The 57,671-nt window shown below is 43.6% G+C and carries 49 protein-coding genes and 1 pseudogene (1 of these 50 running past the window's edge); 21 read left to right on the top strand and 29 right to left on the bottom strand.

Annotated elements, in window-relative coordinates; translation table 11 throughout:
* From A8L45_RS03035 to A8L45_RS03025, 3 genes are all read right to left on the bottom strand, one after another.
* Positions 1-192, bottom strand: the beginning of a protein-coding gene (locus tag A8L45_RS03035) for an AAA family ATPase (protein WP_068899097.1). 765 nt of this gene lie to the left of the window's left edge; the window shows 192 of its 957 coding nt (coding positions 1-192); it begins with the start codon at positions 190-192; its stop codon lies off the left edge, out of view.
* 661 nt (positions 193-853) lie between these two features.
* Positions 854-2,215: an 8-oxoguanine deaminase gene (locus A8L45_RS03030; protein WP_068899094.1), complete on the bottom strand. Its 1,362-nt coding sequence runs from the start codon at positions 2,213-2,215 to the stop codon at positions 854-856.
* A 303-nt stretch (positions 2,216-2,518) separates the two neighbouring features.
* Positions 2,519-3,628: a DSD1 family PLP-dependent enzyme gene (locus A8L45_RS03025; protein WP_068899092.1), complete on the bottom strand. Its 1,110-nt coding sequence runs from the start codon at positions 3,626-3,628 to the stop codon at positions 2,519-2,521.
* Positions 3,629-3,913: 285 nt separating this feature from the next.
* On the opposite strand from A8L45_RS03025, the gene A8L45_RS03020 reads away from it, so the two are divergent.
* Both A8L45_RS03020 and A8L45_RS03015 read left to right on the top strand, forming a co-directional pair.
* Complete coding sequence (locus tag A8L45_RS03020) at positions 3,914-4,837, top strand: hypothetical protein (protein WP_068899089.1); 924 nt, start codon at positions 3,914-3,916, stop codon at positions 4,835-4,837.
* A gap of 155 nt (positions 4,838-4,992) precedes the next feature.
* Complete coding sequence (locus A8L45_RS03015) at positions 4,993-5,343, top strand: DUF3088 family protein (RefSeq protein ID WP_068899087.1); 351 nt, start codon at positions 4,993-4,995, stop codon at positions 5,341-5,343.
* Positions 5,344-5,452: 109 nt separating this feature from the next.
* On the opposite strand, the gene A8L45_RS03010 is transcribed toward A8L45_RS03015, so the two are convergent.
* Positions 5,453-5,752: a hypothetical protein gene (locus tag A8L45_RS03010; RefSeq protein ID WP_068899085.1), complete on the bottom strand. Its 300-nt coding sequence runs from the start codon at positions 5,750-5,752 to the stop codon at positions 5,453-5,455.
* A 668-nt stretch (positions 5,753-6,420) separates the two neighbouring features.
* Between A8L45_RS03010 and A8L45_RS03005 the strand changes: the two genes are divergently transcribed.
* The 3 genes from A8L45_RS03005 to A8L45_RS02995 all read left to right on the top strand — a co-directional run bounded on the left by A8L45_RS03005 (position 6,421) and on the right by A8L45_RS02995 (position 9,964).
* A complete protein-coding gene (locus A8L45_RS03005) occupies positions 6,421-7,461 on the top strand; it encodes an AraC family transcriptional regulator (RefSeq protein WP_068899334.1) in 1,041 nt (346 codons plus the stop codon).
* A gap of 31 nt (positions 7,462-7,492) precedes the next feature.
* Entirely contained in the window at positions 7,493-9,121 is a 1,629-nt protein-coding gene (locus A8L45_RS03000; protein WP_083228171.1) for an AMP-binding protein, read from the top strand.
* A gap of 369 nt (positions 9,122-9,490) precedes the next feature.
* Positions 9,491-9,964 (top strand): nuclear transport factor 2 family protein, encoded by a 474-nt coding sequence (locus A8L45_RS02995; protein WP_245680633.1) that lies wholly within the window; start codon positions 9,491-9,493, stop codon positions 9,962-9,964.
* A gap of 44 nt (positions 9,965-10,008) precedes the next feature.
* On the opposite strand, the pseudogene A8L45_RS02990 reads toward A8L45_RS02995, so the two are convergent.
* Positions 10,009-11,390, bottom strand: a pseudogene (locus tag A8L45_RS02990) (class II fumarate hydratase).
* 24 nt (positions 11,391-11,414) lie between these two features.
* Positions 11,415-11,786: a hypothetical protein gene (locus A8L45_RS02985; protein WP_068899329.1), complete on the bottom strand. Its 372-nt coding sequence runs from the start codon at positions 11,784-11,786 to the stop codon at positions 11,415-11,417.
* 1,319 nt (positions 11,787-13,105) lie between these two features.
* Here A8L45_RS02985 and A8L45_RS02970 point away from each other — a divergent pair.
* From A8L45_RS02970 to A8L45_RS02955, 4 genes are all read left to right on the top strand, one after another.
* The gene (locus A8L45_RS02970) at positions 13,106-14,251 is read left to right on the top strand and encodes an efflux RND transporter periplasmic adaptor subunit (protein ID WP_068899077.1); all 1,146 of its coding nucleotides are present in this window, start codon (positions 13,106-13,108) and stop codon (positions 14,249-14,251) included.
* Entirely contained in the window at positions 14,248-17,376 is a 3,129-nt protein-coding gene (locus A8L45_RS02965) for an efflux RND transporter permease subunit (RefSeq protein WP_068899075.1), read from the top strand. The genes A8L45_RS02970 and A8L45_RS02965 overlap by 4 nt, the downstream gene beginning before the upstream one ends.
* Positions 17,377-17,747: 371 nt before the next feature.
* Positions 17,748-18,902: an efflux RND transporter periplasmic adaptor subunit gene (locus tag A8L45_RS02960; protein WP_068899073.1), complete on the top strand. Its 1,155-nt coding sequence runs from the start codon at positions 17,748-17,750 to the stop codon at positions 18,900-18,902.
* An 11-nt stretch (positions 18,903-18,913) separates the two neighbouring features.
* A complete protein-coding gene (locus A8L45_RS02955) occupies positions 18,914-22,048 on the top strand; it encodes an efflux RND transporter permease subunit (protein ID WP_068899071.1) in 3,135 nt (1,044 codons plus the stop codon).
* Positions 22,049-22,175: 127 nt separating this feature from the next.
* On the opposite strand, the gene A8L45_RS02950 is transcribed toward A8L45_RS02955, so the two are convergent.
* Entirely contained in the window at positions 22,176-22,460 is a 285-nt protein-coding gene (locus tag A8L45_RS02950) for a hypothetical protein (RefSeq protein ID WP_245680632.1), read from the bottom strand.
* Positions 22,461-22,750: 290 nt separating this feature from the next.
* On the opposite strand from A8L45_RS02950, the gene A8L45_RS02945 reads away from it, so the two are divergent.
* On the top strand, positions 22,751-22,951 hold the full coding sequence (locus A8L45_RS02945; RefSeq protein ID WP_068899069.1) for a hypothetical protein: 201 nt from the start codon (positions 22,751-22,753) through the stop codon (positions 22,949-22,951).
* Between the two features lie 416 nt (positions 22,952-23,367).
* Here A8L45_RS02945 and A8L45_RS02940 read toward each other — a convergent pair whose 3' ends face one another.
* Entirely contained in the window at positions 23,368-23,628 is a 261-nt protein-coding gene (locus tag A8L45_RS02940; RefSeq protein ID WP_068899068.1) for a hypothetical protein, read from the bottom strand.
* A 680-nt stretch (positions 23,629-24,308) separates the two neighbouring features.
* On the opposite strand from A8L45_RS02940, the gene A8L45_RS02935 reads away from it, so the two are divergent.
* Positions 24,309-24,650 carry a DUF1428 family protein gene (locus A8L45_RS02935; RefSeq protein WP_068899067.1) on the top strand — a complete coding sequence of 114 codons (342 nt, stop codon included), beginning with the start codon at positions 24,309-24,311 and terminating at the stop codon, positions 24,648-24,650.
* A gap of 21 nt (positions 24,651-24,671) precedes the next feature.
* On the opposite strand, the gene A8L45_RS02930 is transcribed toward A8L45_RS02935, so the two are convergent.
* On the bottom strand, positions 24,672-25,733 hold the full coding sequence (locus A8L45_RS02930; protein WP_139122292.1) for an extracellular solute-binding protein: 1,062 nt from the start codon (positions 25,731-25,733) through the stop codon (positions 24,672-24,674).
* A 141-nt stretch (positions 25,734-25,874) separates the two neighbouring features.
* Entirely contained in the window at positions 25,875-27,602 is a 1,728-nt protein-coding gene (locus A8L45_RS02925) for a chloride channel protein (RefSeq protein WP_068899063.1), read from the bottom strand.
* Between the two features lie 667 nt (positions 27,603-28,269).
* Here A8L45_RS02925 and A8L45_RS02915 point away from each other — a divergent pair.
* Positions 28,270-31,005 carry a M4 family metallopeptidase gene (locus A8L45_RS02915; RefSeq protein WP_083228170.1) on the top strand — a complete coding sequence of 912 codons (2,736 nt, stop codon included), beginning with the start codon at positions 28,270-28,272 and terminating at the stop codon, positions 31,003-31,005.
* Here A8L45_RS02915 and A8L45_RS23720 read toward each other — a convergent pair.
* The 5 genes from A8L45_RS23720 to pxpB form a co-directional block, all read right to left on the bottom strand.
* The gene (locus tag A8L45_RS23720; RefSeq protein WP_083228169.1) at positions 30,897-31,412 is read right to left on the bottom strand and encodes a DUF4136 domain-containing protein; all 516 of its coding nucleotides are present in this window, start codon (positions 31,410-31,412) and stop codon (positions 30,897-30,899) included. The genes A8L45_RS02915 and A8L45_RS23720 overlap by 109 nt on opposite strands.
* Positions 31,413-31,556: 144 nt before the next feature.
* Positions 31,557-31,748, bottom strand: coding sequence for a hypothetical protein (locus tag A8L45_RS02910; protein WP_068899056.1), 192 nt, complete (start codon positions 31,746-31,748; stop codon positions 31,557-31,559).
* Between the two features lie 167 nt (positions 31,749-31,915).
* Complete coding sequence (locus A8L45_RS02905; RefSeq protein ID WP_083228168.1) at positions 31,916-33,223, bottom strand: NADH:flavin oxidoreductase/NADH oxidase family protein; 1,308 nt, start codon at positions 33,221-33,223, stop codon at positions 31,916-31,918.
* Between the two features lie 183 nt (positions 33,224-33,406).
* Positions 33,407-34,330, bottom strand: coding sequence for a 5-oxoprolinase subunit C family protein (locus tag A8L45_RS02900; RefSeq protein ID WP_068899054.1), 924 nt, complete (start codon positions 34,328-34,330; stop codon positions 33,407-33,409).
* Positions 34,320-35,018, bottom strand: coding sequence for a 5-oxoprolinase subunit PxpB (gene pxpB / locus A8L45_RS02895; RefSeq protein WP_068899053.1), 699 nt, complete (start codon positions 35,016-35,018; stop codon positions 34,320-34,322). Before pxpB ends, A8L45_RS02900 begins: the two co-directional genes overlap by 11 nt.
* Before the next feature lie 652 nt (positions 35,019-35,670).
* Here pxpB and A8L45_RS02890 point away from each other — a divergent pair.
* The 3 genes from A8L45_RS02890 to A8L45_RS25460 are packed head-to-tail and all read left to right on the top strand — an operon-like array spanning position 35,671 to position 38,209.
* Positions 35,671-37,092, top strand: coding sequence for a cytochrome ubiquinol oxidase subunit I (locus tag A8L45_RS02890; RefSeq protein WP_068899052.1), 1,422 nt, complete (start codon positions 35,671-35,673; stop codon positions 37,090-37,092).
* Between the two features lie 9 nt (positions 37,093-37,101).
* Entirely contained in the window at positions 37,102-38,100 is a 999-nt protein-coding gene (gene cydB / locus A8L45_RS02885; RefSeq protein ID WP_068899319.1) for a cytochrome d ubiquinol oxidase subunit II, read from the top strand.
* On the top strand, positions 38,081-38,209 hold the full coding sequence (locus A8L45_RS25460) for a hypothetical protein (RefSeq protein ID WP_281181481.1): 129 nt from the start codon (positions 38,081-38,083) through the stop codon (positions 38,207-38,209). The genes cydB and A8L45_RS25460 overlap by 20 nt, the downstream gene beginning before the upstream one ends.
* Before the next feature lie 130 nt (positions 38,210-38,339).
* Here the strand turns inward: A8L45_RS25460 and A8L45_RS02880 are convergent, their stop codons facing one another.
* A complete protein-coding gene (locus A8L45_RS02880; RefSeq protein ID WP_068899051.1) occupies positions 38,340-39,560 on the bottom strand; it encodes an MFS transporter in 1,221 nt (406 codons plus the stop codon).
* Between the two features lie 151 nt (positions 39,561-39,711).
* Here A8L45_RS02880 and A8L45_RS02875 point away from each other — a divergent pair, with 151 nt between their 5' ends.
* The 4 genes from A8L45_RS02875 to A8L45_RS02860 all read left to right on the top strand — a co-directional run bounded on the left by A8L45_RS02875 (position 39,712) and on the right by A8L45_RS02860 (position 41,838).
* The gene (locus A8L45_RS02875; protein WP_068899050.1) at positions 39,712-39,897 is read left to right on the top strand and encodes a hypothetical protein; all 186 of its coding nucleotides are present in this window, start codon (positions 39,712-39,714) and stop codon (positions 39,895-39,897) included.
* Positions 39,898-39,935: 38 nt separating this feature from the next.
* Positions 39,936-40,421, top strand: a complete 486-nt coding sequence (locus A8L45_RS02870) for an SGNH/GDSL hydrolase family protein (protein WP_068899049.1) — start codon at positions 39,936-39,938, stop codon at positions 40,419-40,421.
* A 167-nt stretch (positions 40,422-40,588) separates the two neighbouring features.
* Positions 40,589-41,068, top strand: coding sequence for a LysE family translocator (locus tag A8L45_RS02865; RefSeq protein ID WP_068899047.1), 480 nt, complete (start codon positions 40,589-40,591; stop codon positions 41,066-41,068).
* Between the two features lie 35 nt (positions 41,069-41,103).
* Entirely contained in the window at positions 41,104-41,838 is a 735-nt protein-coding gene (locus A8L45_RS02860; RefSeq protein WP_068899045.1) for a pteridine reductase, read from the top strand.
* A gap of 49 nt (positions 41,839-41,887) precedes the next feature.
* On the opposite strand, the gene A8L45_RS02855 is transcribed toward A8L45_RS02860, so the two are convergent.
* From A8L45_RS02855 to cyoA, 9 genes are all read right to left on the bottom strand, one after another.
* Positions 41,888-42,694, bottom strand: a complete 807-nt coding sequence (locus A8L45_RS02855) for an RDD family protein (protein ID WP_068899043.1) — start codon at positions 42,692-42,694, stop codon at positions 41,888-41,890.
* A 184-nt stretch (positions 42,695-42,878) separates the two neighbouring features.
* Complete coding sequence (locus A8L45_RS02850; RefSeq protein ID WP_068899041.1) at positions 42,879-43,385, bottom strand: hypothetical protein; 507 nt, start codon at positions 43,383-43,385, stop codon at positions 42,879-42,881.
* Positions 43,386-43,403: 18 nt separating this feature from the next.
* Entirely contained in the window at positions 43,404-43,901 is a 498-nt protein-coding gene (locus tag A8L45_RS02845) for a copper chaperone PCu(A)C (RefSeq protein ID WP_068899039.1), read from the bottom strand.
* A 9-nt stretch (positions 43,902-43,910) separates the two neighbouring features.
* Positions 43,911-44,531, bottom strand: coding sequence for an SCO family protein (locus tag A8L45_RS02840; RefSeq protein ID WP_068899037.1), 621 nt, complete (start codon positions 44,529-44,531; stop codon positions 43,911-43,913).
* Positions 44,531-45,442, bottom strand: coding sequence for a heme o synthase (cyoE, locus tag A8L45_RS02835; RefSeq protein WP_068899034.1), 912 nt, complete (start codon positions 45,440-45,442; stop codon positions 44,531-44,533). The genes A8L45_RS02840 and cyoE overlap by 1 nt, the downstream gene beginning before the upstream one ends.
* 12 nt (positions 45,443-45,454) lie before the next feature.
* Entirely contained in the window at positions 45,455-45,793 is a 339-nt protein-coding gene (gene cyoD, locus A8L45_RS02830; RefSeq protein WP_068899033.1) for a cytochrome o ubiquinol oxidase subunit IV, read from the bottom strand.
* A complete protein-coding gene (cyoC, locus tag A8L45_RS02825; RefSeq protein WP_068899031.1) occupies positions 45,793-46,437 on the bottom strand; it encodes a cytochrome o ubiquinol oxidase subunit III in 645 nt (214 codons plus the stop codon). Before cyoC ends, cyoD begins: the two co-directional genes overlap by 1 nt.
* Before the next feature lie 16 nt (positions 46,438-46,453).
* On the bottom strand, positions 46,454-48,493 hold the full coding sequence (gene cyoB / locus A8L45_RS02820; RefSeq protein ID WP_245680636.1) for a cytochrome o ubiquinol oxidase subunit I: 2,040 nt from the start codon (positions 48,491-48,493) through the stop codon (positions 46,454-46,456).
* A gap of 28 nt (positions 48,494-48,521) precedes the next feature.
* Positions 48,522-49,406 carry a ubiquinol oxidase subunit II gene (cyoA, locus tag A8L45_RS02815; protein WP_068899027.1) on the bottom strand — a complete coding sequence of 295 codons (885 nt, stop codon included), beginning with the start codon at positions 49,404-49,406 and terminating at the stop codon, positions 48,522-48,524.
* Positions 49,407-51,167: 1,761 nt separating this feature from the next.
* On the opposite strand from cyoA, the gene hppD reads away from it, so the two are divergent.
* Both hppD and fahA read left to right on the top strand, forming a co-directional pair.
* On the top strand, positions 51,168-52,220 hold the full coding sequence (gene hppD / locus A8L45_RS02810) for a 4-hydroxyphenylpyruvate dioxygenase (RefSeq protein ID WP_068899025.1): 1,053 nt from the start codon (positions 51,168-51,170) through the stop codon (positions 52,218-52,220).
* A 101-nt stretch (positions 52,221-52,321) separates the two neighbouring features.
* A complete protein-coding gene (gene fahA / locus A8L45_RS02805) occupies positions 52,322-53,635 on the top strand; it encodes a fumarylacetoacetase (RefSeq protein ID WP_068899023.1) in 1,314 nt (437 codons plus the stop codon).
* A gap of 126 nt (positions 53,636-53,761) precedes the next feature.
* Here fahA and nudC read toward each other — a convergent pair whose 3' ends face one another.
* The 4 genes from nudC to A8L45_RS02785 form a co-directional block, all read right to left on the bottom strand.
* Complete coding sequence (gene nudC / locus A8L45_RS02800) at positions 53,762-54,691, bottom strand: NAD(+) diphosphatase (protein ID WP_068899021.1); 930 nt, start codon at positions 54,689-54,691, stop codon at positions 53,762-53,764.
* Positions 54,692-54,703: 12 nt separating this feature from the next.
* Positions 54,704-55,048, bottom strand: coding sequence for a winged helix-turn-helix transcriptional regulator (locus tag A8L45_RS02795; RefSeq protein ID WP_068899019.1), 345 nt, complete (start codon positions 55,046-55,048; stop codon positions 54,704-54,706).
* Positions 55,049-55,276: 228 nt separating this feature from the next.
* Positions 55,277-57,076, bottom strand: coding sequence for a M3 family oligoendopeptidase (locus A8L45_RS02790; RefSeq protein WP_068899017.1), 1,800 nt, complete (start codon positions 57,074-57,076; stop codon positions 55,277-55,279).
* 303 nt (positions 57,077-57,379) lie between these two features.
* Complete coding sequence (locus A8L45_RS02785; protein WP_068899317.1) at positions 57,380-57,571, bottom strand: DUF2986 domain-containing protein; 192 nt, start codon at positions 57,569-57,571, stop codon at positions 57,380-57,382.
* Positions 57,572-57,671 lie beyond the last annotated feature (100 nt).

The following is a 57,671-nucleotide window of genomic DNA, read 5'->3' as shown; positions in this document are numbered from 1 at the left end:
ACGATGAAAGTCACCTTCTATGCAATCAGACAGCACTTTTACCGCCCTCGTTTTTGCGAGTCCCGGAGGCCCCTCAACCAGAATGTGTCCATCAGCGAGAAGTGCGATGAGAAGTTCTTTTACCAGTTCAGGTTGACCAATAACCTGACTTTCGAGGTATCCATTAAGGCGTTGAAAAAGATTCACTAACATAAGCCGACGTGTTTTATCCTGTTTTATTTGTGTGACTGTCTGTCCATACGAGCGAATATGTTGACTGACAAAAGCTATTTGATCCACCGGGAGAATTCGTTATCAATATGCACTCTCATAACGCCATGTTGTCGTCGCTGCTCACGTTACATGGGGATCTTTTGGGTGACAAAATCGACAACTGCAGTCCATTCCTAAACATTGAAATTTGTGGAAAGAGACAAGCCAACCCGATTATGTCTTGTTAAGAGTTCATTAAAGCCTAAAAGTTCGGGTTTTTATGGTGATAATGTAATATTTTTTACAAAAGGGAAGCCTATTAGGTCAAGCCTGCAAGGCTTTTAACACGCAATTTGTAGAGGCTTTAGTCTATTTGAACGAAATATGGCTGAATTTGCTGTTAAAACTGCATTTTAGTTGCTTAACCTTTGAGCAGTTCAGAGCTGAGTGTGTTGTGATATCCCCATAGCCTTATGTTGGGTTAGACGGTGAGCTATAAAAATGAAAAACGACCGATTAAAAACGCATCTTTAACGAAGCGATAAATGCCCCGTAGAAAAGAGATGAAGCCCCATCCAATTCGGACGGGGATATCAGCAATATCAATAGTTGGTAACGAAAATAGTCATTAAAACAACGACAAGAGGCAGTAGTGTTCAGGTTAATGAGACGTCATTTTACTCGCCAGCCGTTTGGCTGCCTGCTTGTGATTATGGATAAGCTCGCTGATTTCCAGACCGATAACCTCTCCATTATCTACCCGCCACTGACCATGCACCATGACTTTATCTGCTCGGAATGCACCACATAAGACAAGAGCGGCAAGGGGATCGTGACTGCCAGAGAAACGGATGTCATCGAGCTTGAACATTGCAATATCTGCCATTTTTCCATTTTCGATGGTTCCTATATCGTCACGGCCAAGGCATTGTGCTGAACCGATTGTTGCCCAGCGAAAGGCGTCGAAGTGGCTGACACGTGAAGAGCCATATCGTAAACGTTGAATATACGCTGCCATCCTTAGCTCGTTAATCATATTGGAGCCATCATTTGAAGCAGAGCCGTCGACACCCAGCCCAACTTTTGCTCCAGCGGCCTCAAGTTCCAGATTTTTGCATATGCCCGATGCCAGCATCATATTCGAACTGGGACAATGACAAACCCCTACTTTCGCCGCGCCGAGTCGTTTAATTTCTTCTTCGTTGAAATGAATACCGTGCGCCAGCCAAGTGTTACCGTGCAGCCAGTCGACAGATTCAAGATAATCAACAGGACGAAGATTAAATCTGTCGAGACAAAACGCCTCTTCATCTTGCGTTTCGCAAAGGTGAGTATGCAGCATAACGTTATGTGCTTTGGCTATCGCTGCCGTTTCTTTCATTAATTCGGTAGTAACGGAAAATGGGGAACAAGGAGCCAAGGCAATCTGCGTCATCGCACCTTCTTCTGTCTGATGGTATCTTTTGATGAGACGGAGACTGTCTTCGATGATTTGTTCTTCTGCTTGTATCGTATGACGGGGTGGGAGTCCTCCTTGATCTTCTCCAAGACTCATAGAGCCTCTGGTGAGCACTGTTCTTATTCCGGTTTTTTGACTGGTTTCCACCTGTATATCAATAGCATGCTCAAGTCCACGAGGGATAAGGTAGTGATGATCGGAAGCAGTCGTGCAACCGGATAGCAGCAGTTCAATGCAGGCGAGTTGGGTCGAATATCGTATCATGTCTTCATCGAGCCCCGCCCATACTGGATAAAGGGCTTTTAACCAGTGGAACAGTTCCTTATTCAGTGCATCTGGATAGGCACGGGTCAGGGTTTGATAAAAGTGGTGGTGTGCATTGACAAGTCCGGGTAAAACAACATGTTCGGACGCATCTACGATAGTATCGACCGTGCACAAGGGTTGGGAGTTTTTGCCGACTAACTGAACGATTCTTGAATTTTCGATAACGATCCCATTGGTGGCATCGCTATCGTTTCCTGTCCATATTGCCATTGGATTTTTTATCCAGGTACACGTCATCATTCTCTCCTTGAGGGTGTTAAAATCTATCCCAAGCGTAATTAATGGCGAATACCTAAAAGAGCAACAGCGCAACGTTTACATCTGGCACATCAACGTCGGCCTTAAGTTGATTCTCAATCAGCAATGTATACGAATAAGCATCTCACTATGCCAGCAATTGCAGTATGTTACTGATAAGATGCTTTTTCCATTCCATCTAATTGTATACAGTCTGTTCGGTTAGCAAGTTTCAATTGTGGGACTGATAAACTTTTCATTTCACCAGTTCACTACCGACTCATTTCGAGAAGGAAAGAAGTGTTAATCGCTTCTGCCTCTCCCTTCTATCTGCCACGTTGTCACTACTTCACCGTTTCTTACTCCGACAAGCTGATTGAAGTTGTGTAGTGTGGTGTCACAATGGCTGGGGTGCATAATCAGTTTCTGACCAAGTTTTAGTTCTGGACAATGAGTCGATGGCAAGTGAAGGATCCCGTGCTCATCACCACCACTCTGATACATAATGTCTGGGTGGGATTCGACTTCAGCCACGCCCATATCAATTGATAAACACTTTGTTCCGGCGTCGACCACTGCGCGGTTTGGTTTGGGGTGGCTAATGACACTTGTTAATACTTTGAGGGCGATACCGAACTGTTGATTGATGTCATTTTGATGCTCGTCGCCAATTTTTTGGTATGCATTGTCCATGAAAATATAGGAACCAGCTTGGATCTCGGTATAGCTTAACCCTTGATAAGCCTCAAAAGTTCCGGTTCCGCCACCACTAATAATGCTTGGTCTGAGGTCATCCTCAGTTAACTCATTTTCTATAAATTCAAAAACATCTTTTACAGCAGCGCGAGCAACCTTGTTTCTTTGTTCGTAACCTTTTGTATGTTGTAGATGTCCACTGTATGCCTGAATACCCTCATAGCTGACACCCGCCGTTGAATTAATCAGTTTGATAAGCGCGATCAAACCTTCATCAGCATCGAGGCCACATCGTTGCTGACCACTCTCAACTTCAATGATGAGTGGTATCGTCACCCCGGCGTTTTTAGCCATATTGCCAATAGCAAGAACATGTTCTTTGCTGTCTATCACTTGAATCAAAGTGATTTTGGGGTGACGCAATTTGAGATCAATAAGTTTCTGATATTTGGTCTCACCAGCTATCGGCGTGGTAATTAAAATATCCTTTATTCTTCCCGCTGCCATGACTTCTGCTTCACCTAATTTGGCAACGCAGATGCCCGATGCACCGCGGTCAATTTGCATTTGAGCAAGAGCAGGAATTTTATGCGCCTTCGTATGCGGTCTCAATTTCACACCTAGCTTATTGATCCGTTGTTGCATGGCTTCAAGGTTTGATTCCAAAACATCGAGATCGACAAAAAGTGCTGGTGTATCCAATTGTTCTAACTTCATTTTTGTTCCTGCTGTAATTTGGAGGAGTGCGGTGTAGTTATATCTCTAAATAACGGTTTCCTTCAAGTGAGTGGCCATCGCCTTCAATATTTTCCTTCGGATTTTTCTGTTTAAAATTATGCTGAAAAACAGAGTGTTAAATGAAAGTGCAAAATTTTGATGTCTTAAAACTTGAGCATTGTCCAATTTATTCTACATTAAAAGTCTCAATAAAACTTTTTACTCAAAACAAATTCCAGGTTGTTTCGCGGTAAGGAATGGTTAGACGTCAGAAGGGTTAACGCTATGTCAAACTTGATGGTTGCATATCCAGAAATGGAATCGCTGCACAGAACCGTCGATGCACTGGTTATTGGAGCTGGTTTATCTGGGCTTTACAGTGCATGGCGATTATTAAAAAGTAATCCGGAGTTATCGGTTGCGGTCGTAGCAGTCAATCGCGACGAAGAGCTAACTGATGTTGATGTGTTCCAGAATTCTGAAACTGTTGATTTAAATGTCGATAGGATCATAAGGCAATTTGGTCGGCTGACAACAGGGCAGCCATGCCTATCAGCCAAAATAGAAAAATCGAACGTGTACGAAAAGAGCAGACAGTGGGCAAATATTCATCCCGGTTGCAAGATATGGTCTGAGAGCTTCTATCTTAGACCTCAAGAGAGATCTTTGACTCCGCAGGCGATGATTAGTCAACTGTTTAGTCAAATTATTCAGAAAAATCCGGGTTTTGGCGCTTACTCTATGACCTCAGGTGATGATTTCTGGCAGAAATTTAATGAAAAATGTGAGTGGAAAGGGCGAGCGATTGAAGGCTGGAGTTTGTGGGAGTTACTGAGCGATATTGGATATAGCGATGAATCAATAACGCTCTTGTGTCATGCATCGGGGTTTAACAGTGCATTTATCGCTTCTGTCAGCGCAGGTGTTGCTTATCAACTACTTCAGGAGTTTCCAAGCGAATATCCAATTGCAACCTTAGTTGATGGCCTATCAACCTTGTCTCGGACTTTGATTCAGGAGATTGGCCGTGAAAAAATAATTGAAAGTACTGTATTTCACTCGTTAGAACGAAATATTGAATATGGTCAATATCCATTGACCTTGTGTTTTTCTGACAGTAACAAATTAAAAGAAAAGAAAAAAATCTATACAAAGAGTGTAATTATTGGAATAAAAAATAAGGAACTTGACCTTTTTCTAAAGTGTTAACTTTATTTTTCATATGAGATTATAAGAATAATTTATAGTATTAATATATTATGTATGCATTTAAATGCATTATTGTTTTATGTTTAACTTTATTATTTATTATATTATTCTGATATTGATAACGGATTTTTATTACACAGAATAAGGATTAGTGAATGAATACAATTTTATTTTTATTAAAAAGGGACTTTACGGATGAAGAACAAGGAAAAGGTAAGTTCTTTTGCCCATTTTGCCTCAAAGTAGAGGGCTTAATGGCAATGTTCCCAGAGATTCGACACGCAATTGAGGTCAGATATGTTGATTTCGACAAACCGCGTGCGAATTTGGCAGACTTCGTTGGTTCAGATAACCAAAGTTGTCCACATTTGATATTTCCTGATGGAGATGATCAATGGTCAGGGAAGTATTCATTAAAATCCGAAATGGGAATTGTTCACATCGACAGGACGAGTTACATATTGAACTACTTTATTGATCGTTTTGACTTACCAAGTGCCCATTAAAAAAGCGCCTTCCGACAGTTTTGAGGGAAGGCGTGTGAAAAACAAGTTACATCTGTATAAAGGCAGAGTGACTTGTGTTGCTCTGTTGTTGAGGTGAATTTTAAGAAAGCTAAAAACAACCCGCAAAAAGGGTATCTTTGGCTGATTCATCCACCTCAACCGTTTCTGTATATGGTAAACGTGCTCGCTGATTCACTCTTTTCACAGAGCCAATGTCGGCAGCCATATTTAAGTAAAAGGCAATGCCGTCTTTCGCACCAGCATGTGTAACAAGGTTGATTACGCCCTCCTGCTCACATATTTCAACATACTTCAAACGGAAAACCTCGAGGTCTCGTGTAGAAGTAAATGTTGGGATCCTACTGTCAAATCGATCGTAGGTATCCATAAAGAGTTTTAAATCTGTCATTAATATCCCCTAACATGACTGATGTTTTGATCTTTCAACACATCGTCATGACCGATGACATAGGTTATGTGCCTGTAATATGGCTCAAGTTCCAAAAAAATGTGATAAATACTCTAATAACTCTATAAATTTTGCTTATCAATAAATAAAATGAAACAAACAGCATATGATCGTCTACAATTTTCTCCCTCTCCAGAATTTATTTAAATTATGTAATGCTAATTTATGACATAAAATGCATAATAAAATTAGCAACAATCAATGTCGTCTGTTAAAGCAATGCAAAAACTCAAGTTAGTTAGCAGCACATTAATGCAATAAAAATTTTATCTGAAATTACGCATTTTATTAGTTAAATGACTCATATAAGGAACACATGTTTCACTATTATTTGAAAAATTATATTTTATCTCATTACTGAGTTTTTTTTAATTTAGAAATCCCTTATTGTATCCAAAGTTAATTTTTTAAGTTACATTTAATTGTTAATATCTTCATAGTCACACAATTTTATATGTTCGTCAGGTGTCACTCATAATAGGGTTACCACTGATATAAAATTGTGAACATTAAGCAGCTTTACTCTATGCAGATATCAAATTTACGCTGGGTTATTAATTAAAAAATAAATTTAATTAACTGTAGAACAGTATTTAAAAACTATGGCTATGACAGAGAATTTCACAACGATCAGCGGCTGGATAATAACGCTCACCCGTGCTATTAATGCGAGCGGTTTAGATGCTGGGCTTTTGTTTGATAAGGCGGGGATAAATCCTTCATGGGTTAAAGACCCAGACAGAAGGATCGATATTGAATCGTTCTCTAGATTAATAGAATACTGCAACAAAGAGATTCCAACGCGAGATTTCTCCACCAGAGTTGGCAAATATTTTCACCCAGGAATGTTTCATGCCCTCGGATACTCAATGATGACATCCAGTAATCTGGATGATGCGTTTAAACTCATTATTACCTACCAGAAAATCTTGACAGACGGATGTCGTTTTGAAATGACAGATCATGGATCTTTTGTCAGCTTAGAATTAAAAGTAGAAAAGTACAGTATGACGCAGCGTAGTGTGATGACACAGGAAGTAGTCGAATCATTCTTGGCAGTGATCATTGAGTTTACGAGAAGCCTTATCCACGAAAAATTTGATATTACCAAAGTGGAGATGGGTTTTTGTGCATCTTCAGGGCTCGATGATTCAACGTACTTAGAAACATTTTTTGATTGTCCAATTGAATTTGGCCACTCTGATACGCGAATTTTTTTCAAAAAATCATATCTCTACGAGTCACTTGCCGTATCTAACCCTGTGATAAACCATGCGCACAAAAGCGTGCTTGATGATTTTCTCAGACGGGTTGAGCGCCATGACCTTACTTATTTGATAAAACAAGAAATCTACAAATCGTTAGCTTTTGGTGCGCCATCTCAACAGGAGATAGCAAAGAATCTCGGCATGAGTATAAGAAACATGCAACGAAAGTTGTTTGAGCAAGGTACAAACTATAAAGAGATACTTGAGGATACCCGCCACTCACTTGCAGTCAGTTACATCAAACAGGCTCACCTAAGCTGTTGTGAGATTAGCTATCTGTTAGGATTCTCTAACGTTGGTAACTTTAATCGGGCGTTTAAGCGCTGGACAGGAAAGGCCCCGGGTAATTACAGGAAAATATATATTCAAACGGAAGTGTGACCTGTTCTAGTTGCGAATAGGTGGCTGTAGGATGGAAATAACGATGCGAGCTTATGAGACGAATAGTGATATTTTTGAACTGAGCGGAAGGTACAATAACCTCGCCGATCTCTTTGAGTACAGTATGAAAAAATACGCGGACTCAATCGCGTACTACACACTGGATGAAGAGGTCAGCTTTCGTGAAGTCGATGTCAGAAGTCAGGCCATGGCCGCTTGGATCCAAGAGCACAGTGCGTTAAACCCCGGTGATAGAGTTGTTGTCCAACTGCCCAACTCATTGGAATATGCAATTGTAAATTATGCATGCCTCAGAGCGGGTATGGTGTTGGTCAATGTCGGTAATGCTGCTGGAAAAGAAAACCTACTTGAGCCGTTGATAGATTCCGGTGCCAAACTAGCGGTCGTATCATCGTCAAATGTTGATGAGCTTGTTACTCATATAGAGTCAACATCGCTCAGTGCGATCATCGCGGTGGAATTCGATTCCTCATCACCTGTTCTGATTGATGAAGGAAGATCAGAAGTCACGTCGTATCAGAGGGCGATGGCTACAGGCAAGGAATTAGCACTTTTCCCTCGGCAATCCAGGCTTGATGATGTCTGCCTCCTTCAGTACACCGATGGTGTGTCAGGAAAGATGAGAGGAGCTTGTCTGACGCATCGGAATATCATGTCTAATACACTTCAGATCATGGAGCGTGTGGGCCATGTACTTGGTAAAAATTGCGAGACAGTTGTCTGCCCCATACCCTTTCATCACATATCAGCATTTGTTGTTAATTTCGCTCTGACCTTCAGCTGCGGTAATGCCAGCATCTTAATACCAGACGCATCGGATGTTGACCTATTCATTAATACTATAAAGCCACATAAGATCACTTGCTTTGTTGGGTTGAGTTCAGTCTTTAAAGCGCTTGTTGAGCATCCTGAGTTTCGTAATATTGATTTTAGCCAGCTCAATTCATGCTTTTGTGGTGGTTTTCCGCTTTCAGTAGCTGTTGCCGAGATGTGGCGTTTGCAAACTGGTGTACGGATCACTGAAGGCTACGGATTAACTGAGGCTGCAATGCTTGTGTGTTTGAATTATGCTGGCAATGAACAGCTGGAGACTGTCGGTACCGCTCTTATCAATACCATGGTTGAAGTCTGGGATGAAAACGAAAAGCCTGTTAAAGATGGAGAAGTGGGGCAGATAGTGATCAAAGGACCTCAACTTATGAAGGGTTTTTGGGAGAGCGCACCTGACGGTGAGCTTGTAAATCAAGGTATTTTTACCGAGTCTGGCCACTATTTGACGGGTGATCTTGGACTAAGGCGCCCAAATGGTCACCTGAAGTTGTTAACCCGTAAAGACGAGTCAATATGGGTCAATGATGTCATGGTTTATCCACGCGATATTGAAGATGTTCTCATGAGTTACGAGGGTATTGCTGAAGCTGCTGTCGTTGGAGAAAAAGGAGGACACAAAGGTAATATAATTCATGCATTTGTGATAACTAAGCCTATTTTTCCTGGTAAAAACGCTTTATATGAATATTGTAAGGACATGCTCTCAGAATCAGCAATACCAGATAAAATTACGATCACGGATAAACTGCCACGCTCCTCATTTGGAAAAATACTACGTAGGAAACTTATCAAAGCTAAAGAAGACTAGATATTCGAGTTACGGAGTTCATACTTTATTTGGTGTTTAAAATGATAAAAAAATAATGTGATAAGCACATTGTGATGTTCTTAGTGATTTTTAATTTCTTATATGAATAATATCCTTGCCTCTCGATTCTTGTCAGTCTTTTAGAATATAACCCTTCATTCCCCTCTCAAAAGTTATCTTTGTGAAAATCAATCATAATACAATAATTAACTATGTTATAAATTTAATAAATCATTGATTTAAATGATTATATTATGATTATTATAATTTTCAAAATAGTGAGTTATTAAAAATGACTCTTACTTTTAAATGATGGATCACTATCATGAGAACAAGATTAAAAAATAAAAGCTAACTAAGGATAGAGTAATGAAAACGATTAATCTTGTATCTGTATTTTTTATTACACTGGTATCACTAACTGCCAGCGCAATGCACCATTCTGCTAATGAAAAGAATATTATATTAATAAATGACTATTTCGCTACGCTCGCATCTGGTGATATGAAAAAGTTCTCTAGCTTTTTTGCAAAGGATGTTGTCTGGCATCAGCCGGGAAAAAATAAGTTCTCTGGACCCAAACAGGGATTCGGTGAGATTGGTGCGATGGTCGGCGGAATGATGCAAGATACTAAAGGCACATTTGTTGTTAAACAGACTGGTCAGCCGATGGCAAACGGTGATCTTGTCTCTGTGCATGTCACCTTCACTGGGAGTAAATCGGGAACTAAGGTCGATATGACCGGGCATGATTTGTTCAAAATTCAGAACAACAAGATAGTTGAAGTGTGGCTTTTTTCTGAAGATCAATCGGCTGAGGATAGTTTCTGGGACCACAAATAAAATAAAAAAAGTAGCTGCCTAATGGGCAGCTACTGAATATAAGATTAATTTGCAATGCCGCCTTTGGTTAATTTGTTTGGGTCGAGCAGTGCTTCAAGCTCAGCTCTAGGTAAGTCAGTCTCTTCTTCAGCTACGTCAATGATTGGTCTTTGTTGTTTATAGGCTTTCTTAGCAATTTCTGCTGCCTTCAGGTATCCGATAACCGGGTTCAATGCAGTAACAAGAATCGGGTTTTTTGCTAATGCGACATTAAGGTTGTCCTGCCTGACGGAGAAAGTTGTAATTGCTTTATCCGCAAGGCGCTTAGCACTATTGCTCATTAGCGATATGCTTTGGAGAATGTTGAAAGCAATAACTGGTAGCATGACATTTAACTGGAAGTTCCCTGACTGACCTGCGATGGTTATCGTGGTGTCGTTGCCAATAACTTGTGCGGATGCCATTGCCACAGCTTCCGGGATAACAGGGTTAACTTTACCCGGCATGATAGACGAACCTGGTTGCAGGGCTTCCAGCTCTATTTCACCAAGCCCGGCGAGGGGCCCAGAGTTCATCCAACGCAAATCGTTTGATATCTTCATCAAGGCGACTGCTAGTGTTTTAATTTGACCAGAGACTGAGACGATAGCATCCTGGCTGGACAAGTTATAAAAGAAGTTGTGGCTGGCAGTAAATGCCACACCTGTAAGGTCAGAAAGTTCTTTCGCGAAGTGTCAGAGAAATCGCTATGTGCGTTAATACCTGTACCTACCGCAGTTCCACCCTGAGCCAGCGCCTCTACATGAGCAAGACTCGCTTCGACCCCGTTACAGGCAGCGTCTATCTGCGCTTTCCAACCGAGTAATTCTTGAGCCATGGTTACAGGCATAGCATCCATCAAATGCGTGCGGCCAGTCTTTACCACTTCAGACAGTTGTTCTGCTTTTTCTTCGAGTTTCTGACTTAAATAGCGTGCGGCTGGGAGTAGGGATTGTCGAACGCCAACAGATGTGCTGACCTGAATAGTTGTCGGGATCACATCATTACTGCTCTGGCCCATGTTTACATGATCATTCGGACTGACAGACTCTCCAAGCCTTTCACTTGCTAATGTCGCAATCACTTCATTAGCGTTCATATTGGAGCTGGTTCCGGAGCCTGTCTGGAAAACATCGACAGGAAATTGGTCTAGGTGAGCGCCTTCCAAAATAGTCTTACAGCTCGACGTTATGGCATCAGCTATTTTTTGATCTAACAGCCCAAGCTTTGCATTCGCACTGGCTGCTGCAGACTTCACACTGACTAGAGCATGAATAAATGTTTGCGGCATGACGAGATCACTGATGGCAAAATTATCAACAGCTCGCTGTGTTTGAGCCTGATACAGTGCATTTTCAGGGACTTCTACTTGTCCCATACTGTCGGTTTCTACCCTATACTTCCCCATGTATTAATTCCTTATTAATTAGTTTTAAAACCGCACTTTTTGCAGGTCATGTTGCATTGACAAAAAACGTTCTCTCCCACCATCAACATCGTTATAAAAACGTTTGAGGGCAATTAATGGCCCGTGAATATGATCGAGGCAAAGACGACGAAAAGTATCCGGTCTTGATGGATCACCGATTGCTGCGAGCATGTTGTAGTAGACTCGCCGTAAGAAGAGTTCTTCTAGTAGTAAATTAGTTTGTGGACCTTCGATGCAATAAAGACCAGTAAGATTGAGTGCGGCAGAGATATAGCCAACGATGGTGTCATACTCAAAACCAGGTGCGCAATCTTGATGGAGGAAACGTTCTTCCTCAGAAAAAAATGCAAGATACAATGACGTTTGGTCGGCCATGACGATATACTCAGCTCCACTCAACAATGATAATCATTATCGTTATCACGTGGCGCTTTTCAAGTTAGAGGTATGTTAATGAGCGATAAGAGGCAAATTTCTTTCTTAATGCGCCAAAAGACGAGTGTTGTTGTGAGCGGTGTTTACGTTGTCGGATGGAGGGTAATGTACTGAGAGGAGTTTTTACAATTCATCAATCGTTTTTGAGTCTAGTCGTAGTGTGGTAACTAAGGTTAACTCGAACGAAAGCAAATCTGTCGTTTTGGTGTTTTCGATAGCACTACTTGTAAAATCAGAAGGTGCGTGTTGCCCACATGCCGTGTTATCAGGCTACCGTATACACTCCGTTACAGCATTGACTTGGTCTTGCGTCAAACGAAGTTTGGAGCGACCCATTTTGCACTTGAAGTTTTCTAGATTATTCATATGAGTAACGTCTGAAACCCTAGCACCAGTTTTGTTGCGAAGGTTGTCGGCGATGTGGCAGTCGGTCTTGTCGTTATTGTCTGGTTTTACCGGTATATCGGAATAATTTATTTTGTTACAAATACTTATTACATTTTTTATAGACATTTACAGTCCCTATGAAACGCAAAAAAAAGTTGTTGCACTCATATACAACTAATAGCTTATTTATCGTATCAACAGTCCGTTTTTAACAATAAAGATCGTACTCGCTATGCATGATCCTGAAGCATGAATAGTGCAACATATTTGAGAAAACTCACTCGAACACAGAATTCACCCTCTCAAAAATAGAATTTTGTTACTGCTAAAGATTTGCTGTGACTAGTTATTATTGGTGCATGCATTACAGGCCTTCATATGTGCTTTTGACTCTCATTTAGTTCCATATTTATCTGACAATCACTTCGGTTGCATATTAGTTTTAAAATCTTGTTTATACAACTGACCGTATTGCGTTCAGTGGGAGTCAAAACGTAAACGTGCTGGAAAAGCTCAAACACATTAAAAACGTTATCACACTGTCACTGTGCTTCTTGCCCCGTTCTTGTCATCGGATGACAGTTTTTATTTGGTTTTTTACTGTGCACATTACGATGTTTGCCAGTGTTTGTTCCTTGTTTGGCGTATTAAGACTCAAATTCACGTCCACAAAGAATGCTGTTAGCTATATTTTTGTTATTGATAAAAAAATCTATTCTTTCATTAATCAGAGTTCAGATTACAAAGTGGTGTTGATTCCAAATCAAGAGAAACCATATGCAGAAGATCTTTGGTAGAAATAATCAGTTAGCACTTCAGCGTTGTGTACCTCAAACCGTGTGACGCTATGGTCGAGAATCAGGGGTTAATGGATGCCAGTAAACATGTTGCGATGGTTATTACCGATCATAGTCTTGTCTGTTTCCATCGCTGGCTACCAGTGGATGACGGAATATGCCGAAGATACTCCGGCGCAACCCCGCTCTTTGGTTGAGCCCTCAGTCAGTACTGAAAAAGCTAAGATCATCAACCACATGGTCACTATTACCAGCTTTGGCGAAGTGCGGTCTTCGGAGTCTACGCATATGTCTGCGCAAGTTTCCGGTGTGGTGAATAGCTTGCATCCGAAATTTGTAGTTGGAGGTATTGTTTCAAAGGGAGAGGTTCTGTTTACGATTGACAACAATGACTATCAAGCGGCTGTTCTTGAAGCCGAAGCACAGCTTGCAACCGCTAAAGCGGTTTTGATTGAGGAACAGGCAAAAGCAAAGGTTGCTGCCAGGCAGGCTCTTACAATGGATAAAGTGAAAGTCACTGCACTTTTTTTGCGAAAGCCGCAACTACTGAGTGCAAATGCCCGTGTAAAGTCCGCTATGGCAGGCCTTAGCCGCGCAAAAAGGGATTTGAAACATTGCGATGTGCTTGCTCCTTACAATGCATTGGTGATGTCCCGGACGATAGGTGTCGGTCAATTTATCAGTAAAGGTTCTCAAGTAGCGTTGCTAAATAATGTTGAGACTGCTGAGGTCCATGTTCCAATTCCCGGTTTTGACAGTCAGTTTTTACCGGACCCATTAGAAGATACCGAGGTCTCTATCACGTTGGATAATATCAATCGCCAAGTTATTCGCCGTGGAGAAATTGTTCGAAATTTGGGCATAGTGGACAGTAAAACCCGTATGACAAGACTCGTGGTGAAGCTTGACGATCCCTACTCAATCAATTCGCAGTTGCCACCGATTCAGTTTGGCTCATATGTCACAACGAGTTTCTCTGGTCTGCAGCTCGATCAGGTATATAAGGTTCGTCAAGAGGTACTCACAGATGGCAAAGTCTGGGTCGTGTCTGATGCTGAGAAATTGGATGACAGAACGGTTACTGTTATTCATCAATCAGGAGAATATATTTATATCAGAGGTGACCTAACGCCCAACGAACGATTGGTTCTGACCCTTCCAGATTTTCCTCAAAAAGGTATGAAAGTGAACGCCATACCAACGACCGAGCTGTTGCCATGAAAGATTCTAGTCAAACCGGGCTCATTGCATATTTCGCCAAGAATCCGGTCGCGGCAAATCTAATGATGTTGTTCATTGTCGTGATTGGAAGCCTGAGCTATATCGGTATCCAACGGCAGATGTTCCCCAATATTGAGGTGAATTACGTCACTGTGCGGGCCTATCTCCCTGGTGCTTCAGTGACAGAAATAGAAGAAAGCATTGTTATAAAAGTGGAAGAGGCAATAAAAAACCTCAATGGAATAAAAAAAGTTGTATCTGAGGCTAATCGGGGTAAGGCATCAATAGCGATTGAGATTGATAAAAATCAGGATCTCAATGCCATGTACGATAGGATCAAAGAGGAGGTGGATGCGATTTCCTCTTTTCCTACTGATATGGAGACATTGATTGTCACAATGGCAGAGTTTAAGCAGGACGTTCTGCAGCTCCTTGTCGTCAGCCCCAAACCCTTGTTTGAGATCGTTGATTTAACCCGTGACATCGGAGACGAGATTCGACGCCTACCACACGTAACAGATGTCAGCGTATGGTCTCCAACCCCAGAGATATCGGTGGAAGTGACACCTTTGATGCTGCGAAAATATGGATTAACCCTTTCGCAGATAAGCCGTGCTATTCAAAATTACTCTGCGAATATTTCTGCTGGTCAGGTTAAGACTCGAAGAGGTGTGCTTTCTGTCAGAATTGAAGGACAGAGCACTGATGCTTCCTCACTAGGAATGATTCCAGTGATCATTGGGGAAGGCGGAGCTTCAGTTCTGCTAAAAGATATTGCAACGATTAAAGATGGTTTTACAGAGCGGGAGCGGTATACCAAGTTCTCGGGTGATAATGCAATTTCAATCAGTGTCCACGCATCCACCAGTGACAACATGATTGATATAGCGAACAGTGTTAATGAATATATAGGAAGAAAAAACCGAGAGTTACCCCCTGACTTTCGTATCGAGACAATCGTTGATATGACCTATTACCTCAATGCTCGTCTGGACATGATGCTCACAAATCTTCTTCAGGGAGCTGCACTTGTTGCGCTGCTGCTTGGCATTTTTCTCAGAGTTAAGCTGGCATTCTGGGTCATCATGGGCCTACCGGTCAGTTTTTTGGGTGCGGTCATGTTGATGCCACTCTTTGATGTCAGCATCAATGTAGTGACGTTATTCAGCTTCATTATGGTGCTCGGTATCGTGGTCGATGATGCAATTGTCATCGGTGAGAGTGCCAGTGCTGAAATAGAGAAAAATGGCAGTGGTGTAAATAATGTTATTCGAGGAGCAAGACGGGTTGCAACACCAGCAACGTTCGGTGTATTAACCACTATAGCTGTTTTCACCCCCTTTCTTTTTTCAACGGGGAGCAACAGTACCTTCTTTTTCGGGATTGCTACTGTGGCGATTCTGTGTCTGGCCTTCAGCCTTATTGAATCAAAACTAATCTTACCTGCTCATCTGGCCCATATTAAATTCTCGCCGATAAAAAGTGGTGGGTGGCGTGACAGATTCAACAAACGTTTCTTTCGTTTTGTTAATGGTCCCTTTCGATCATTACTGACGAGCTGTATTCGTTGGCGCTGGTCTGTACTGTCTGTCTTTATAGGGCTATTGCTTTTGACTGTTGCCCTGATTATCGGCAACTTCGTTCGATCTACGTTAGTGCCAAAAGTGCCTCATGATTATCCGATCATCGAAATCACCATGAGTAATACGGTATCCAGCGAGCAGACAGTTGAAGCGACAAAAAAAGTTGTTGGGGTTGTTAAAGAGGTTGATCGCCAAATAGAAGAAGAAACGGGATTAAAATCTATCCAAAGCATATTTGCCTTTAACAAGGGAGTAAACGAAGCGACGATTGTGACTGAGCTGGCGGATGAGAGTGTTCGACCGTTAAATGCCTTTGAGCTGGCCCGGCGATGGAGAGAGGCAATGCCTCCAATTGCAGGGGTGAAGTCGTTGGTGATCGTCGACACGGTAAATGCTGGTGGTAGGGTAGGTGATGATTTCGGCTTTTTATTGTTCGGCGATGATATCAATGATCTCAAACATGCTGGTAGGCTTCTGATGTCACAACTGTCCAACAGGGAAGGGCTGTTTGATATTTCGTCTACGGCTGATTTCAACAGCCTTGAAATTCGTTTGGAGCTGTTACCCGTCGCTTATGACCTTGGCTTGAATCTGCAGAATGTCGGCCAACAGGTCAGCGAGGGATTCTATGGCGGTGAGGCGCAACGCCTTAACAGGGACGGTGAGGATATACGAGTGATGGTCCGCTACCCACGTGAAACCAGAGACTCTGTTGCATCTTTGAATTATGCAGTGATCACTACGCCGGACGGAGAGCAGGTTATGCTGGGTGATGTAGCCAGGATAAGTTTGGTGCCCAGTGTCAGTGAAATCAGGCGTGAGAATCGACTTCGGGGAATTTATGTATTTGGTTCTATTGATGAAGCTACTGTGGAACCCAAGGCAGCGGTAGATGCCATTAAAAGAGACGTTTTACCCACCTTGCAACAACGCTTTCCCGGAATAACATTGGAGCTGAGTGGTGCGATAAAAGACCAGCAAGATGAGCAGAACGAACAACTGGTTTTTTTCGTCGCTGCAATGATCATGGTTTACATACTTCTTGCCGTTCCGCTTTCGAGTTACTGGCAGCCCCTCATCATTATGTCGGTCATCCCCTTTAGCTTCATTGGGGCCATATTTGCGCACTATTTTCTCGATGTCGCCGTAAGTATGACATCGAGTTTTGGTCTGGTTGCAGCAGCGGGTGTAGTCATTAACGACTCATTAGTAATGACTGATTTTATTAACCAGATAAGGAAGAAAGGAGTATCTATCCGTCAGGCTGTCGTTGAGGCAGGTTGTCAGAGGTTTCGTGCAATAACACTTACATCTGTGACTACTTTTGCGGGTGTTTTACCTATCATGTTTGAAACCAGTCTGCAGGCGCGATTTGTCATACCCATGGCGGTTTCACTTGCCTTTGCTGTGTTGTTTGCGACATTAGTAACGTTGATTTTAGTTCCTTGTCTCTATCTTATCCTCGACGATATTTCTTCAATTTTTCGTTTCTCTACCTCAGAAAAAGTAAACGCTGTGGAGGATAATAGCTTGCACGAGTGACAGTCAATGTCGTCCGACATCTTTATTTGATTACCTTCTGAATCGTTAGTCCATTACGGCCGTCCAATAGAGTAATATACCTAATCATCTGCTACACAGCCCTCATTAACCTTTATCTTGTTTGAGTGCAATGTTCATCGCGGAAAATAACCTCGAAAAAAGTTAGCCATTGCTCGTAAAACTGGCATATTTACTCACTTCCCAGCTATTCAAAACTGTTATATAAGTTGCAAAAAGTATAATAACGCATCGATAATGGGACGATATTTCTTTGAAAACGGTTCAAAGATTGAACTAATCAGCCAAATATCTGATTTTTTTGACAACTTTGTTCGTAACAGAAAATAACTTTAGTTCTCTGAGGGATGATAATGATAACCAAACTATTCCGCTGGCTGTTACCTGTGTTGATATTGATCGGCTCTTTTGGTGCATATTCAGCGTTGGCTAAAAATAAGCCTGAGCCAGAAGAAAAGAAAGAAACACGAAACGAGCCAACTGTCAGCACAGAAGTCATTTCAGGCATTGACCACAATGTTCAAATCACTGGTTACGGCGAGCTTACTCCTCTTGAAGCCACACAGCTTTCCGCACAGGTTTCTGGTGCGGTAACGAGTTGGCACCCAAATTTCGTTGTTGGCGGTATCGTTAAACGCGGTGAAGTATTGTTTTCTATCGAGAAAGCAAACTATCAGGCGGCAGTGCTTCAAGCCGAAGCGAGTCTTGCAAGTGCTCAGGCAACGCTTGTTGAGGAAAAAGCAAAAGGTAAGGTAGCAGCGAGCCAAGCTAAATCGCTTAATAACAAACAAGTGACAGACTTGTATCTACGTAAACCCCAACTGCTGAGTGCCCAAGCGAATGTCAAATCTGCTCAGGCAGCGTTGAAACGTGCAAGGCGCGACCTTGAAAAATGTGATGTTGCAGCGCCGTTTGATGCGCTAGTGGTGTCACGTGACATTGGTGTTGGCCAGTTTATCAGTGCCGGATCACGCGTAGCCGTGTTGAACAATGTTGAAACTGCAGAAGTACAGGTGCCAATTGCTGGTTTTGATAACAAGTTTTTACCTGAAAAAATTGAAGGTATCTCAGCGACAGTGACCCAGAAAGGCGATGTTGAGCGCGTTAGGCAAGGCACCGTTGTTCGTGATCTTGGCATTGTCAATTCAGCGACCAGAATGACGAGCGTTGTTGTGCGCGTCGACGACCCCTACGGACTGAATAGCAAAAAAACACCACTCAAGTTTGGTTCTTTTGTTGAAGTGTCTTTTAACGGCCAGCGTTTAAATCATGTATTCAAACTACCACAGGAACTGGTTAGCGATAATCTGGTTTGGATTGTCAATAAAGACAGCCAGTTAGAATCTCGCAAAGTGAAAGTAGTGAGAGAGTCTGGCGAGTTCTTCTATGTGCAATATGGTTTGGAAGACAATGATGCACTTGTGCTCACTGTGCCTGACTATCCATCAAAAGGTATGCCAGTTGTTGTTGCTTCATCCGATGATGCGACTGATACCAAGCTTGACTAAGGTGGTATTCGATGGAAACGAATAAAGAAAAAGGGCTGATAGCCTATTTTGCTAACAACTCGGTAGCGGCAAATCTGCTGATGATTTTTATCCTCATCATCGGACTTATCAGTTACTTTACGATACAACGTCAGATGTTTCCGAACATCGACCTTAACTACGTCAGTATCACTGCCTCTTATCCGGGTGCATCGCCGCAGGAAATCGAAGACAGTATCTTGATAAAAATCGAAGAGTCGCTGAAAGATGTCACAGAAATTAAGAAAATGACATCGCGGGCTAGCAGGGCCTCTGGCAGCTTGCAGCTTGAGATAAACACAGATGCTGACCTTAAAGAAGTACTCGACAAAGTAAAGCAAAAAGTAGATTCAATCTCAGGCTTCCCATCGGCTATGGAGCCCATTTCCGTTACTCAGGTTGAATTACAGCAAGATGTTATCGAGCTGGTTTTGGCAGGTGACAGGGCGACTGAAGAACTTAAGCCAATAGGCAAGGAAATAGAGAAAGAACTGTTACAACTTAACAATGTTTCTATTGTCGAGTTCAATGCACCTTCAGAAGAGGTGGCTATTGAGGTCGAGCCCGATACGCTCAGGAAATATAACCTCACATTAAATGATGTGACGACTGCAATTCGACGTTACTCTTCGAACTTTTCAGCGGGTCAGGTCAATACTAACAACGGGTTGATCTCAGTCCGTATTGAGAACCAGTTTTACCGTGGTGAAGAATTTGCAAAAATTCCAGTAAAGTTGGGACCGAATGGTTCGAAGGTACTGTTGCGTGATATTGCCACCATCAAAGATGGATTCACTGAAGGTGACCGTTACTTCAACTACTCTGGCCAGAATGCGATTTACTTTTCTGTAAAAGCAACTGCTTCGCAAAACTCGATAACTGTTGCTGATTCAGTGAAAAAGTACATTGCGCAGAAGGAGGGTGAGCTTCCGCGAGGCCTGTCGCTGGTTCCTGTAGTTGATATGACTTACTACTTGAATGGCCGTCTGGACATGATGCTCAAGAACCTTCTCCAAGGTGCCATTCTTGTCGCTATTCTTTTGGGGATATTCTTGCGTCTGCGACTGGCTATGTGGGTAATGGTCGGGCTTCCGGTGTGTTTCCTTGGCGCAATTATGTTTATGCCAGCTTTCGGCGTTACGATAAATGTGCTTAGTTTATTCGCTTTCATTATGGTGCTGGGTATCGTTGTCGATGACGCCATTGTAATGGGAGAGAGTGCATACACGGAAATCGAGAAAAATGGCGGTGGCGTTGATAATGTTGTTCGGGGTGTGAAGAGAGTTGCTACGCCTGCAACATTTGGTGTACTGACATCGATAGCCGTTTTTGCTCCATTTATGATGGCCAGTGGACCGCAAGGGCAGTTCTTTGCGAGCATCTCTGTAGTGGTAATTTTGTGTCTGACCTTTAGCTTGATTGAATCGAAGTTAATTCTTCCTGCACACTTGGCACATACAAGATTTTCACCCGTCAAAGAGAACAGCTTCAGGGCTAAATTTAACCGCGTTTTCTTTGGATTTGTTAATGGTCCGTACCGTCGTTTTGTAACTGCTTGCATCAAGTGGCGTTGGACAACTTTCTCAGTCTTCGTAGGCTTACTTCTTATCAGTGCTGGATTGATTTCATCCGGGAACGTTCGGTTTGTGCCAAGCCCAAAAATCCCTCATGACTTTCCAAGCATCAGAGTGACAATGAACGATACTGTGTCGAGTGCACAGACACTGGATGTAGTTAAAAAGCTTGAGTCGATTGTGTCTCGTGTAGACAAAGAGACTGAAGCAGAGACGGGCAAGCCAATGGTTGACGGTGTCTTGTCATTCACCCGGGGTCGTAACCAAGGCACTTTGGTCGTGAAGCTCGTAGACGAGGAGCTCCGTCCCTTAGATACCTTTGAGCTTGCAAGACGTTGGCGAGAACAAATACCTGCGATGCCAGGCGTCAAATCACTGACCATTCAAGATTCATTGATGGGTGGTGGGGACAGTGGTGACTTTGGCTACATGCTTTTTGGTTCAGATATCGAAACACTCAATAGTGCCGGTTTAGATCTGATCGCCTCTCTCCAACGTCAAAAAGGCCTGTACGATATTTCCTCGAGTATCGATACCGGCAGCAAAGAGCTTCAATTATCCCTTAAGCCAGTTGCGTATGATTTGGGCCTAGACCTGTCAACGGTCGCTCAACAAGTTGGTGGAAGCTTTTACGGGGGAGAAGCTCAGCGTCTCTTACGTGATGGCGAGGAAGTGCGGGTTATGGTCCGCTATCCGAAAGCCGATCGTGAAGCATTATCCGCACTTCGTTACACCGTCATCACTGTGCCCAATGGTAGTAAGGTGATGTTGGGTGACGTTGCGAATATTGTCGAAAAACCGGGGGTTAGCTCGATTCGTCGTGAAGGTGGTTTCCGTTCAGTTTATGTTTACGGCTCAATCGATGATCAGGTTGTTGAACCTGGCGAGGTTGTGAAAAATATTCGCGAAAACATACTCCCTGATCTAACGGCTAAGTTCCCGAGCGTGAAGACAGAATTGAGTGGGTCGGTGGAAGAACAGCAAGCTGAAATGGATCAGCAAATACTGTTCTTTATTGCGGGTATGATTGTTGTTTACATTCTGCTGGCTGTACCATTAAAAAGCTATGCTCAGCCATTGATTATCATGTCGGTAATCCCATTCAGCTTGACTGGCGCTATATGGGGGCATTACTTCTTTGGCATTGATATGAGTACTATGTCTGTGTTCGGTCTTATTGCTGCTGCAGGTGTTGTTATCAATGACTCGTTGGTCATGACTGACTATATCAACAAAGCCCGTGCCAGTGGTCTGTCGGTGAAAGAGTCTGTTATTGAAGCGGGTTGTGCGCGTTTCCGTGCAATATTGCTGACATCAATTACAACTTTCGCGGGTGTCTTACCGATAATGTTTGAGACGAGCCTGCAAGCAAGAATCATTGTTCCGATGGCAGTAGCGCTTGGTTTTGCAGTGTTGTTTGCAACATTCCTAAGCTTAACACTGGTCCCTTGCCTATATCTTATGCTGAAAGATATTGGCGATAAGTTCCGAGGCGTAGGTGGTGTTACTAAGCTATTCCGTAAGAACACACCGAAAGAATCGGTAACCGTATGATACTGAATAATTGATAATTCACACTCAACGAAAAAAGCAGCCATTGGCTGCTTTTTTTATGCGGTTTAAATACGGGTAAAGGCAAGGAGAGGGCGGAGAAAGCATGACATCATGGGAATAGCCATATTCACATGCACTGCGCCAGTTGTCCTTTTTTGGTTGCTGCCATAACACAACCACGCTCACTGTCCGTTGCCGCCTGACATTGCGACATGAGAGTAGCGTTATCGGGTGCCATACTTCCTAACACTTGCTTGGCGTGTGCAATAACTTTACCGCACTGGTCAACCGCTATCGGGGGGTGGTCTGAACACGCTGTCAAAACGGGTATAAAGACTAACGTCGTAGCAAACAGAAGAGCTTTTGTTGTTCTGGATTGGTTTAACTTTGTATCTAATTTTTGTTTTAACATTCGGCGAGTCCCCAAACAATATATCTTGAAACTTAAGGGTAGGGTGTTCAAAGAAAAAACGCGAAATTGTAATTGGTACGACATTTACTTTTCACTTTTCATATTCGTCAGTGAAATAAAAACAAATCTGTAACAATTGTGTAGTACGTCAATCAATCAACTTGTATTACTGACTAATCCCATTGATAATCATATAGATATTTCAATTTCTTTTAGACTGAGATCTAAAAACTATCAGTGGTGCGTATTACCACCAACGTTCATACGATTTTATTTAATGAGTGAATAAAATGAGCAACAACGAATTAGTAAAAGACCCGGTAGTGCAGATGCTACTTGAAGATGTGAAGAAATATTTGAGTGGTGATAAAAGCATCATGGCTGAAGCCAAGCGATCAATCTCGTTGCTTCGCAAAGAGTATGATATTGGGCCATGGTTCATTTGTCAGTCCTGTGAGGCTGAGTTGGCACAAGTAAGTGAAATTTGGTAACGAGTAGAAGCGTACGACCCGTGAAATATTATCCTACACATTTTTACTTAGTGCCGATGAGTATAATAGAAATATTGCTCCCATCAATCATCTACATTTTCACTAGACCCAATTTAGCCTATTGCATTGCACTCACCAAAACACTCTTTTACGTTTAAGCACAGGGGGTATTTGATAAACCGACATGCAGCTCTAAAAGTTAACCGCACATTTTCTAATGATGGAATACTTGGTCAGTAATACACGAATATTCCACTTTTGACTTTAAAAGCCGTCAGTGAACACAACAAATCATAATGAGTATTACGCATCTTTCTCTTCAACCTAATACTATTGAGTGATTAGTTGGCAGCACTGACGTACTTTGCAGTAAAACTACTACCAAAAAAGATAGCGTTTCACGTTATTTTCCCTTTTTACACTTCTTCCCATGGCATATCTGGGAGAAAATCTAAGTTCTCTTCATAGCGTTTGTGATTGAATTCAGCATCATTTTTCACGACGTCGTAAACTTCGACCATTAGAGCGCACGCCATGTATTCAATCGCCTCTTCCCGACTATGCCCTGTCATTCTCAGTCGCATCAGGGTTTCAGTGACTTTTTTCGGATTATTGTCTGCCAACTGATTTTTAACGATTTCGACTAGCTCCTCGCCAGTCATTACTTTTTCTTCCATTTCTATCTCGGCTAGTTGTACTTGGATACAAGTTGAAACACTACAGTTGCTCAGCTTTGGTAGGTCCAGTTTTTATTGCCCTTTCTTTGAACGAGAATTGAGGCTGTCATTCTAAAGACATTTAGCTGACGTGAACTGTGGCATCGAACCTTGTCTGATTACGTTGCAGATAAATCAGAACATGTTTACCCATTCTCTGTAAAGGGGGATGTAATGCAGTGGTCAATAATTGTGCTTGGTTTTCACGGAGACAATCAAAACACTCTGTTTTTAATGAGAGAGAATCAAAAGCGATGAAAAGTAGCTAAAGAATTCATTTGATATTTCTTGGTGTTTTCTGACGGTTTTTGACAAATTATCAATTTGTGATCATTTGTATGACCTCAATTAATCTCTGAGTATCCGAAGGTGTGTTTTGTAATTACTCTCGATTTACGGGCAATATCTATCTCTTAATTGTTTTTTGAAAAGTCTGACCAGTGTAGAGAGAGAATTTCATAACTCTACTGTCTCAATAATGGGTCATCGTCATAGTGGTGAGTCCAAGATAATAAATCAAAATACTTCCGGTTCGAAGCTTAGCCTTCTTTTAGATGCATGAGGTTACATAGAATTACTGATGTTTTCTGATTAAAGGAGCTATTCGAAAATAAAAAAAGCTACAAATAAGGAAATTATTTATGATTTATGTCGATGGATTAGTCACTGCACTACCAAAAGAGCTTTGCCAGTCTTATATGGACTGTATCAATGATTCTGAACCCCTTGTTCGTAAGCATGGCGCTTTGAAAGTTGTTCCAGTACAGGATGACCGCCTCGAAAAATACCTCGAGCCAGAAGATTTAAGGGCTGATAGAAATTCCATCGTTTTATTCTGGATCATCTGGCCTTCGCATGAAATTCGCCGCTTGGGAATGGCGTCGGTGCTGTCTGATCCCCGTCTTGATGATATGGTTAATCCAAGTGTTTTTCATGGAAAGAGAATAGAAGTCACTGAGCTTGATCAATACACTTGCCATTAAATGAGTATTTGGCTGACGCCGTCAGCCGCCATCATTAAAAGTCAGTAATTTTTCCTTTAGCCACTTTTTGAATTTTTCCTGCCGAATACTTTTTGTCGCCACGAACCAATCACTGTCCTGAATTAATATTCTTGTCCCTTCAGTACTGGTCCTAAACTGTCGATTATTTTTGTTTTCGGTTTTAATCGCGGTATAGCGAGTTGGATGGGCAAAACGTGATTTTGCCAACTTAGACATTGGAATGGGCAATGTTGCATAGGTAATAAACTTCTTTGCATTCTGGATCCTGACACTTTGCGAGGAAATGGCCCAAACAAAGGGAACACGGAGTTTTCCATCATTTATTGTTGAAAAAGGGAGGTGTTTAACCAATGGAGCCAGCTCACTGTCATATCCGCTACTCATTGTTACTTCACCCGATAAAAGTAATTCTCTGGCCTCTCTTGCATCCTGCCACCAGACAATATGTTGATAGATGTCGTCGAGCTTCTTTAGTGCTAAATCAATACCCCGTTCTGTGCTGAGTAAAGGATAAACTTGCTGGGTAGGTACGCCTTGTGCCAGAAGTGCCCATTCTAAAAGTGTGTCCGGCTTCTTCTCTAGTCCTCGCTTTCCCGGAAAATCGGTCACATTGAAGAAATCATCTATTCGTTTGGGTGGCCTATCTCCGAAGGCTTGTTCATCGAAGGCGATCAGTGTGGTGACATATTGGTGAGCAACAGAGCATTTTCTTATCGTCCGTGGCGCAAAGTCCTGCTCGGCAGAGAAGTCACCGATTGGTTTGAGAACATTACTGACTTCCAGAATCCGAATAACGCCTCCTTCGCACGCTGTTATCGCCAGCGTCTCAGGCATTTCTATTACGTCCCAGTCGTGGTCAATGGTTAGTTCACGTTCAGAAAGCAGTCTGTCATTGTGAGAGCGGAGGGATATATAAATGTCTGTCTCAGTGTAAAAAGGAGTAATAATAGTCTTTTTGAGTGTGTCATTATAAACGCCGCCACGGGAGGCGACGACAAGTGAATCTGCAAATAGAGGAAAGGCAAATAATAGCGCCAACAAAGTAAAAACGCGGATAGTCATACCGAAACTGTTAAAACATGACACTATTAGCCTAGTTCAAACTTAACCTTACGCTATTCTCATTTATCTGGCAGAAAATTCGCTCCCCATTGACGCACCTAGATATGTGGTCATTATCGTCATGTGGCCTCATTATTAAATTTATGACGATGCACGTTCCTCTTTCTGAATCATATGAACAACCCGCATGTACGCAGATATAACATCTGCTTCAGTTACCACAGCGATCAGTTTACCTTCATCATCGACAATGGGGACAGCATCACCAACAAAGCCTTCTAGGCTTTCCATCGCTTGCCAAAGTGTTGTAGAGGTTGAGAACAATAATCGCGGCGAGTGAAGACAATCTTTCAAATGAGCGGAAGACGTGGCTGTTGGTCGGAGGGTACCGAGGAATTTGCCATTATTCTCGATGATGTACACCTCACTCCAAGGTGACGAATCCAGTCTATTGAAAATGTTTGTCAAAGACTCATCGATGCAGGCTATTGGAAAATCATTTCTCATTACATCTTGCACTGTGGTTGTCTGAAGAATCGCTTGATCTCTACCTTCTGCGAGATTGAAGCCGCGACTGAGTAACTGGCTATCAAACAGCGAGCGCCCATAGACCTTAGCGACAAGCAAATTAGAAAATACGACTGAAACCATGGCAGCAATTGTGAGTTCGTAGTTTCTGGTCAGCTCGAATACGATGAGAATACAGGTGAGTGGTGCCCCGATCACAGGGCTAGTCACTGCCATCATTCCACATATCGCATAAACGGTAATGCCTGAGTTGATTAGCTCGAAGACGTCGTTGATCAGCATCCAATTAAATGCGCCAAATAAAATACCAATTAACAGTAAGGGGCTGAATACACCTCCAACAAAGCCGAAGCTGATACATAAGACAGTGACGACTAGCTTCATCAACATGATTGATAGTAATTCAGGTAACGAAAATGCGCCTTCAATAGTGGCAAACCGCATTGTTTCAGTGCCAATTCCCAGAATTTCTGGAACAAGCAGTGCGCAGCAGCCCAGAATCAGTCCGGCCAATGCTGGCTTTATAAATAAGGGTAGAGGAATTGACTTAGCCCACTTTTGACCATGAAGCAGCGATGAAATGAAAATCAGGGCCAAGCAGGCGGAAAACAGCCCAAGTAGAACAAATAGTAGAAACTCTACTCCATGTTCAACGCCAACAAAGTCGACTAAAAATAACGGTTCAATGTCGAATGTGAAGTCAGAAAAAATATAGCTAGCGGCAGATGCGATGGTAGTAGGGGCAAAAGCGCGCATTGAAAAGTGGCGTAGGATCACCTCATGTGCAAATACCAGTCCGGCAATTGGAGCACTGAAAGCTGAAGAGATGGCGGCGGCAACGCCGCAGGCAATCATGATATTACGAGTATCGTCAGAGGTTATCTGACATTTTCGTATTATATTGCCAACCAGAGCACCCAGATATACTAAAGGTCCGTACTGACCAACAGACGCCCCACAGCCGAGAGAGATAATAGAAGCCAAGGTGGACACAACACCTGATCGGGTATCAGGTAGTTCTTTATTAAGTTGTACAGCTAAAATAGTGTCAGGTGGTCCAAGGGGCCGTTTCTCATTTGACAGATAATGAAGTAAAAGGCCAGTGAGCAGACCACCAAGTGTCGTGACTGTAATAGTCACCACGGAAGAGAGGAGGACGGAATAGTAAAGTTTTACGCGGCTTATTGGAGAAATGTAGAGATAATCGTTCAGCCATTGTACGGCTGCAACAAAACCCGTTGCCACGGTGGATGTTAACACACCGATCACCATGGCCATTAATGCAAGGGCTGTGACCTGATAGGCAGTCGCTGTATTTTTAGTCGTTGGTTGAGAACTCAAGGTCTTAAATTTGCCTTCATATCCGGTCGGTTGCTAGTCATTTTTCCTCCCGATTAAGTCAATAGAGCCAACCAAATATTTAAATAATTGTTTTTATTTTAGATTCTATTAATGAGTATTGTTTATTGATATGGAGTTAGCAGGTTCTTTTTTAATTATGTAGTTAGACTGCGCTATTTGGCTCGTATTACATACTCCTGAGTTGAACGAAGTAATCATCTATTACTTTTTAGCGTTCACTTTCTTCAACATTTCCTGTTTAACGCTTCGTCCAATTCTGTCTGTAAACACCGAGTTGGCATAAAAGTATCTCTGTATTGAGCCGTCAGAGTGCAAAATGATTTTTTAATGCCCCGGCTAAGACCGGCCAACATTAACAATGTACAGAACACATTGATGCAGACGAGATTGCTGCACGACAAAAATGACAGTTTGCTTTTCTCACGCTTTTGCGGATATCCAAGAGATTTTGAACTTCAATTGTCAAAAAGTTTAACCGTGGTTCTACTCATTTAGCAGAAATGTTCAATAGAGAATGAACCCTAAAAATCTATCTCATTAATAAATCACAAATATAAAAAATAATTCAGAAGATCCTTTATTGAGCGGTATTTTTTGACCACGATTAATGCGAGTGACTTCAAAAATTTTATTGGTCAGGGGTAACATGAAAGAAAGGATACTTTTCACTGCCGCAATACTGTTCCTCGGCCACATTCCCAGCGTAACGGGTGCGTCAATGCAGCCCTTCACTCAATCATCACTCCTCCCTGATGCATCTCAACCGCTGAGTGCATTTCTGAAAGGAGAACAAGATGGCTTCAGACTTCATCGGATCGTTACCTTACCCAATGGCAAAACAAAATACGTGCATCAGCAATATTTTCAGGGTGTCAGAGTAAGAAATGCACGGGTGATTTCTGAATTTTCCACTGGACGTCATGCACAGCTGCAAGGAAAAGCGCTTCAGGACATAGAGATGACTCCTTTTGATGCATACCCATCTATCAGTGAGGATCAGGCTCTTGCAATGAGTCGCCAGGGTAAAGCGGGTGTTCCACTCAGACCTTATAAGGAAGTCGAAAACGAGAGAAGTGAGCTGGTGATTTGGCTTGATGAACAAAATAAACCACGACTGGTCTACGTGACTAACTTTTTTATCCCCGGCAGAAAACCTTCGCGACCTTACGCGATAATTGATGCAAAAACGGGTGAAGTACTTAAGCGCTGGGAGGGGTTAGCTCATGTAAGCGGTCGAGGCCCTGGTGGCAATGCGAAAACGGGACAGTATTATTATGGCATTGACTACAGCGCCTTTGAGGTTCAGAAAACGGGCAACAAATGTAAAATGACGAACGATTATGTGTCGACGGTAAATCTTAACCACGGCACAACGGGAAGCACACCTTTCACTTATGACTGCACTGATAACACTAACACCAATACGTACAAAGAGATAAATGGTGCTTACTCACCACTGAATGATGCCCATTTCTTCGGCAAACTGGTGTTTGATATGTATCAGGATTGGTTCAGCGTTGCACCCCTTTCCTTTAAGTTGGTAATGAGAGTGCACTATGGCAATAACTATGAAAATGCATTCTGGAATGGCAGCTCAATGACCTTTGGTGACGGCGGATCGAGCTTTTACCCCTTAGTGGATGTAAATGTATCTGCGCATGAAGTCAGTCATGGTTTCACTGAACAAAATTCAGACCTTGATTACTATGGCATGTCCGGTGGTATCAACGAGGCTTTTTCAGATATCGCGGGTGAAGCCGCCGAGTTTTACTGGAAAGGCAGTGTTGACTGGACAGTGGGTAGCGACATTATGAAATTGGCCGGAGGTCTGCGATATTTTATCAACCCCTCCGACGATGGGAGGTCTATTGGACATGCCAGCCAGTATTCGGAAGGTATGGATGTGCATTATTCTTCAGGTGTTTTTAATCGTGCTTTTTATCTCTTGTCAGAGGAATATGGGTGGGGAGTACAGAAAGCCTTTGAAGTTTTTGTGCGAGCAAATCAGCTCTATTGGGACTCCGGCACTGATTTCGATGAAGGGGGGTGTGGTGTAAAAAATGCAGCCAGTGATTTAGGTTACGAGACAGCAGATGTTGAGGGGGCATTCAATCAGGTTGGTGTTTACCCATGCCGACAAATGACGACGCTGACCAGTGGCACGCCTGTTTCAGGCCTTTCAGGTGGTGCAGGGGAACAACTTCATTTCAGCTTTTCGTTGCCATCCAATGTGAGTAACGCTTCCCTGAGACTGAGCGGAGGCTCAGGCAATGCTGATTTGATACTCAAATACAATCTGCCGCCGAGTGGAGCAGACTACGACTGTATTTCTGATACCAGTAACAATGAAGAGTACTGTGACGTTGTTGTTCAGGGGCCGGGGCAATATTACGCCATCATTTCTGGTCAGCAGGCTTTTGATGCAGTCACAATCCAATTGGATACCGTGCTTTTACCACCGCAAGTGCTGCAGGTGGACTCTCCGTTGACGAATATTTTTGGTACAAAAGATGACGAGTTATTTTATTCGTTCACGATTCCACAGGGACAGACATCGATGCGTGTGGAAACCAGTGGTGGCAGCGGCGATGCCGATTTATATGTCAACGAGGGTAGTCAACCCTCAAGAACGCAATACGACTGCCGACCATTTCGTTTTGGTAATAACGAGGAATGTATTGTTACCGGTGTACCAGGCACGGAATTTTACGTCATGTTACATGCGTATTCGACTTATCAAGGAGTGACGCTGTCACTTATTAATTATCAGGAAGGAGAAATTGAATCATCGGCAATGTCAATTACATCTGGTGAACCCGTAACAGGCCTGAACGGAGTGAGCGGAGATAAATTGTATTTTGTTTTCAATCATGATGCTTCAGCTGCAACAGAGTCTCTAAATCAGGGCTTGCAATTCTCGCTTGCTGGCGGAAGTGGCGACGCAGACCTTTTCGTAAGAAAAGATAAAGCGCCAACTTTATCTGAATATGATTGCCGCTCGATTCAATTAGGCACTTCGGAGAGTTGTCATATCGAGCAAGCAGAAACGGCGCAATACTATGTCATGGTGCATGGCGCAAGTGGCTTTTCTGATGTCACGTTACAGGTAAATAGTCATGGTGATAGTCAAGACATCCCTCCCACAGAGTCGTCTGGAGGTGGTGGGGGAGGCAGTGTTGATAAACTCATGACTCTACTGTTGCTATTTTCATGCTTCGTGTTGTTCAATCACCAACGGAACACACTAATATCAAGACACTTATTTTCAATTCTTTATTTGGTTTTTTTGTGTGGTACCCGAGATAACATTTTACCGAGAGTTTCCGCAATTTGTTCTGGATCTTCATATTTCTTGATGGCTGGTCGGTCGCGTAAGCGCTGAGCGTGATAACGCCAAACGACACCTTGGGATTGAGGCTCGATCAGCTCAACATATACCTCATTGACGATTTCGACATGTGTCTTGAGGGGAGTAATTGTTGGTCGATCGGGATTGCGGAAACTGTGTATTTTTCTTGGTGGATAAATCGTGGTTTGAATGCGTTTTCTCACTCCCGGTTTGACCCACAAATCTGTTTTATGCTCATCCAACTGCAATCCTTTTTCAGCCATGGTTTGGCGGACTTGGTTATGCACTTTCGGGTGCGATATAGCCTGTTCACTGGCATGACTCATTAGGCTGTAGGTATTAAATGGTAAAAGTGAAAAGTCATCACAATAAATATCAGTTAAGCTGGTACATCCCTTCAAAAAAGGCACACTCAGAAAGAGTACGACAAGATTTTTCATTCCCTAGTTTGTCCATAAATCCATTTATACTGAGGGTAGCAGCAGGCATTTAAAACAAAGTGTAAGAGAAGAAAGAAAAAGAAAAAATAAAAGGCTCACTGGGAGCCTTTGCATGACTGGATGTAAGTCGTGAAGTGAACAGCTTTAATAATACGTTTCACAGCCTTCATGGAGTTGGGGTTGGTGTTGGATTTCGTCGCACGGTACAACAAAATCGGCATCTCCATCTAGCTGATTTATGACAACAGTTTTGTCACCGGTGTTAATCTTGGTCACACGGCCTACACCTTTCTGGCACTCAACCAACATACCGATTTCAAATTCATTAACGTTCATTATAAACTCCTGAATTTGCTGAACATAATAGTCCGGCTGCATTTATCAAATGGTCGTAATCTGTGTCTAAAGCTACGCTTTCGTGCTGGTACTTGTCACATTAGTGACATTGTAATTACGAATTTGATTTTTACGCCGATCACCCTCATTTCACCGCATGCAATGTGTCAGGTTTTGGAAAACAACCTTCGGCGAATACCAATATTAAATTCCCGTAAAAAATGGGTGAGTAATGCGTTAGATGCCTTAACGGTTGCTTTTGGCATCTGACCCTTTGACAAACGAAGGATTTGACGGTAATACCAGGTCACTTCGGCTTGAGAGTTGAGAGTCCGCATACTGTTGGAACTGCTGGTTGGGCCAAACCAACCTGTACCTAGCGTCAACACAGGGTCAGGCAATTGATCCACGTCTTTACTGAGTAGCTTGTTAGAGAAATCAGGGTCGATACATAGTGGACGGGCAAGCCCAACCATGTCAATACCCATTTCTGCTACTGCTTGTTCCATCATTTCTCTGGATCGAAAACCACCTGTCACCAGTAAAGGTACGCGAAGAGAGCACGAGGCCAGTGCTTTTTGGATGACTTCCGCATATTCCAAAAAGTACGCTTCACGCTTGCGAGTGCTTTCCCTTTTTTCTACCTGTGGTGCATCAGCGGTGCTATCGTCTCCTTTACCGCCAACAAACGAAACGTGTTCGTAAGTACCACCCGAAATCTCAAGCAAATCTATACCACTATCCGCAAGCCAGACGGCAACCTTCGCGCTTTCATCAAGCGTGAAGCCGCCTTTTTGAAAATCGGCAGAGTTGAGTTTAACGGCAACTGGTGTTTTGGGTCCGAGTGCCTCTCTTACGCCCCTGACCACTTCCAGTAGAAAACGAGCTCTGTTTTCCAATGAGCCGCCCCACTGGTCGTCGCGTTTATTTGTGACAGGCGATAAAAACTGACTGATCAGATAACCGTGTGCGCCGTGTATTTGAACACCGGTAAAACCCGACTCAATCGAGAGTTTAGCCGCCGTAATATAATTCTGGATTGCAAGCTGAATGTCTTCTTCAGTCATGGCTTTCGGTTTACCGAAATTGTTGAGTATATCCAGCTTAACTTCTGATGGAGATTGTGGGGTCATGGAGACAATCCGTGCGCACTGGCGACCTGGATGTGAAATCTGTGTCCAAATGTGGGTATCGTTTGTCTGACCTGCCTTAGCCCAATCCGTGAGGTGCTCAGTACCATTTTCAGCTGTCAGCACAACATTCCCCGGTCGTTCCAAGAATCGATGGTCAACCATTGCATTTCCAGTGATAAGTAGTCCTGTGCCTCCCTCTGCCCAACGTTTATAAAGGGTAGTATGACGTTTGTTGGCGCGGCCATGAATATTTGCGAGACCTTCAGTCATCGCTGACTTGGCTATTCTGTTCTTTATTACCGCGCCGCAAGGCAGCGTTAGAGGTGAAGTGAGTCCAGTCATGCTTGTCCCTTAACATGGATTATAGATTGGAATTTTTACTCTAATATAGGGTATGCATGTCGGTTGTTCACACCGTAAATAAAGGTTTATTAATATATTATCGATTGTGAGGCAGTATTTCCTCTCGTGATAATTGCCCTAAATTAGGTCTTAATGCTTAATTGATCATTCCGGTCTTGACGGTCATCTCCGACTGACGACTTGACGAAATAGTCTTAAGTCTGATTCTGCTTGAGCAAGACTCATAGGTGTAAAAAACACCTTTGTACCCGGTCTACGTTGTGAAAGCTGCCCTGCGCAAAGCGAGGATAAGGCCCCGATTTTTGGATAGCCGCCAATAGTCTGTCTGTCTTTCATCAAAACGATTGGCTGACCATCAGGGGGAATTTGAATTGAACCAAAACCAACCCCTTCGGAGACAAGATCATAGTCATCGGCCGCTATTTCTTGGCCCTCAAGCCTGAAGCCCATTCGATCACTGTGTTGAGAAATTCGAAAGGGAGTGGAAAAAAATGCTTGTTTCGCACTGTCAGAAAATAATTCACATTGATAACCGAGGATCACACCGAGTTTTATTGGCTTTTCGTAGTCAGGAATTGCCCAACGGGGAACCTTGTTTGTTGACCTATTTACATTAGCTCGTAGTGGCAACTGATCGCCCTGCTCAAGTTTTTTACCTTGTCCATCTAAACCGCCAATACCTTCTCTGCATACCGTCGACGTGCTTCCGAGCACTGGCCCAACCTTAAATCCACCCTGCACTGAAAGATAGGTGCGCATCCCACTGCAAGGACGGCCAAACTTAAGCGTGCTGCCAGCCTGAGCCTGATAAGTAAACCAAGGAAATATAGGTTTGCCATCTAAAGATGCTGAAAGGTCTGCCCCAGTGAGTGCAAATTTAATTGACTGGTGAAATAAAAACGCGGCCATACCCAAAGTGATCTCAACCTGTGTGGCATCCTCGGAATTGCCCAGAAGCCAATTTCCCCACGCATAGGCATGCTCATCCATTGGACCGCCAGTCGTTATCCCCTGATCTTGGAAACCAAAGCGGCCTTTATCCTGTAACAGACTAAGTGGTCCCGGCTGCAAAACCTCAAGCATCATCAGTCTGTCCTCCAAGTGCGATATATTCTTCTTTCGTTATGGGTTCAAAATTCACCTCGTCTCCAACGGAAAGTCTTGCCGGAGGAGATTGTTGCCAGTCAAACATCACCATTGGCGTTCTGCCAATAATGTGCCACCCCCCCGGTGAAGATGAGGGGTATACAGCAGTTTGTCTTTCAGAGATTGCAACGCAACCAGCCGGTACACTGAGTCGAGGCGTGTTTTTGCGGGGCATTGAAAGACGGGGATCAGTTTCACCCAGATAACCAAATCCAGGTGAAAAACCGACAGCTAAAACACGGTATGCCATCGTCGTATGGAGTTGTATGACTTCAGAAACGGATAGGGCACATTGGTCGGCTACATCTTCAATATCCCAGCCCACATCCGGTCCGTAATAGACAGGGATTGAAATTCGGTTGTTGGCTCCCGCTCCTCCTAAAAACGGTGCAGCCTCGAGTGCTTTTTCAATGTCAGTTTGAAGTAACGATCCAGAGATTGATTCGGGGTTAAACGTCACGAGAATAGAGTGATAAGAGGGGATCATATCGAGTACATATTGCGATAAATGTTGCTCTATCGCCATAAATCCTCGGCGGACCATTGTACTCGTGTCTGTGTTAGGTTCTCTGTCGAAGTAGACAATTAACGATGTCTCATTGACGTGCTGTATCGTTGCTGTCGGCATAATTAATTATTTAAATCCACGATTTTCTCTTCTTTAAATAAAAGATGCAGATATCAATATTGGCAAATCTATCAATAGAATGATGTCGAAGGCTGCCTGTAAAAAGGTGGCATTTTCGGTCAGTCGACATGGCTCAAACATGTGTTAATGACGCAACTCACTCTGAGTTTGAAGTGATGTTGTACGGATATTTAACATTGAGAGGGCACGCAAATGTCCCCGGAAGTTCTCTGCCAATGTGCAATCATTGAGCAATCTTTACGTTTTTCTCAGGCGTTTCTCACTTTTGTTTTAACTGAATCATTTCACTATTTTGAAAAGCGTTTCTGGATTAATGAGCACGCTAATGATTTGTGATTAAGCCTTTACAAAACGTCTAATTACCTCACTTTAACTAAGCTTTTATTTTGTAAAAATTGACTTTATTCGAATAAAAACGTGCTCTGTATCACCATTAGATTAACACTAATTAATACCTTTTAAGCTGTCTTCAATTAGTACATTATTCTGCAAACGTCGCATAAACATCGACTTGCTTTCTCTCTGTAGCCATATATTTGGTTAAAAATCAGTATAAATAACCGCGATTAGGTGATCGTATGTCTATTCTTATACATAATTAACAGGGTTATTGGTACGAGGTGGAAAGGATATGAGCGAACTCGCTATAGACCTGGCCAGAATTCAATTTGCGTTCACGGTATCATTTCACATTATCTTTCCTGCGTTTTCTATCGGACTTGCCAGCTACATTATGGTCCTTGAAGCGCTCCATTTGAAAACCCGCGACCACAAATATCTGGAACTGTCAAAATACTGGACAAAAATCTTCGCAGTTGCTTTCGGCATGGGCGTCGTCAGCGGCATTGTTATGAGCTACCAGTTTGGGACTAACTGGGGGGTATTTTCTGATAAAACCGGGCCTGTATTAGGGCCACTCATGGGCTATGAAGTCCTTACAGCGTTTTTTCTTGAGGCGGGGTTCCTCGGCATCATGCTGTTTGGGCGGTCCCGCGTAGGTGAAAAACTGCATTTCTTTGCTGTTGCCGTTGTTGCTGGGGGAACCTTGTTATCCGCAACCTGGATACTCGCGGTAAACAGCTGGATGCAAACCCCCGCTGGGTTCGAAATAGATGAAATGGGGCGATTTATTGTCACTGACTGGTTTGAAGTGGTCTTTAACCCATCATTCCCGTACCGTCTTGTACACATGGTACTCGCTGCATACCTGACAACGGCGTTTGTCGTCGGTGGCGTCGGGGCATATCACCTGCTAAAAGCGCCGCACAATTCGTTAGCGAAAGTGAGCCTCTCTATGGCGATGTGGATGGCGGCTATCGTCACTCCACTCCAGATAGTGGCTGGCGATGTTCACGGGCTTAACACGTTGGAACACCAGCCTGTCAAAGTGGCTGCAATGGAAGGGCACTTTGAGACTCAGCGAGGTGCGCCATTGATTCTGTTCGGTATCCCCAATGAAGAGACCGAGATGGTTGATTATAAAATCGAGATTCCGAAGTTAGGCAGTATCATCCTGACACATGATATCAATGGCGAAATAAAGGGATTGGACTCAGTCCCCAAAGAGGAGCGCCCTCCGGTAGCGATCGTTTTCTGGAGCTTCAGGATCATGGTAGGTATCGGATTCCTCATGCTGTTCATCGGTGTCGCGAGTCTGTGGCTACGCAAAAGGAAAGCCCTCTATGAAACGCCTTGGTTTCTCAAGCTCTGCTTACTGTCTTCTCCGCTAGGTTTTGTCGCCATCCTTGCTGGATGGGTAACGACAGAAGTTGGCAGGCAGCCCTACACCGTTTATGGATATCTCACGACAGCGCAGTCGGTGTCGCCGATTGATGCGCCTGCCGTAGGTGCTTCACTGGCTGCTTTCGTCGTGGTGTATTTCCTGATATTTGGTGCGGGTATCTTCTATATCCTTAGATTGATGAAGAAGTCGCCGACCAAGTACGAGGAAGATTTCGATGGTCGAATCATCACGCGGCTTTCGCCAGTTGAAGCGTCGACACTGGCCAGTAGCCACCCTCTCAAACCTGCACCGACATCGGGCAAGGGGTAAAATATGGAGTTGGACTACGCGTTAATCTGGGCTGGGCTGATTGCGTTTGCTGTGTTGGCATACGTCATTTTAGACGGTTTTGATTTGGGTGTCGGGATACTTTTCCCGACCCTGAATGATCATGACAAAGACTCCGCCATGAACTCGATAGCGCCTATTTGGGATGGTAATGAGACATGGCTAATTTTGGGCGGTGGCGGTTTGTTTGCGGTTTTCCCGCTGGCTTACGCTGTGGTTATGCCAGCTGTCTATGCGCCAATTATTGCCATGCTTTTGGGTTTGATATTCAGAGGCGTAGCATTTGAATATCGCTATCGTACCAAAGCGGGCAGATACTTATGGGACTGGTCGTTCTGTGGCGGGTCGTTAACGGCCACATTTTCGCAAGGCCTGATACTCGGTACCTTGTTACAAGGGATAGAGGTTGACGGTCGTCAATATGCTGGTGGCTGGTTTGACTGGTTATCTCCCTTTACTGTTTTCTGCGGGATTGCAGTAACCTTCGGCTATACCCTGCTAGGGGGATGTTGGCTTTTGGTTAAAACATCCGGTCATCTTGAACAGATGCTGTACGCAAGATGCAAAAAGTTAACGCTGTGGTTTTTAGGCACGATAGGGATTGTCAGTGTATGGCTGCCCCTAATGTCCGAGCCTATCGCGCAACGCTGGTTTAGCTTCCCAAACTCCCTGTTGTTTTTCGTTATACCAGCTGTATCCGCTTGGTGTGCTTACGAGCTGTGGCACTCACTCAATGTGCAAAAACCTCTTAGGGCGTACTTTTGCACACTGGGATTATACCTTATGGCGTTCGCTGGCTTTGCTATCAGTGTTTTTCCTTATCTTGTGCCAAGGGAGATCACTCTCTGGGAGGCAGCCGCACCAGACAATAGCCTCAAGTTTCTGCTAGCCGGTGCTGTGATTCTTCTACCGATGATCATTGCTTATACAGCGTATTCGTATTGGGTGTTTAGAGGCAAGGTGAGTTCTGATGAAGGCTACCATGAATAAAGTCCGTCCTTGGTTGTGGTTTATCTGTCTGTGGGCTGGCGGTGTGATCACTGTCAGTACTATTGGTTATGCATTTAAGTGGTTTGTTGGTTTTATGATGTATGGGTAATGCCGATAAGCACTAGCAGTGCTAACCATAGTCCAGCAGGGTGAGAACTCATCTCTTCTTCACATAGTGATTTGTAAAGCTTTTCAATATCTATCCGAAACCCGCAGTTTTGCAGGTTCCGCTTATTGAACTAGAACGAAGATTTGCTGTGGATAAGCTTTATCTCTTTTTGGGTGAGCAGTGTAAAGAGAGAGAAGCCGAGAAGTGCGACTGTAAAATCGATACCAACAGATAACCAAATTGGACCCTCTGTGGTTTCTGCGCTCCAGACGAAACCGCCCAGTGCTGGACCAATAATAGCGCCCACACTACTGACTAGAGACAGCGCACTTAAGCCGTTTTCGACGCGGTGAGGCGAAAGTTCCGAGACCAGTTTTAGCAACATAATGCTAACAGATACGATAATGGTTGAGTCAACCATAAACAGCAGACTAACCTGCCATAGTGAGTCAGTTTGCACCAAGAGCCAGCTTGATACCGCACCGACACTGACGAATATCGCAAAAAAATGAGCAGGCTTGAGATTATCCACCAGTTTGCCAAGTTTTTCTGCGAATAGCAGCGATAACATGGCGCCAGGCACGTATGCGAGAGATAGCTGTGAGATATCGGTAATATTTAATTTTTCGAGCAGATGCATCTCAAGAAACGGCGCGACCATAGATCCTGACGTTTGTCCCAGTAACACCAGTGCAAGAAGGCCAATCAAAACCACATTACCTTTATCTTGTGTTTTTTCAGCTAGAGAGTGCCTAAGATGTTGAGGAAGAGCGGGTGACATTGCCAATCTACCGAATATACCCGCAAATCCACTGGCGATAGCAAAAATGACGATTCCCATGATCTGATCACCTTGTGACAGTAAGTGACCGTAGTTCATCCCCATCATAGTAAAAGCAATAGTTGAACCTATCATTTGGCTGATGCCAGTCCACTTAAAGCACTGACCAATAAGCTCACCTTTGGCCTGAGTGCTTTTGTCTTCAGCGATATGTGTTTCCCAACACAACGTAAAGATCGCTGAACTGGCACCCAGAACAATCAGTGATATAACAATAGCGGTAAGCTCTTGACTAATAATGCCAAAGAATAGAATCAAATAAGCGAGACATTTATTCAACGATGCTATTGATATGATACTGCGCTTACTGAAAGATTTACTCAACACTAAGGCAAACAGACCTGAGGCAACAACGGCTCCGATAGCCTGAAGGGAAAATATCAGCCCAAGCTGCCATCCCTCTAAATGAAATTGCTGATGCATCACCACAGGAGTTATGAAGTTCACAAAGAAAAGACCCGGAGAGTCCAGAAATATTGCGGTAAGTAGCTTTTTATGGGAACGCGACATTTTGCATACTCTCATGTAGTGATATCGTTGAGTTGTTAGCATATTAGGGTTGGGTGTCTACTGTGGCAGGATGCGATGAAGGGTTATGTCACCCGACAAACAGTGAAATAGCGGGCTGAACCAATTTATTTCTTAGGAAAATGGAAATCCAATGCGCGTAATTTTGTTATATGGACTGCAGCTTTGTTTTTTACTGCTGCTGCCTGTGATCATTCGGCAAGGCAAACGGGTAAAAGAGAATACTGTCCGTCTTCCTGAGGCTAAGGGTGAGAGGACGTTCGGCCAGCAGCAAGAACTCTCTCTGCTGCATATCGGTGAAGCACAGTTGTTGGGGTAGGGGTTGAAGACATTTCCGATGGCCTGACAGCCAACATAGTGAGAACGCTTGAAACCTCGGCGAATACAAGAATAAAAGCGCATGTTGTCGGTAAAAGTGGTGCAAGAGTATCAGAGATATTAAGGTTGCCCGCTGTCGATGAACAAATCGATTTACTTATCGTGACCATGGGTGTCAATGATACGGTAGGAATGACAGTCATCAAAAAATGGCGAACACGAACCAGTGCTTGCGTAGAGAAGTTCGGAGACCCCTCGACGAAGGTGTTTATCACTGGTGTACCAGCCATGCACCAGTTTCCCGCATTACCTGCTCCTTTGAGTTGGTTTCTTGGCGTAAGGTCCAAGTTACTCAACGCGTCTCTTGAGGAAATGTGCCATAAAAACGGTTGGCAGTTTGTCCCGGCAAATATGATGATAACTCCGGAGCTAATGGCTACGGACGGGTATCACCCCAATGTGAAAGGATACCGTGTCTGGGGCGAGTCGATTGGTCAGCTGATCGGCAAAAATTCGTTAACCTGATAACACATAAATAAAGTTAAGTAGTGAATAATAAATAAGGAGTAAGGTGTGACGATCAGTCTTTGGTTTCTCTATGTGGTAACTTTCGGTGCAGCAATTGCGCTTCCGGGTGCAAATGCTGCCTATGCGTTGCTCAAGGGATGACCAACGGTATACGGGGAGGCCTGATGGCCGCATCAGGGTTTGCTATTGCAACAGCTTTAAATCAGGGCATAGTGCTGGCAGGATTGGGACTGTTGTTGTCGAGTCATATGGATATTCTCATTTATCTTAAGTGGGCAGGTGTTGCCTATATGTTGGTGCTGGCTTACAAAGCATGGAGAGCGGCTCCATCTTCTCATCAGCAGGCTGGGAGCATAAGCCGTGCGAGAATATTCTTCACTGCAATATTGGTGTCTTTGTCTAATCCCAAGGTTATTCTTGTCAATATGATGCTGCTACCTGTTTATATCTCTGCAGATAAACCTCTGGCTGCGCAGGCAGTAACAATACTCTGTACGGGTGCAGCTATCTCTTTCAGCGTCTACGCCAGCTATGCCTTTTTTGCATCCAAGTTTATTACCCGATTAAAGTCGAAGGCGGCGAATAATGTTGTGGCATCCATTTATGCTTCAGCCGCTGGAGCGCTGGCCTTGGTCAACCGTTGAGCCAAGATAGCTTGATGTGAAAAGGACGTTCAGGGATGAACCAAGATAAAGTTGTATTGGTTACAGGCGCTGCTCGCCGCCTCGGAAAAGTGATTACTGAAACCTTTCATAGCGCTGGATTTAAGGTTGTTATTCATTGTCACAGCTCACTAGAAGAAGGTCATGCACTGGCTGCAGCGTTGAATGTTGAACGCGAGGACTCTGCAGCCGTTATTCAGGCAGACCTGTGTGATGAAAATGCGGTAAAGCGTTTAGCTATCGAGGCTATCAACGTATGGGGCCGACTAAACTGCCTTATAAACAGTGCATCAATGTTTTACCCAACTCCTGTTGACTCAGCGACGTCGAAGGATTGGGATGCGCTGTTTGGCAGTAACCTTAAAGCACCATTCTTTCTTACCCAGTCTTGTGCTGCGGCATTACGTGATTCGGCAGGCAGTGTCATTAATATTGCAGATATTTATGCCGATCGGCCGCTGAAAGGGCATAGCCTCTATTGCATGGCAAAAGCGGCCAATGTGATGATGACGAAATCACTGGCAGTCGAACTTGGGCCTGAGATCAGGGTAAATGGAATTGCACCAGGTGCAATTTTATGGCCGGAAAATGGAATGGATGATGCTGAGAAAGAGAACATAATCAACACCGTACCTCTGGCTAGAAAAGGCACTGCTGAGGATGTTGCTAAAGCGATACTCGATCTAGAATCTAGTCGTTACATCACAGGTCAGATTCTTACTGTTGATGGTGGAAGAAGTTTGTCTTGGTAGATTTCTGATAGCTGATAGCGGAGGGAGGACTGCCCTCCGCTAGACGATGTTAATCGGCTCTGACGACCAAAGTTCCTGCAATGTAATCATGCAAGCCTCGGCGTTTTTTGTTGAACAGTGGGACTATGTATTGTGCTGTATGCAAACCGAGTAATAGAAACGAAATCATAATGTTGAATTGAAACATTGGAGATTCCATTATGATTGCATTGATTGGCTCTCGAGTATCTATGTTTATAATTTCAATCACTGATGTTGTGACAAAATAAAATCCTGTAAATATATCTATGCTTGAACGGCGAATTGATTGCGCCATGGTGAGTTTGTTTTCAGTTTCGTTGTCAACAACAATGACATTCAGGGCCATTTTCCCCAGTGTTTGTCCGAACTTGTAATGCATTAAGATGAAGTAGAACAAGAAAATGAAAGCATTAGCAAAATAATGGACGCAGATTATAACCCAATGCTCCGAAATTAATTTTTGTTGGGCTTGTGTGGCGGCCTCAATTTTCTGCTGAAGCTCGATGAAAGATTCTTGTGTTAGTTCGGCTGGCGGATTTATATCCGGCTGGGATGAGAGAGCATCCGGCAACATAACAGCACCAACAGCCCACAAAACGAATGAAAGTAAAATAATGTCCAATGTAAGCGCAAAGAAACGCCGAAAGAAATTTTTGAACTTCTCTCCGTCAAGTTCTTCTATTAACTCGGCGTTTTGCTCTTTATTTTCGAGTCGAGCCTCAATCTCCTGCTCAAGTGCTCTGAAACGCTCCGGGTATTCCTCGCCATCAATATTATTTTTGGCGTCGAGCAGTTCATCAAAAGAATAATTGGCATAGTTTGGTATGGGGATCATAAAGAAGGTACTTCTGTTTTTCCTGAATAGACGTATCTATTCAAACTACCATTATTTCACGGGTCTAGAGTCTTTGTGCAGTTGATTTGGGAGCCGTTTTACGAAATTCAATATCATAGAGTATTGGGTTGTAAAACTAAAAAAGCACTCAAAAGAGTGCTCTTTAACGTCGGGTTCAAGCCTATTACCAATTACCAACAACCTGCCTGGTTGTTACCAAACAGTATTTCTTGAACTGGTCAGTAAGAAAAGCCTGTTTTCCTTTTATACGCTTGCTTTCAAGAACATATGTGTGTTCATTCAATTTTCCCTGAAAATCCCATTTACTGAATGCCTCATGACGAGCATCTGCACACGCTGTCTGTAATACATAGCTTTCAGTAACTGAAGTATCACAGCCACCGCTGAAATTTTTGACACCATGGAACGTAACATGGCTGTCACGGTCACGATAGCTGGTTACAGCAAGCGCATTGAACAAATGAATATCGTCAGACTTATTTTTGTAAGGCAGCATCCGATGCGGATTTTCTTTCAGTGTTTTTTCAGCAAGCACCCTGAGCTCGGTGGAGCAGGGGATAGACTGGCTTTTTAGTACACTGTCCATTGATGTCTCTGCACTTACTCCAGTTGCGAAGAGACTTGACGTAAATACACAGACTAAACCAGCGGCAAAGGGAACAGGTCTCATACTCTTATCTCCGACTGATCAATGTTTCTTAATCGGTGTTACTGTCAGCAACACATCATGAGTCTGACCATTATCCTCTGTCATGGTGACTTTAATCACCTGACCCGGTTCAAAAGCATTTTGCACACCCATAAACATGAGGTGGTAACCTTGGTGATTAAGCTCTATTGAACCATTTGCTGGCACTTCAAGCGCATCCAATTTACGCATTGCCATACGACTGTCGCGCATAAACATACGGTGGAATTCTGTATGATCTGCAACTGACGTTGTGGCACTAGTCAGGCGGATAGCTTTGTCGCTCTTGTTAATAATTTTCATATAACCAGAGCTAACCTTGACGCCGGGAATGGTTGCTTTTGCTCTCGCGCCCTCAATTGTCAGTACATCGCTAACATTCTGAACCTCAGAATAATTTAAAGGCTCCTGAGTCTCGGAATGATGATCGCTACATGCTATCGCCAGAGGGTGAAAACAGCTCAGCATCAGAGCCAGACAAAGAGAAGTCTTTTTCATTGTTGTTTCCTAATTTTTTGCAAGGTATTTGTTGTATGCACGCTCAATGCCAGCAGCAAGCTCGATTGGTGTCGTCGTGTGGCTCATTGCGTCCACAAGTTTTCCATCAGCGTTAACAATGTAGAAGCGTGATGCATGGTCAACGGTATAGCTTAGCTCTGAAGACTCCATATCAACCAGATCGAAGTAAACACCATACTGCTTGGTCAGAGCCTGAATTTCCTCTTCAGTGCCTGTTATCCCTTGCATGCGTTTGTCAAAGTATTTAGCAAACTTGTTGAGTGATTTAAGATCATCACGGCCGGGGTCAACACTGACAAAGATGCCTTGAACGTGGTCGTATGCCTCGGGTGATAACTGAGAAAATGCAGCAGACATAACGCCCATTGATGAAGGGCATACTTCTGCACAGTTAAGAAACCCAAAATAAAGCACAACGGTTTGGCCTTTTAGCTGGTCAAGACTTACTGTTCCATTGACGCTATTCAGCTGAAACTGTCCACCCAAGTCCTTTAGTTGTTTTTGCTTTTCACCGACAGGTGTTGTGATGTTGTAGAAATAAAGAGCCATGAGAGTGGCGAGGGCAAGTGCTCCAAGAAGGAGCACTATTTTTACGGGGTTTTTTGTCATTAGCCTTGCTCCACAAACACCGGGGTTTGGGTATTAGCTTGGAAAGAATCAGTAATGTTTTCAGAAGAAAAGTCGAGTGAAATCATCACACAGAACACCATAATGCTTGCGATAGAGCAAAGAAGCATTTGTTTGCCCCACTGCTCATCAGGTACTTTCTGATAACCGACTTTAGCTATATATAACCAGTGAAGGCTGACCAGACCCATACCCAATGCGTACCAGCTTCCAGCATAACCAAGATAGGTGAGTGCAAGAGAAGCAATAGCAAAGGCAATGATGTAACCGATAATGTGATAACGGGCACGAGCTACGCCCACCTCAACAGGTAGAACGGGGATAGACGCTGACTTGTAATCTTCAAAACGGTATATAGCAATGGCATAAGAATGCGGAAGTTGCCAGATACAGAAAGTAATGAAGAGAATAGCAGCACCAGCATCAAAATGACCTGTTACGGCACAATAACCGATAACAGGCGGACACGCACCAGACAAGCCACCGATAAGCGTACCGTAGACAGATTTACGTTTGTAGTGAAGGCTGTATAAGCCTACATAAACAGCAAATCCGAGTACTCCAAATTCAAAAGCGACAAGTGAGGTAAATGCATAAAGTGTGTAAAAACCAACAATGCCGAGTGTCGTTGCCCATGCAAGCGCATAGGAAACGGGAACTACTTTTTTTACCAACTCACGTTCACAGGTTCGCTTCATTAGGCGGTCAATATCTATATCAATCACGTTATTGAAGACGCATCCTGATGCAACAATCAAGGTTGTACCGAAGCAAACTGCCAACAGTAACAACCAATCGATATTGCCTTGTGAAGCGAGAAGCACGCCACCACGCGCAACTAAGTTGCCGCCTATAATGCCGGGTTTGGTGAGTTTTAGATAAGGTTTAATCATGGCGATATCCGATCAGTGACCCATCAGCATGTTGTGATTCAGGTGATCCATGATCCACAACGAGCCAACAAGAATAATGGCCACAATTACGACCACAAATACTGCGGAAGTGGTGTTCCACATCTGCTCGGATGAGGTGTTCATGTGTAAGAAGAACACCAGCTGTACCATAATCTGTGCGACGGCAAAAACCATGATCACACCAACGATTAACTGTGTTGAACCCATGTTTGCCATCACCATGGCAAAGGGTACAAGAGTCAATACGATAGAGTAAATCAAACCGTGTACATACTCTTTAACGCTACCATGCGCTTGACCGCCCTGGCCATGCTCTGAAGAAGTTGCCATTACAATACTCCCATCAAATACACCACACTGAATACACAGATCCAGATAACATCAAGGAAGTGCCAGAACAGGCTCAGGCACGCCAGACGGGTCTTGTTCTCTTCACTGAACCCATCACGTTTAAAGTGGACAAACAAAACGCTCATCCATACAAGACCTGCAAACACGTGAAGTCCGTGCGTTGCAACCAGTGCATAGAATGATGACCAGTAGGCACTGCTGTGGAAGGTTGCACCTTCGTGGCTGAAGTGCCAGAACTCATAAAGCTCCATGACAAGGAAAGACAGACCAAGGGCAAAGGTAATACCCAGCCACTTGAACATACCTTGCATGTCTTCAGTGTGTGATTTCAGCATCGCGATGCCGAAAGTGAAACTACTCAACAATAGAAGGGCTGTTTCACCTAACACGAACGTCAGGTTAAACAGTTCTTTTGGCTCAATCTGGCCAGCAAAGCTGTTTGAGAATACGGCGTACACTGCAAACAGAGTACCGAATAACAAACAGTCACTCAGGATATAAATCCAGAAACCAAAAATCGTATCACCTGCGTAGTCGTGATGGTCATGATCATCGTGATCATGACCGTCATGCGACTGAGCAGCGACGTTTGGGTCAAATGTATTTTTTACTTCTGTGGTCATAACTGCTCTTAGTCCCTTATGCCAATGAATCTGCTGGTTTCAGGTCAGAAGGTTTAGAATCATCTTCTTCACTGGTAATTGGCTGTTTGCCATGGACACGAGCCAGATGCTCACGCTCAATTGCTTCAACTTCAGATACTTCAACGTAATAGTCTTTGTTGCGTTCGAAGCTGTATGCAATCCAAGACGCGACAATACCCAGGGTACCGAAAATAACCATCCACCAAATATGCCATACAAAACCGAAGCCCATTGCTAGCGAGAATGCACTAATTACAACGCCGGCCCATGTGTTTTTCGGCATATGGATACGCTTGTAACGGTCAGGTGCTTTGTACGCTTCTCCATTTTCCTTCATGTAGAAATGTTCATCACGGTCATGGATTTTTGGCAGCGTCGCAAAGTTGTAGAACGCTGGTGGTGAAGAGGTTGCCCACTCAAGAGTACGACCATCCCACGGGTCACCAGTAACGTCCTCGTTCAGTTTGCGGTCACGGATACTGACGTAAACTTGATAGAACTGAGTTGCGATGCCTGCTGCGATGATCATGACACCTACAGCAGCAATCCACAGCAGCGGTGCCCACTCAGGGTTATCAGCAACATTCAGACGACGGGTCATACCGTTGAAACCAAGCACGTAAATTGGCATGAAGGTAACAAAGAAACCGACTGTCCACAGAACACATGCGATCTTGCCGTACTTCTCGTTCAGCTTGAAACCAGTCGCTTTCGGGAACCAGTAAGTGAAACCTGCAAAGTAACCAAACAGTGCGCCACCGATAATGACATTGTGGAAGTGCGCGATAACGAACAAGCTGTTATGCAATACAAAGTTTGCAGCAGGAACCGCTAACATAACGCCCGTCATACCACCAATGGTGAAAGTGATAAGGAACGAGATCGTCCACCACATGCTTGAAGTGAATTCAACACGGCCTTTGTACATCGTAAACAGCCAGTTGAAAATCTTAACACCAGTCGGTATCGAGATAATCATTGTGGCAATACCGAAGAAGGCATTAACACTTGCTCCTGCACCCATGGTGAAGAAGTGGTGCAGCCATACGATGAATGACAGAACCATGATAACTGCAGTTGCCCATACCAGAGAGGTATAGCCGAATAGGCGCTTACGCGAAAAGGTCGCTGTAACTTCAGAGAAGATACCAAACGCTGGCAGAATGAGGATGTATACCTCAGGGTGGCCCCACGCCCAGATCAGGTTGACGTACATCATCATGTTGCCGCCCATGTCTGAGGTAAAGAAATGGGTACCGATGTAGCGGTCAAGCGTGAGCAGTGTCAGGGTAACGGTCAGGATTGGGAATGCGAGAACGATCAGGGCGTTTGCACACAGTGATGTCCAAGTAAACACAGGCATTTGCATGAGCGTCATGCCGGGTGCACGCATGCGGATGATGGTAACGACAAAGTTAACACCAGTCAGCAAAGTACCAATACCTGAGATCTGAAGTGCCCAGAGCCAATAATCGACACCAACCCAGGGACTATACTCCATGCCTGAGAGCGGAGGATACGCCAACCAACCTGTTGCGGCGAACTCACCGATAAACAGTGACATGTTGATCAGAAGTGCACCAACAACGAATAGCCAGAAGCTCAATGAGTTCAAGAAGGGGAAGGCTACGTCGCGGGCACCGATTTGAAGTGGGACGATCACGTTCATCAGGCCAACCACGAATGGCATAGCGACGAAAAAAATCATTATCACACCATGCGCAGAAAATATCTGGTCATAGTGTTCCGGTGGAAGATAACCGGCCCCGTCGAGAGTTGCAGCGGCTTGTTGGGTACGCATCATGAACGCGTCAGCGAAGCCACGGAAAAGCATTACCGCCGCAACGATAACATACATAACACCAATTTTTTTGTGGTCGACAGATGTGAGCCATTCATCCCAAAGATACTTCCACTTACCGTAGTAAGTAATAAGACCAAAGAGGCCCAAGCCCCCAAGGACTGCTGCCAGCATCACTGGAAGAATGACTGGGTCAGTATAAGGAATTACGTCCCAGTTTAACTTGCCGAAAATCGGATCTGGATCGGCGTACACGTCACCTTTATAAGCCATTTTGGACTCCCGCGTGTTTCTCAATAATGTCTTTGAATCGGAGTGGATCGACGGACGCAAAGTAAGTCACAGGGTGAGGTGTTTTGATCTGTTCTTTGGCGTTCGCCGTCAGAACGTCATAACTGCCGTCGTTCAACACCTTGTCTGATGTCTTAACTTTCTGAACCCACTGGTTGAAGCCAGCGTCATCAACTGCATGAACTTTAAACTTCATGTTAGTGAAGCCGAATCCGCTGTAATTGGCAGAAATGCCACGGAATTCACCTTGTTCTTCAGCCATCAGATAAAGCCTGTTTTCCATCCCCGCCATTGCGTAGACCTGGCTGCCTAGCTGTGGGATGAAGAAAGAGTTCATAGTGGTGTCAGAAGTCACAAGGAATTCAACCGGACGGTTAACTGGCAATGCAATTTCGTTAACTGTCGCGATTTGTTGCTCTGGATAAATGAACAACCATTTCCAGTTCATCGCTACAACCTGAATAGTCAGAGGCTTCTGATCAGATGCAATTTCTTTCCTTGGGTCGAGAGAGAAAGATGTTTGATAAGTTATCCAACCCAAAGCCAGGATGATAAGACAAGGGACAGCCCACACAACGACTTCAATTTTAGTGGAGTGCTCCCATGTCGGTTGATACTCAGCTTCCTTGTTGCTGTGGCGGTACTTGTAGGGGAAGTACACAGACATAAACAAGACAGGAACTATGATGATCGCCATTAACAACACTGATGTGATTATCAATGAAGATTGAGCTTCACCAATGGGACCTTTGGAATCGAACAACACCATATTGGTGCTGAACAGTGCAACCAGAAGTCCCGTTATGAGGAGCGCAAGAAGCGAAAATGCGACCTTCTTGCTGGGATTTATTTTCATTTTTCCTCCCTGATCCTGAACTACTCTCAATAACTCAAGTAATAAAAACCAGAAAATATGTTGTAAAAGTTTAAATAAATGTTAAATGAATGTAAAAATATTGCTCATCTATATTTATTTCTGTTAACTTAAATTAAACATTTAAGGTTTAATTTGTAAGGGTAATAATTTCTCACAAGGTTCGTGCAGTAAACATACACATTTTGATATTCATTTTTTTTGGTGTAAATCCGCCTTTTACTTTTTGTTACGAATGGCATGATTGAGGCGAGCTTCTAGCATAAGAATAGCTGCGCTTCTTTATTTTGGATCAATTTTTACGTTCAATAAAGGAATTTAGTTTAAATCAGCATTGCTGGTAAGGTTAAAGGTGTTAAAAGTTGATCTCTATTTGTTTTCGCAAAAATAAAATTTCTTTTTCGTTCGAAATCTAGTAAGCAGTTTCTTCTGCCTTCACTCCCTGTTTTTCGCTAATGTTGTCTTTTAAGAAGTATTCTCTCCTAGTTTTATCATGATAAAGCCAAATAAAAACAATCGCTTAAATAAAATCACTGTAGTTGCATTGTTAGACCAAGTACCTCGTTTATCTGTCGATCTTGCGAGTGAACAGGCATTCAATTATGTCCATTGAGTACATCCTTATGAAGGGAAAAACAGCCCGTTCTGTACTAAAAACCACGATAAATTATCCTTACTTTTTTTAGTATTATTAACAAGATTTTATTATGAAATTTGTGTGCTCAATATTTTTATAGCGAAGAATATCTGAATTCATTTTTTCAAAAAATGCCAAGAAGTTTAATTAAACGGCATTATGTTAACGAGCTAGAGATAAATTTAACAATCTATTAATCTTTTATGAAAGATTATATTGATGAGATAGTCGTTTGAAATATGACCTATTAAAATAGATTCTTTTTATTTCCAGTATTTTAAAAACAAGTTTACGGAATAGTAATTTAAGTGTTAATAACAATCTTAATACTTTAACTGCTCATTAATGTATCAATGTTAGAGGTTTGTGAGTTCTACCCAAAAGCTCTCTTCAATCTCTTTCTTCAATAAAAGAATATTCAGCTTTCTCTATATGTTGAGACAAAATCAAGCTCTCTGGATGTCTTCAAAAAGCCATTTTCCTGTTTTACCTCTCATTAATCAGAGGCGACTTTTTATGATGTCATGAATCTCATCCTTCACGAGGTTTCTGTTGTATGCCACGTCCGTCATCACAACTGATGTAGACTGTACACACACCAAGAACATGGTTATGGCCTATTGGATGAGTGAAACTCACTGTGAAGTGACTCTAAAGTTTTTAATGGGCTAATTAAGTGAATTTCATCTAAACGTGCTCATAACTGTGCGGTTGGTCAAGTTAACTCGTTGATATGCATTCAATGTAAACTTATCGTTACATTCATTTGGTGGTAGCTGATTATATATACAGTTTTAACTCGCAGTTATATCCGATAAATAACCACTTTCATTGATAAAATATATGTAAAACAATTGTTTATTGGCTTTTCTTTCCTGTGTAAAAAGCAGTTCAGCTTCTTTTGACCATGATCAAAATTCTTTAACGTCCCAAATGCTAACAAATTGTAAATTAGGGTTATGACACCGATACTTTTGTCCAATCACCTTTACAATCGCGCTCATTGCTAAATGCCTCAGTTACCTTTTCCTTGCAGCCAATTTGATTAATTATCTTCTCAACGAAACACACAAATGAACCGCATTTGTTATTGAAGGAATAAGACAATGAGCGAAGTTTTAAATCCACTTGGTTTGGTTGGTATTGAGTTTACTGAGTATGCATCTCCAGATACGGACTATATGCATAAAGTATTTACTGATTTCGGTTTCTCTAAGCTGAAAACATTCAAAGGTAAAGACATCCTTTACTACAACCAGAATGACATTCATTTCCTGCTTAATAATGAGCGCGAAGGGTTTGGTGCTGAGTTTGCTCGTAGCCATGGACCTGCAATCTGTTCTATGGGTTGGCGTGTTGAGAATGCCCAGAAGGCATTTGATGTAGCTGTTGAGCGTGGTGCCAAGCCTGCGACTGATTCAGCAAACAAAGATTTCCCATACCCAGCTATCTACGGTATCGGTGACAGCCTGATTTACTTCATCGAGAATTTCGGTGAAGAAAATAATATCTATAACTCTGATTTTGAAGATTTACCTGCAGAATCTCAAAGTGTTGTTGAAGACAAAGGTTTTATTCGTATTGACCACCTGACCAACAACGTTTACAAAGGCACCATGGAGAAATGGGCTAATTTCTATAAAGATGTATTCGGCTTTACTGAAGTTCGTTATTTCGACATCAAAGGCCAAAAAACGGCACTGCTTTCATATGCCCTTAAATCTCCATGCGGTACCTTCTCGATTCCAATCAATGAAGGTAAAGACAATAACAACAACCAGATTGATGAGTATCTGAACGAATACAATGGTCCGGGCGTACAGCATCTCGCATTCCTGACTGATGATCTGGTTAGCTCTCTTGATAAGCTCGACAAATCAACGATTGCAACGCTGGATATCATTCCGGAATACTATGAGACGATTTTTGACCGCGTACCTTGGGTAAAAGAAGACCGCGAAAAGATTCGTCAGCACCAAATTCTTGTTGATAGCCAGGCTGATAATTGCTATCTGCTCCAGATTTTCTCTAAGAATTTGTTCGGTCCCATCTTTATTGAGATGATTCAACGTGTTGACGATGGTGGCTTCGGTGAAGGTAACTTCCAAGCCTTATTCGAATCAATCGAACGTGATCAAGAGCGCCGTGGTGTTATCTAACACCGACATTATTTTCTAAATGAAAAGCAGCTTTTGATAAGCTGCTTTTTCTCTCTCTGAGAGCAAATTGTTGCCTCCACTCAGGTCAAGAAGGAAGGACCATGTCACTAATCAATGAAACTCATGACGTAGCACTGAAAAGTTGGGTAGAAAGTGCCAATGTTGCAGGCACAGACTTTCCTATTCAAAATTTACCGTTTGCTGCTTTCCGTCGTAAAGATAGCGATGAAACGTTCCGTGGCGGAGTGGCCATCGGTGATCAGATTGTTGATTTAAAAATCCTTGCTGATACCGAGCTTTTTACTGCCGATGCACAGACTGCGGCTAAAGCTGGAGCAGACCAGCAACTTAATACTCTAATGGGATTGGGTCAGACATATTGGTCTGCGCTACGACTTGCTCTATCAAAAGCATTACGTGAGGGCTCAGAACAACAATCAGTACTCGAGAAGGCACTGGTTGCTCAAGCTGATGTTGAGTATTCGGTTCCATGTCACATTGGTGATTACACTGATTTTTATACCTCTATCTATCATGCAACTGCTGTAGGTCGTCTGTTCCGTCCAGATAACCCGTTATTACCAAACTATAAGTGGGTACCAATCGGTTATCACGGTCGTTCATCGTCAATAGGTGTTTCTGGGCAGGCATTCCCAAGGCCTAAAGGTCAGACAAAAGCGCCTGATGCCGAAGCTCCTTCGTTCGGCCCGTGTAAACGTTTGGATTATGAACTGGAACTGGGTATTTATCTGGGTAAAGGAAATGAACTAGGCGATACCATTGCTATTGAAGACGCAGAAGATCACGTGTTTGGCTTCAGTCTCTTTAATGACTGGTCAGCCCGCGATCTGCAGGCATGGGAATATCAACCACTCGGGCCATTTTTGGCGAAAAACTTCGCGTCTACCGTATCACCATGGATCGTAACCACTGAGGCGCTGGCACCTTATCGTTCTCAATGGCATCGTGACGCTGAAGAGCCACAGCCGCTTGAATACCTTGAGTCTGCGCATAACCGCGAATCAGGCGCTTTTGACATTCAGATGTCGGTTCTACTGGAAACCGAAAAGATGCGTGCTGATAACCAAACTGCGGCCAAGCTCTCTGAATCCAGCTTTAAGCACAGCTACTGGACAGTGGCTCAAATGGTTACTCACCATACTGTCAACGGTTGTAACTTCCAGCCTGGGGACATGCTCGGTTCTGGCACTCAGTCTGGGCCTGAACATGAAGAGGCGGGTTCGCTGCTTGAATTGTCTCGCGGTGGTAAAGAATCCATCACTCTGGTCAATGGTGAGGAGCGCAAGTTCCTCGAAGATGGTGACAAGGTCATTATGAATGGTTGGTGTGAAGCCGATGGCTTTGCTCGTATCGGTTTTGGTTCTGTTGAAGGCACCGTGCTTCCCGCAAAGTAAACGACACCGAAATCACATACTCAGAGTAACGAGTAAGACGGGTTTAATTGAAAAAGTCGCCGATGGCGACTTTTTTATTTGCTCAAGATACTTTGAAACAACAAGCGTTGGAAAAGTGCTCTTGATCTACTGAGTACCAATATCACCCTGTCGCCAACTGTTTATCAAGAAACTCGAAATAGAATCGCTCGGCGGCATGATCACCGTGCCAGTAGCTTCTAACAAATCTAGTTCCTCTCTTGAACACCATTTCGCCTTTTCAAGCTCGTCATTTTCAGTATCAATTTCAATTGAGGTTGCCGTCGCAATAAAGCCAAGCATCAGTGATGATGGAAACGGCCAAGGTTGTGAAGCAACATATGTTGGATTTACACAGTGTATCGACGATTCCTCATACACCTCACGAATCACTGCTTCCTCAAGGGTTTCGCCCGGGTCGACAAAGCCTGCAAGTGTAGAGTAGCGGCCAGTCGGCCACTTGGCCTGTCTTCCCAGCAGGCAACGTACAATGCCATCGTCGAAGCGCTTTTCCACTAGCATAATAACTGCAGGATCGGTGCGCGGAAAGGTGGGTTTATTACAAGCTGAATTCGTACATCGCCTCGTGTGACCACCCTCTGCTGACTGGGACGGATGTCCGCATCGACCGCAGTATCCGTTCTCCTGATGCCAGTAACACAAGGCCTTTGCGTAAGCTAAGATGGCAAGTGTGTCGCTATCCTTGTTATGTCTGGCTTGCCTGACTTCATGCCATTCTCCCAACGCTGACACTGTCTCTTCCTGAGACGGCGAAAGTTCCCAGCAGTCGATGGCAAAATAGGCTTGGTTTTCACTTTCACCCAGAAACACAGTCTGTTCAATCGTGAGATCGTTAACTAGCTGCTTATTCACAAAATATGTAGCATCTTCAGCAGCACTATTTCGAGAGAGTACCTTGCCTTCTTTGACAGGGATAAACAATGTGCGGCTATCGTTAAATTTTTCTTCAAGCCATTGTGATTTTTTTCTTTCTCTGGACTGGCGATCCAGAGGCATTCCAGCGTAAGTCTGCACCATGTCTTTCACTACTTATTTGTTGTTATCATCGATATGAATTGCTTCGGCCCACCGATGGGACCAACCGCCTAATGGCTTAATAAAGTCACACAATTCGCGGCCCAACGGGGTGAGCTGGTAACCTTCCTGACTGGTTTCGACCAATGCCAGTGCTTTGAGTTCCTTGAGGCGGTTATTGAGCAGAGTAGGCGATATTTGTTCACAGCGTTGTTGTAATTCACGGAATGTCGCTCTGCCTTGGCTCAGTTGCCAAATAATTCCGAGAGCCCATGTCCTGCCCAACATGTCCAGCAGAGCCATAATGGGTTTTCCGGAGGTTGACCCCCTAACGGGTCTGTGAGGGTAGGGAACTGACACAACATACTCCTGTTCAATTTTAATCACATTAGCATGCTACATAATGTGTAGCAATCAGGTATGTTTTATACGACGCAATGATGTGATGAGCAGGGATAAATGAGATAGACGTTAATGACTATCTTTGTGAGCAACCCACTTAAACGCTTTGGTGTGGTGACAACGTCACGAAAGAGGGCGATAACACAAAAAAAGCAGGCCATATGACCTGCTTTTTTATAGGACTAACTATTTTATCGCTTCAATCAGTTCATTAAATAGTTTAACTTGCTCAGCAACTTGGTCCACACTCTGTGACCAGAAGTCAGGTTTTCGGATGTCCACACCCAAGTGTTTTTCAACCACTTCCTCTGCTGTCATGGAGCCTGTATCACGCAATAGGGCTTTATAATCGGCATAGAAGGAATCACCTTTTACACTGCGTTGTGCGTAAACACCTTTGCTGAACAGATAGCCAAACAGATATGGGTAGTTGTAGAAGCTGAGATCGGCAATACTGAAGTGAAGTTTGCTGGCCCAGAACATCTCATTAGTTTCTTTCATGGTATCGCCGTACCATTCAGACCATTTCTCTGACATCAGCGCCGACAACTTATCGGCACTCAATTCACCATCTTTCCGCTGCTCATAAAACGCTTTTTCAAACTCAAAACGAACAGGGATATTGATCATCAGTGCCAGTGCAGATTGCGCTTCCTCCCACAGCATTGCCAATTTGTCACTGTCTTGTTTAGCCTCTTTGAAAAGCGCATCGCGAACTATATTTTCAGCGAAAATAGAGGCGGTCTCAGCCAGTGTCATCGGGTAATTACTTTCGTCGATTGACAGGTCACGCAGCACCCAACTGTGATAGGCATGGCCCAGTTCATGGGCGAGGGTGACCACGTCTGACATACTTTCACCCCAGGTCATAAAGACCATTGGGGTACGTGTTTTGAAAAATTCAGTACAGTAAGCGCCAGGTTGTTTATTCGGCTGAGGGGCTGCGTCGATCAGGTTGTTCTCAACCATCATGTCAACGAATTCTGCCATTTCCGGGTCAACGTCTGCGAACGCTTTTCGGATGATGGCAATACCTTGGTCAAAGCTGTAGGTCTCACCCTGCGAGTCAGACAGAGAGGGCATAGAAGCGAGTTCATCCCACGGCTTTAGCGTGTCGGTGCCTAACAGTTTTGCCATCGCCAATCCTGCCTCTTGTCCGACATGACGCTGTTCTTTTGCCACCGACATCAAGGCATCCAGCGTTTCGCGGACAATACGGCCGTCATGTAAGGCTGGGTCAAGGAAATGAACCTGAGTCTTTTTACTACGCTTTTGATATTCCGTTAAGCGGCTGCCAGAGAGGGCATTTAAAATAGCTGCAAAGGAGGTCTGATTGGTTTTCATTGCGTCAGCAATAGCATTCCACGCGGGCTCACGACGTTTGCGGTCGGGTCCGTACAGGATACTTGCAGCCTGTGAGAGCCCCAACGTTTCTTCGCTGCCATCGTCAAACTTGAGGGTGGTTGTCATGGTGCCAGTCAAATTGTCGTAAAGGCGTCCCCATGCAGCAGTGCCATTAACATTCATTGCAGACAGTAATTGCTCCTCCTCGACGGAGAGAAGGGTATCTTTCAGTTTTCTCTTTTGTGACAGGGGAAAACGGAATCGACTTCGGGCCCCCTTCTCGTCATTACCATCGAGCACAGCCTCAAAAAATGCGTCATCGCAAACTACCAGTAGGTTTTTGGCTGGCTCCATGGCTTGATTCAGCTCCGCCCCGAGCGCACTGAGTTTACTGATAACAAGTGTCGCGTCTTGGTTGGTTGCATCGACAGATGCGAGGCAATTGGCATAGGTTGAAAGGCTCCAAACGAGCGAGTCGGCTTGCTCACCGAGCGCCAATACTCGCTGACATTCAGTAACAGACGATGGGTGGATTTCAGAAATAGCGTGTATGAGTGATTTTGCCTGCTCAATATCAGCCTGGTAGTCGTCGCCGGATAGGCTGCTATACGCAAAAGAGAGATCCCAACTTGGTGCTGTCATTAATGACTCCTTGTGATCATGATGTAGGCCTCTTTTAAAAACAGTGAGTTATACATCATGAGATGTTGGTCTGAATGACAGAGAACCTGCCTTCAGTAACAATGGGTACATCCATCGAGATGGAATAGTGTAATAGATTGATTATGAAGGCAGACTAATGAGAAAAGAAATCGGGAGAGTGGTTTTGAGAGGAATGAAAGCACTTTTGCGAGTGAACAGAAATTAAGACTATCTTATCTGGTGGCTATGTCGCCACTGTATTTCTGATGGCGACATGAATGCAGTAATGCGATGCTAAATAGCTCACTCACTGTCAGGGTGGGCATGATTCCCCGCATCTTCGGACGTAACGTTATTCTGTTGTGTTTCTTCAAGCGCCAATTTTTCGCGGTCTGCTTTCGAGATATACTTGGGTTTGTTGCTTTTGTGCAGCTTGGCGTTTTGCTTTTTAGCTTTTTTCTTCAGAGTCTGAATAACTTTCTTTTTTCGGTTCATGATAGGTGACAGCTTATTGGGACAGTAAAAATGAGGCGGTATTTTGCGTGACTGTGGCGTTAATGGCAATAACAAAAAAGACACCCTAGGTGCCTTTTTC

It is taken from the genome of Veronia pacifica, from assembly GCF_001707825.1.
Classification (GTDB): domain Bacteria; phylum Pseudomonadota; class Gammaproteobacteria; order Enterobacterales; family Vibrionaceae; genus Veronia; species Veronia pacifica.
Note: the sequence above shows the minus strand (reverse complement) of the source record. Positions and strands in the feature narration are given on the sequence as shown.

Bases quoted from the DNA above. Each gene is read 5' to 3' on its own strand.
- A8L45_RS03010 (WP_068899085.1), bottom strand. From the start codon at position 5,752: ATGACAGATTTAAAACTCTTTATGGATACCTACGATCGATTTGACAGT.
- A8L45_RS02905 (WP_083228168.1), bottom strand. From the start codon at position 33,223: ATGACTGGACTCACTTCACCTCTAACGCTGCCTTGCGGCGCGGTAATA.
- A8L45_RS02965 (WP_068899075.1), top strand. From the start codon at position 14,248: ATGAAAGATTCTAGTCAAACCGGGCTCATTGCATATTTCGCCAAGAAT.
- A8L45_RS02840 (WP_068899037.1), bottom strand. From the start codon at position 44,531: ATGACAAAAAACCCCGTAAAAATAGTGCTCCTTCTTGGAGCACTTGCC.
- A8L45_RS02960 (WP_068899073.1), top strand. From the start codon at position 17,748: ATGATAACCAAACTATTCCGCTGGCTGTTACCTGTGTTGATATTGATC.
- A8L45_RS02855 (WP_068899043.1), bottom strand. From the start codon at position 42,694: ATGATCCCCATACCAAACTATGCCAATTATTCTTTTGATGAACTGCTC.
- fahA (WP_068899023.1), top strand. From the start codon at position 52,322: ATGTCACTAATCAATGAAACTCATGACGTAGCACTGAAAAGTTGGGTA.
- A8L45_RS02785 (WP_068899317.1), bottom strand. From the start codon at position 57,571: ATGAACCGAAAAAAGAAAGTTATTCAGACTCTGAAGAAAAAAGCTAAA.
- cyoD (WP_068899033.1), bottom strand. From the start codon at position 45,793: ATGGCAACTTCTTCAGAGCATGGCCAGGGCGGTCAAGCGCATGGTAGC.
- hppD (WP_068899025.1), top strand. From the start codon at position 51,168: ATGAGCGAAGTTTTAAATCCACTTGGTTTGGTTGGTATTGAGTTTACT.
- A8L45_RS02880 (WP_068899051.1), bottom strand. From the start codon at position 39,560: ATGTCGCGTTCCCATAAAAAGCTACTTACCGCAATATTTCTGGACTCT.
- A8L45_RS02890 (WP_068899052.1), top strand. From the start codon at position 35,671: ATGAGCGAACTCGCTATAGACCTGGCCAGAATTCAATTTGCGTTCACG.
- A8L45_RS02940 (WP_068899068.1), bottom strand. From the start codon at position 23,628: ATGGAAGAAAAAGTAATGACTGGCGAGGAGCTAGTCGAAATCGTTAAA.
- A8L45_RS02985 (WP_068899329.1), bottom strand. From the start codon at position 11,786: ATGGCCGACCAAACGTCATTGTATCTTGCATTTTTTTCTGAGGAAGAA.
- A8L45_RS02850 (WP_068899041.1), bottom strand. From the start codon at position 43,385: ATGAGACCTGTTCCCTTTGCCGCTGGTTTAGTCTGTGTATTTACGTCA.
- A8L45_RS02935 (WP_068899067.1), top strand. From the start codon at position 24,309: ATGATTTATGTCGATGGATTAGTCACTGCACTACCAAAAGAGCTTTGC.
- A8L45_RS02790 (WP_068899017.1), bottom strand. From the start codon at position 57,076: ATGACAGCACCAAGTTGGGATCTCTCTTTTGCGTATAGCAGCCTATCC.
- A8L45_RS03000 (WP_083228171.1), top strand. From the start codon at position 7,493: ATGGAAATAACGATGCGAGCTTATGAGACGAATAGTGATATTTTTGAA.
- nudC (WP_068899021.1), bottom strand. From the start codon at position 54,691: ATGGTGCAGACTTACGCTGGAATGCCTCTGGATCGCCAGTCCAGAGAA.
- A8L45_RS25460 (WP_281181481.1), top strand. From the start codon at position 38,081: ATGAAGGCTACCATGAATAAAGTCCGTCCTTGGTTGTGGTTTATCTGT.
- A8L45_RS03025 (WP_068899092.1), bottom strand. From the start codon at position 3,628: ATGAAGTTAGAACAATTGGATACACCAGCACTTTTTGTCGATCTCGAT.
- A8L45_RS02860 (WP_068899045.1), top strand. From the start codon at position 41,104: ATGAACCAAGATAAAGTTGTATTGGTTACAGGCGCTGCTCGCCGCCTC.
- pxpB (WP_068899053.1), bottom strand. From the start codon at position 35,018: ATGCCGACAGCAACGATACAGCACGTCAATGAGACATCGTTAATTGTC.
- A8L45_RS02915 (WP_083228170.1), top strand. From the start codon at position 28,270: ATGAAAGAAAGGATACTTTTCACTGCCGCAATACTGTTCCTCGGCCAC.
- A8L45_RS02970 (WP_068899077.1), top strand. From the start codon at position 13,106: ATGCCAGTAAACATGTTGCGATGGTTATTACCGATCATAGTCTTGTCT.
- A8L45_RS02910 (WP_068899056.1), bottom strand. From the start codon at position 31,748: ATGAACGTTAATGAATTTGAAATCGGTATGTTGGTTGAGTGCCAGAAA.
- A8L45_RS02945 (WP_068899069.1), top strand. From the start codon at position 22,751: ATGAGCAACAACGAATTAGTAAAAGACCCGGTAGTGCAGATGCTACTT.
- cyoE (WP_068899034.1), bottom strand. From the start codon at position 45,442: ATGATTAAACCTTATCTAAAACTCACCAAACCCGGCATTATAGGCGGC.
- A8L45_RS03020 (WP_068899089.1), top strand. From the start codon at position 3,914: ATGTCAAACTTGATGGTTGCATATCCAGAAATGGAATCGCTGCACAGA.
- A8L45_RS23720 (WP_083228169.1), bottom strand. From the start codon at position 31,412: ATGAAAAATCTTGTCGTACTCTTTCTGAGTGTGCCTTTTTTGAAGGGA.
- A8L45_RS03030 (WP_068899094.1), bottom strand. From the start codon at position 2,215: ATGACGTGTACCTGGATAAAAAATCCAATGGCAATATGGACAGGAAAC.
- cyoA (WP_068899027.1), bottom strand. From the start codon at position 49,406: ATGAAAATAAATCCCAGCAAGAAGGTCGCATTTTCGCTTCTTGCGCTC.
- A8L45_RS02995 (WP_245680633.1), top strand. From the start codon at position 9,491: ATGAAAACGATTAATCTTGTATCTGTATTTTTTATTACACTGGTATCA.
- A8L45_RS02865 (WP_068899047.1), top strand. From the start codon at position 40,589: ATGGCCGCATCAGGGTTTGCTATTGCAACAGCTTTAAATCAGGGCATA.
- A8L45_RS03005 (WP_068899334.1), top strand. From the start codon at position 6,421: ATGACAGAGAATTTCACAACGATCAGCGGCTGGATAATAACGCTCACC.
- A8L45_RS02930 (WP_139122292.1), bottom strand. From the start codon at position 25,733: ATGACTATCCGCGTTTTTACTTTGTTGGCGCTATTATTTGCCTTTCCT.
- cyoC (WP_068899031.1), bottom strand. From the start codon at position 46,437: ATGACCACAGAAGTAAAAAATACATTTGACCCAAACGTCGCTGCTCAG.
- A8L45_RS02875 (WP_068899050.1), top strand. From the start codon at position 39,712: ATGCGCGTAATTTTGTTATATGGACTGCAGCTTTGTTTTTTACTGCTG.
- A8L45_RS02900 (WP_068899054.1), bottom strand. From the start codon at position 34,330: ATGATGCTTGAGGTTTTGCAGCCGGGACCACTTAGTCTGTTACAGGAT.
- A8L45_RS02950 (WP_245680632.1), bottom strand. From the start codon at position 22,460: ATGTTAAAACAAAAATTAGATACAAAGTTAAACCAATCCAGAACAACA.
- A8L45_RS02845 (WP_068899039.1), bottom strand. From the start codon at position 43,901: ATGAAAAAGACTTCTCTTTGTCTGGCTCTGATGCTGAGCTGTTTTCAC.
- A8L45_RS02955 (WP_068899071.1), top strand. From the start codon at position 18,914: ATGGAAACGAATAAAGAAAAAGGGCTGATAGCCTATTTTGCTAACAAC.
- A8L45_RS03015 (WP_068899087.1), top strand. From the start codon at position 4,993: ATGAATACAATTTTATTTTTATTAAAAAGGGACTTTACGGATGAAGAA.